We start from the raw sequence: 57671 nt of genomic DNA, 5'->3' as shown, positions 1-57671 counted from the left end.
GTCGCGGGATGACGGCGTTTGCCCCTCCCCCACGGCGCCCGACGACGGTGCTGGTGGTCACCCCGCCCCCCTGCGCGGACGAGCGGCTGGTCACAAAAACGCGCCGTGCGCGGTCTTCCATGGGAGCTGCATGGGAGCCGGCAGTCGAGCATCGGCCCTTGGTCCGATGCCGAGTCCCGCCGTGATGCCACAATGGGCCGCGTCTTTATTGCCTATGTTGATCACTGCCGCCCTGCGCGGTGGCGGAATGGAAGGCGGCGCGTCCTCGTGGCGGACACGATCCTTATTCATCTGGGCGAGAACGCCGTTCTCGTCCTGTTCCTCCTCATCGGTCTGGGCATGCTGCTGGGCCATATCAAGGTGATGGGGGTGAGTCTGGGCGCGGCCGCCGTCCTCTTCACGGGGATCGGCCTGGCGGCCTGGGCGGCTTCCCGGGGTGTTCCTATTGAGGTGCCTCATGAGATGGGCATCCTGGGCCTGGCGGTCTTCACCTTCGCGATCGGCATCCAGTCGGGCCCCAACTTCTTCCACGTGCTGCGAACGGCGGCCGGGCCGCTGGCGATCATGCTGGTGGTTCTGTGCGCCGCCGCTGCTGCCGCAGTGGGTGTGGGGCGCGCTCTGGGAATGGACACGGCCCTGATCGCAGGGACTTTCGCCGGCGCGATCACCAACACTCCCGCCCTGGCGGCCGCCGGCAACGCGGCGACTCTGGCCGGCCACCCTGAGGGTGTCGCGGTGGCCACGGTGGGATACGCGGTGGCCTATCTCTACGGCGTGATCGGCATGCTCTTCTTCTGCCTGCTGGCTCTGCGCTACCGCCGCAGCGACAAGGACACGCCCTCTCCCCTGATCAATCGCACGATCCGCGTGGAGCGCGAGGACGGCCCCGTCATCGCCGACATCCTGGAGACGACCTCCGGCGAGCTGAAGTTCTCCCGCCTCAGGCGCGGGGAGACCGGGCCGATCATGCGGCCGGTCGACGAGGACCGCTTGTTCAAGGACGACCTGGTCACGGTGGTGGGGACTCAGGATGCGGTCAACCAGGTCATCACTGCGGTGGGTCATGGCTCATCCCACTCCCTCCTGGAGGACCGCCGCTACCTGGACTTCCGCAGGATCACGGTCTCCGATCCCAAGCTGGCCGGTCGCACCATCGCGGACTTGGACATCGATCATCGCTTCGAGGCCACGATCTCGCGCGTGCGCCGCGGGGACGTGGACATGGTGGGCACCCCCGACCTGGTGCTCCAGGAGGGCGACCGTGTCCGCGTCGTGGGCCCCACGGGGAGGATGAAGGAGATCTCGAAGTACTTCGGCGATTCCTCCCGTGGCCTGTCATCGATCAACCCGGTGGCACTGGGCCTGGGAATGGCCCTGGGCATTGTCATCGGTGAGGCCCAGATCCCTTTGCCCTCCGGGGGCACCTTCGCCATCGGGGCGGCCGCTGGGACGCTGCTGGTGGGGCTGGTCTTCGGCAAGATCGGGCGCGTGGGCAGTTTTGTCACAGCGATGCCCTTCACGGCCACGGCCGTGCTGGCCGAGCTCGGGCTGCTGGTCTTCCTGGCACGCGCTGGCGTGACGGCAGGCGGCCAGATCGCGGAGGCCTTCACCGGCGGCGACTGGTGGAAGATCCTGGTGACCGGATTCGTCATCACGACCATCGTGGGCATGGGCCTTTACGTCACCATGCGGTGGATCGTCGGCATGGGCGGCACGCGGCTGTCCGGTCTGCTGGGCGGGACCCAGACGCAGCCGGCCGTGCTGGCCTTCGCCAATGAGCGCACCGGCGCGGACCCTCGGGTCGCCCTGGGCTACGCCATGGTGTATCCGGTGGCCATGATCGTCAAGATCTTCCTGGCCCAGATCCTGGGCGGTCTGTAGCCTCGGCCCGCTTCTTGCGCGCCTGAACGGGATGGGCCGGCATGGGCCGGTACGGGCACAGCGCCTGGCGGTGGCCAGGCGGCCACGGTCGGGCGCTGTGCTCGTCATGGCAGACAGTTCCCTGCCGTCCTCTCCTGCGGCTCGGGCAGGGTGACGCCCGCGGAGGTGGAGATGTCGTGGCGCCAGTTGTGGTCGGTGAGAATTCGGGCGAGCGCCAATCCCACTCCGATTGCGGTGATGACGAAGAAGACCTCGATGAGATTCCCGGCGGCGGCGTCGACTGCCACTGTGGGGTCGGCGCCGTGCTCGTTGAGGGCGGCGATGGCCCGGTAGAAGGGGACGCCGGGGATCATGATGACGACGGCGGGCACGGACAGCGCGACCCGCGACTGCGAGGTGCGCCGCACGAAGGCCTGGGCCATGAGCCCGACGACGAGCGCAGCCAGACCGACGGCGAGCTGCCAGGGCACGTTGAGCTGGTCGATGAGCGCAAGGCGGCCCGTATTGGCCACGGTGCCGATCACCGCCGAGTACAGGCAGGCACGGGGCGGTGCGTTGAAGAGGATGGCAAAGCCGTAGGCCGCCACGAAGGAGCACAGGCATCGCAGGGCATAGAGGAGTGGGCCTGTCAGGATGACGGTATTCGCCGCCTCGACCTGCCAGTGGAAGATGTGGGTGACGGTCCAGACGGCCACGCCCGTTGAGGTCATGACCATGAGAACGTAGGCCGATCGGGACAGGGCTGAGGAGAGGTCCTGTCGCACGAGGTCCAGCATGGCGGTGACCAGGGGGAAGCCGGGAACGAGGAAGAGGATGGCCGAGATGATCCCGCCTTGATGATTGCCTTCGACCGCACCGATGAGGCGCAGGGTGGCCACGGATCCCATGTACACGGATGAGGAGGCGACTCCGCAGGCGAGCCAGGTGAAGAAGTGCTGGTACTGGTGGACGAGCATCCAACGGCGGATGAACTGCCCCAAAGAGGCGGCGATGAGTACGGCCAGGCACTCGGGCCATCCGCCGCCATTGAGAAAGCAGAATCCAGCGCAGGCGACACCGGAGGCCAGAGCATTGACGGGCGCCGAGTACAGGCCGTGCATGGTCTCGACATCGTCGAGCTCGGCGTTGAGCTCCTCGACCCGCTGGTGGGCACGCAACTCGTGGACAATGCGTCGCAGTCGCTCGAGTCTGGCGACATTCACCCCTCCTCTGCGCACCTCGGTGGTCTCCGTGCGAAATCGGTTGCCCACGTAGGAGGAGGTCACGATCTCCGTCATGGTCACTGTGGCCTCGTGACGATCGATGCCAACCGCTGAGGCGGCACGAGCCATGGAGGACTTCACTCGGTATGAACCGGCGCCGGCGGCCAGCATGAGCCGCCCGAGGCGCAGGACGACTCCGGACTGCAGCATGAGGCGATCATCGAGAACAGGATCGCCAGCGTGAGGATCTGAGGGCGGGGTCTGTGAACTCACGGAGCCATGCTCCTCCTCCGCCGAAGAGCAGACAAGTCCGAAGGCCTCGCCGCACCGAGAGCCGCAAACAAAATGGCCGGGAGGGGGCCCACTGTTGTTGGTGGGTCCCCTCCCGGGTGTGGTGTGTGCTCGGTGGTGTCCTACTCTCCCGCACCCTGGCGGGTGCAGTACCATTGGCGCTGGCGGGCTTAGCTTCCGGGTTCGGGATGGGTCCGGGCGTGTCCCCTGCTGCTGTGACCACCGAGACGGTGGTGGGGCTCCCCCTCCTCGTGTGTCCCCGTGTGTGTGGGGTGGGGGGTTGGTGCGGTGTTGCGGGTATTCGGTTGTGGTTCCCACCGTGTGTGGTCCACTGTGTGTGGTTCACTGTGTGGTGGGGTTGTGGTGGTTTTGTGTGTGGGTTGGTCGTGGACTGTATAGTGGGTGCGTTGGTGTGTGTGCTCGTTGTGGTTCCCCGGTGTGTTCCCGTGTGCTCGGGGTTTCCCGAGCGTGTTGGGGTTTTGGGGGGTTGTTTTGTGTTGGCCTATTAGTACCGGTCAGCTCGGAGGCCATTGCTGGTCTTCCACTTCCGGCCTATCTACCCAGTGGTCTGCTGGGGGCCTTCCACCCACGGGGGGTGTGGAGACCTTGTCTTGGAGGTGGTTTCCCGCTTAGATGCTTTCAGCGGTTACCCGTTCCGAACGTGGCTAACCAGCCGTGCCCCGGGCGGGACAACTGGCATACCAGAGGTTCGTCCGTCCCGGTCCTCTCGTACTAGGGACAGGTCTCCTCAAGTCTCCTGCGCGCGCAGAGGATAGGGACCGAACTGTCTCACGACGTTCTAAACCCAGCTCGCGTACCGCTTTAATGGGCGAACAGCCCAACCCTTGGGACCTGCTCCAGCCCCAGGATGCGACGAGCCGACATCGAGGTGCCAAACCATGCCGTCGATATGGACTCTTGGGCAGGATCAGCCTGTTATCCCCGGGGTACCTTTTATCCGTTGAGCGACGACCCATCCACACGGGATCGCCGGATCACTAGTTCCTGCTTTCGCACCTGCTCGACCTGTCGGTCTCGCAGTCAAGCTCCCTTGTGCACTTGCACTCGACACCTGGTTGCCGACCAGGCTGAGGGAACCTTTGAGCGCCTCCGTTACTCTTTAGGAGGCAACCGCCCCAGTTAAACTACCCACCAGGCACTGTCCCTGACCCGGATCACGGGCCGAGGTTCAGGCGCGCACCATGACCAGAGTGGTATCTCAACAGTGACTCCACCACCACTGGCGTGGCGGCCTCAGCGTCTCCCACCTATCCTGCACAAGCCATGCCACACGCCAATACCAAGCTGTAGTAAAGGTCCCGGGGTCTTTCCGTCCTTCTGCGCGAAACGAGCATCTTTACTCGTAGTGCAATTTCGCCGAGCTCATGGTTGAGACAGCGGGGAAGTCGTTACGCCATTCGTGCAGGTCGGAACTTACCCGACAAGGAATTTCGCTACCTTAGGATGGTTATAGTTACCACCGCCGTTTACTGGGGCTTGAATTCACCCCTTCACCACCAGGGGTGGTTGAGGGCTCCTCTTAACCTTCCAGCACCGGGCAGGCGTCAGTCCGTATACATCGCCTTGCGGCTTCGCACGGACCTGTGTTTTTAGTAAACAGTCGCTTCCCCCTGGCCTCTGCGACCCTCCCCCCTAGCCCGCATGGGGCTTCAAGGGTTGGGCCCCCCTTCTCCCGAGGTTACGGGGGCATTTTGCCGAGTTCCTTAACCATGATTCACTCGTGCGCCTAGGCATACTCTGCCCGACCACCTGTGTCGGTTTCGGGTACGGGCGGCTGGCACCATCGCGTCGAGGCTTTTCTCGGCACCACAGGATCACCCTACTATCCCCCACCAGTGGTGGGGTCACCATCACGCCTCACCCCCGTCATCCAAGACAGGCCCCCGGATTTGCCTGGGGACCGGGCTGCGCGCTTGAACGGGCCAAGCCATCAGGCCCGCGGAGGCTACCACTGTGCGTCACCCCTGTTAACACGCTTGCCTACCTGCGCGGAGGGTCCCCAGACCCAGCCCCCACCACACCCAGCCACCACCGAAGCGGCAGCCAGGTGCTTGCGTGGGGGCCTGGGCGTGGGTCAGCACCCGCGCGTCAGCATGGTCGGTGCTTCACCGGTACGGGAATATCAACCCGTCATCCATCGACTACGCCTGTCGGCCTCGCCTTAGGCCCCGACTCACCCAGGGCGGACTAGCCTGGCCCTGGAACCCTTGGTCATTCGGCGCTAGGGCTTCTCACCCTAGTATCGCTACTCATGCCTGCATTCTCACTCCCGCGCCATCCACCCCTGGGTCACCCCGAGGCTTCACCCGGCGCGGGACGCTCCCCTACCACCCACCACCCCTGCCAAAAGAAGCCGGGACAAGCCCAGCCCTGGAGGGATCATACGTGGTGGGTCCGCGGCTTCGGCGGTGTGCTTGAGCCCCGCTACATTGTCGGCGCACGACCACTTGACCAGTGAGCTATTACGCACTCTTTCAAGGATGGCTGCTTCTAAGCCAACCTCCTGGTTGTCTGCGCGACCGCACATCCTTTCCCACTTAGCACACGCTTAGGGGCCTTAGCCGGCGATCTGGGCTGTTTCCCTCTCGACCACGGAGCTTATCCCCCGCGGTCTCACTGCCACGCTAGCGCCCGACGGCATTCGGAGTTTGGTTGACGTCAGTAACCCTGTGGGGCCCATCAGCCACCCAGTAGCTCTACCTCCGCCGGGCAACACGCGACGCTGCACCTAAATGCATTTCGGGGAGAACCAGCTATCACGGAGTTTGATTGGCCTTTCACCCCTACCCACAGCTCATCCCCCCAGTTTTCAACCTAGGTGGGTTCGGCCCTCCACACGCTCTTACACGTGCTTCAGCCTGGCCATGGGTAGATCACCCCGCTTCGGGTCCAGGACGCGCCACTGAATCGCCCCATTCGGACTCGCTTTCGCTACGACTACCCCACACGGGTTAACCTCGCGACACGCCACTGACTCGCAGGCTCATTCTTCAAAAGGCACGCCACCACCCCACACCCACAACAAAGCAGGCAAGGGCTCTGACGGCTTGCAAGCGCCCGGTTTCAGGTACTATTTCACTCCCCTCCCGGGGTACTTTTCACCATTCCCTCACGGTACTATCCACTATCGGTCATCAGGAGGTATTCAGGCAGCCAAGTGGTCTTGGCAGATTCACACAGGATTCCACGAGCCCCATGCTACTTGGGAACCCCACCCACACCAGGAACACCACCGGTTACGCCTACGGGGGTCTCACCCTCTACGCCACGCCATCCCAGACGCCTCGGCTACCAGCACACCCAGTGCCGCCCCCCGGCAGAGAGACGAACAGCAAAGCCCCTACAACACCGCGCACGCAACCCCTGCCGAGTATCACACGCACACGGTTTCACCATCATCCGCTTTCGCTCGCCACTACTCACGGAATATCTTCTCCTACGGGTACTGAGATGTTTCACTTCCCCGCGTCACCCCCCGCGCCCTAGACAATTCAGACACGGGTGACACGACATGACTCGTGCCGGGTCCCCCCATTCGGAAACCCTCGGATCACAGCCCGCCAGCCGGCTCCCCGAGGCTTATCGCAGGCCACCACGTCCTTCATCGGCCCCTGATGCCAAGGCATCCACCGAACGCTCAAAAAAACAAAACAACAACACCACCCCCACACAACAAAAAGCCATGCAGAAGCAATGCGACACAACAAACAAAACACATTCACAGCACTACACGCACCACCCCCACGCACCCCAGGACAACCCCCAGGGACACGCAACAGGCGGCACGAGATGCTCGCACCCACTATACAGTTCACAACCAACCCACCCACACCCCACCCAGACAACCCCAAGCACAGGGCCGCCCAGCAGGGCCGGGCCACCAGGGCGCACCGCCCCAGAACCCGACAGCATGCCACCCCCAACCCGGCCACCCCCACCCCCACAACAATGGGGGTACAGGCAACCACAGGCCGGAGCACCACCGGCCAGGACAGGACGACCAGCGCACCAGCGCCAGCCCCCACCCAAGCACAGGTGGTGGTTCCTCATACCATTACTCAATCCCCCACCACCTGCCGGGGTGGCGGGAGTCTCCCAATCGGCGCCAGCGCCCCTGGACCCGTGTCCATGCGCGTCCCGGACCGGGCCCCAGGCAGGGGGCCCAACTGGTTTGTCCGGGCCGCGGGGTCTGCCGCGCCGCTATTCGGGCTCCTAGAAAGGAGGTGATCCAGCCGCACCTTCCGGTACGGCTACCTTGTTACGACTTCGTCCCAATCACCAGCCCCACCTTCGACCGCTCCCCGTAGGGCCACGGGCTTCGGGTGTTGCCGACTTTCATGACGTGACGGGCGGTGTGTACAAGGCCCGAGAACGTATTCACCGCAGCGTTGCTGATCTGCGATTACTAGCGACTCCAACTTCACGGTGTCGAGTTGCAGACACCGATCCGAACTGAGACCGGCTTTAAGGGATTCGCTCCGCCTCACGGCATCGCAGCCCTCTGTACCGGCCATTGTAGCATGCGTGAAGCCCAAGACATAAGGGGCATGATGATTTGACGTCATCCCCACCTTCCTCCGAGTTGACCCCGGCAGTCTCCCGCGAGTCCCCACCACCACGTGCTGGCAACACAGGACAAGGGTTGCGCTCGTTGCGGGACTTAACCCAACATCTCACGACACGAGCTGACGACAACCATGCACCACCTGTGACAGCGCCCCACAAGGAGGAGACCACATCTCTGCGGCCAGCGCTGACATGTCAAGCCTTGGTAAGGTTCTTCGCGTTGCATCGAATTAATCCGCATGCTCCGCCGCTTGTGCGGGCCCCCGTCAATTCCTTTGAGTTTTAGCCTTGCGGCCGTACTCCCCAGGCGGGGCACTTAATGCGTTAGCTGCGGCGCGGAAGACCCGGAAAAGGCCCCCCACACCTAGTGCCCAACGTTTACGGCGTGGACTACCAGGGTATCTAATCCTGTTCGCTCCCCACGCTTTCGCTCCTCAGCGTCAGTAACGGCCCAGAGACCCGCCTTCGCCACCGGTGTTCCTCCTGATATCTGCGCATTCCACCGCTACACCAGGAATTCCAGTCTCCCCTACCGCACTCAAGCCGGCCCGTACCCACCGCAAGCCCCCAGTTGAGCCAGAGGATTTCACGACAGACGCGACCAGCCGCCTACGAGCTCTTTACGCCCAATAATTCCGGACAACGCTCGCGCCCTACGTATTACCGCGGCTGCTGGCACGTAGTTAGCCGGCGCTTCTTATCCAGCTACCGTCAACCACCCCACACAGGAGGCGGCCTGCTTCACTGGCGAAAGAGGTTCACAACCCGAAGGCCTCCATCCCTCACGCGGCGTCGCTGCATCAGGCTTGCGCCCATTGTGCAATATTCCCCACTGCTGCCTCCCGTAGGAGTCTGGGCCGTGTCTCAGTCCCAGTGTGGCCGTCCACCCTCTCAGGCCGGCTACCCGTCACCGCCTTGGTAGGCCATCACCCCACCAACAAGCTGATAGGCCGCGAGCCCATCCCCCACCAGTAAAACCCTTTCCCAGCCCCACCATGCAGCAGGACCAGAGCATCCCGTATTAGCCCCACTTTCATGAGGTTATCCAAGGAGTGAGGGGCAGGTTACTCACGTGTTACTCACCCGTTCGCCACTAACCAACCCCAACAAAAAGCCAGGGCCAGCCCGTTCGACTTGCATGTGTTAAGCACGCCGCCAGCGTTCGTCCTGAGCCAGGATCAAACTCTCCAAAAAAACCTCTTCAGAGAAAAAACTCTCCCGGCCCAACCCACCCACACACCACCAACACAGCAGCACGCGGGCAGGCCAAACCAAAACAAAACAACCAGAGCACCCCCTCAAACCACACAACCACAAACAGCCGCACAGCCCAAGAAAATGCCCCAGCCAAAAATGGCATAAAAAACATGACACACTATCGAGATCTCAAACAACACACCCACCAGACACAAACCACACAAAAATGCAGCCCGCACCCAAAGGCGACCGGACGATTATAATCAGGCGATCATCTTCTCGTCAAGACCAGAATTCTAGTGAATCAGATCTCCGCGAATAGTCGATGCGCTCCGTCTCGCCGGACTGCCTGTCGGGTCGATCGCGAGATCAGACCCGCCGAAGCAGCAGACCGTAGCCTACACCGGGCGACCGCAACGCCGTCAAGCCGGACTGACATGCTGCGCATCACAGTTTAGTTACACATCCCACCATAATTGATTGCAAAACTACTTGGTCGAGCCCCATGAACCCTCTAGGGTCGCCTTCATGACGGTTCAACCCTCAACGTTGTGCCGTCTTGATCGCTGCCTCACTGCGCAGCGCAGTCACCTTCACCAAGGAGTGCTTGTGTCAGCTTCCCGCAAGAGCGCCGTTCGCGGCGACCAGATCGTCACCCGCCCCGGCGCCCGGCGCGCTCTGGCCATCGGCCGCATCGTCACCGGCTTCTACTTCCTGTGGGCCTTCCTCGACAAACTGCTCGGCCTCGGCTTCGCCACGCCCCCGGAGGGCGCCTGGATCAAGGGGGCATCCCCCACTCAGGGCTACATCGAGCACGCGGTCCAGGGGCCCTTCGCCGGGTTCATCAAGGCCTTCGCCAACCCGCTCGGCGACGTTCTGTTCATGGCGGGGCTGGCAGGCATCGGCACTGCCCTGCTCCTGGGCATCGGCCTGAGGGTCACCTCGCTTGCCGGCCCCGCGCTCATGTTCTTCATGTGGCTCTCCGCCTTCCCGCCTGCCGCCAAGGGCGTGGCCACCAACCCGATCATCGACTCCCACTGGCTCTACGCCCTGCTCATCATCGCCGTCTGCGTGACCCGCGCCGGCGACACCTGGGGCCTGGGCAAGTGGTGGGCCTCCAAGGTCGGCGACTCCTGGCTGCGCTGAGTCGGTCAGACCCCGCGCCCACCGAGGTAGACATTTCCCGCCGAGATCGACGCAGACGACGTCGATCTCGGCGGGAAATGTCTACCTCGGTGCGGCCCATCTCAGCGCGCGGGAGGCCCGCTCAGGGGATGGCCAGCCCCTGCCTGTCCGCCAGCTTGCGCACCGCGCCCGCCACGGCCTTGGCCACGCGAGTGTCGAAGGCCCCCGGGATGATGTAGACCGGGCTGAGATCCTTCTCGTCGATGACCGAGGCGATGCCGGTGGCCGCTGCGCGCAGGAGCTCGGTGGTGATCTCCGTGATGCCCGTGTCCAGCAGGCCTCGGAAGAGCCCGGGGAAGGCCAGCACGTTGTTGATCTGGTTGGGGAAGTCCGAGCGGCCCGTGGCCACCACCGTCGCATAGTCGGCCGCACCGATCGGGTCGACCTCCGGGGTCGGGTTGGCCATGGCGAAGACGATGGCGCCCTCGTTCATGACCTCCAGGTCCCCCGGCTCGAGCAGATTGCCGGAGGACACGCCGATGAAGACGTCGGCCCCGGCCAGGCCTTCCTTGAGGGTGCCGGTGACCTGGCGCGGGTTGGTGTTCTCCGCCAGCCACTTGCGGTGCTCGTTCATGCCCTCGGTGTCCTTGGCGGACAGCGCGCCGTCACGGCCGTAGCCGACGATATCCGTGGCGCCGTGAGCCATGAGGAGCTTGGCGATGGCGCTGCCCGCCGCGCCGACGCCCGACAGGACGATGCGCACATCCTCGATGCGCTTGTCCACGATGCGCAGCGCGTTGATGAGGGCCGCCAGGGTGACGATGGCCGTGCCGTGCTGGTCGTCATGGAAGACGGGGATGTCCAGCTCCTCGCGCAGGCGCGCCTCGATGTCGAAGCACTTGGGCGCGGCGATGTCCTCCAGGTTGATGCCCCCGTAGGCGGGTGCGATGGCCTTGCAGATCGCGATGATCTCCTCGGGGTCCTTGGTGTCCAGGGCCACCGGCCAGGCATCGACATTGCCGAACTGCTTGAAGAGCACGGCCTTGCCCTCCATGACCGGCATGGCAGCCGCCGGGCCGATGTCCCCCATGCCCAGCACCGCCGTCCCGTCGGTGACAACCGCCACCGTGTTCTTCTTGATGGTCAGCATGCGGGCGCGCTCGGGGTGGTCGTAGATGGCCTTGCACACCCGGGCCACGCCGGGGGTGTAGACGCGGGCCAGGTCGCGCCGGTTGTGGATCGGGTAGGTGCCGACCACCTCGATCTTGCCGCCGACATGCGCCAGGAAGGTCGAGTCCCCGACGTTGCGGACCACAACGCCCTCGATCTCCTCGAGCCGGGCGACCAGCTCGCCACGGTGCTTGGAGTCGCGCGTATCGGCGGTCAGGTCGACGGTGAGCGTGTCACCGCCCGCCTCGGCGACGTCAACGCCAGTGACCACTGCGCCGGTGGCTGTGGCGGTATTGACCAGGCGCGCCACCGCCTTCTGGGAGGCCGGCACCTCCAGGTGCAGGGCGACGGTGTAACTGGGGCTGGGCTGGACCATGGGTGCTCCTCAGGAGTTGCGGGACCGATCGCGCCGACATGCGCTCATCGGGCCAATTCAGCATCGCGAGCCTACTCCTCCGCACCCGGAACACCGACAGACTGATGGTCCCACAACGATCGCATCGTGAGACGAGTGGCTGAGATCCATCTCCCAGCCCTCGGCTCGCACCACACGCGGCACGCCACTGCCCCCGGCTCACCGATCCCATCACCAGGAGTCTCGCCGGCCCCGACAGCAGCACTGAGATCAGCACGGACAACCGCACTGATCGACGGCGCAGCGCCGCCGCGCAGGCGGTGAGGCCGGCCTCCCCTCAGGGCGGCCGGCCTCACGGTCACCGGGCATGCATTGGGCAAGCACCGGGCAAGCACCGGACAAGCCAGTGCTCAGGCCTGCACGCGCTCCATGACCAGCTCGCGCACGCGCTTGGCGTCGGCCTGCCCCTTGGTGGCCTTCATCACCGCGCCGACGATCGCCCCGGCGGCCTGGACCTTGCCGGAGCGGATCTTGTCAGCCACATCCGGGTTGGCGGCCAGCGCCTCATCGACCGCGGCGAGCAGTGCGCCGTCGTCGGAGACGACCTCCAGGCCACGGGCGGTGGCCACCGCCTCGGGATCACCCTCGCCGGCCAGAACCCCCTCCAGGACCTGGCGGGCCAGCTTGTCGGTCAGTCGCCCTGAATCCACCAGCCCCTGGAGCTCGGCGATCTGCGCGGGGGTGACCGCCATGTCCTCCAGGGCCAGCTCCTGCTCCTTGGCGGTGCGGGAGAGCTCACCCATCCACCACTTGCGAGCGGCCTGTCCCGTGGTCCCCGCCTGGGCCGTGGCCTCGATGAGCTCCAGGGCGCCGGCGTTGACGACGTCGCGCATCTCGGTGTCGCTCAGCCCCCACTCGGCCTTGAGGCGGCGGCGCTTGGCGGCGGGCATCTCCGGCAGGCCGGCGCGGATCTCCTCAACCCACTGGCGCGAGGGCGCCACGGGGACCAGGTCGGGCTCGGGGAAGTAGCGGTAGTCGTCGGCATCGGACTTGACCCGGCCGGCGCGCGTGGTGCCGTCGGCCTGACCGTGGCGGGTCTCCTGAAGAACCTCTCCCCCGCTGGCCAGGATGGCCGCCTGGCGGGAGATCTCGTAGCGGACCACCTGCTCGATCCCGCGGAAGGTGTTGACGTTCTTGGTCTCCGTGCGCGTGCCCAGCGGGGCGTCGGGGGACTCCCGCAGGGAGACGTTGACGTCGGCGCGCACGTTGCCGCGCTCCATGCGGGCCTGGGAGACCCCCAGCGCCCTGAAGATGTCCCGCAGGGTGCGCACATAGGCGGCGGCCACCTGCGGGGCCCGGGCACCGGCGCCCTCGATGGGACGGGTGACGATCTCCACCAGGGGGACGCCAGCGCGGTTGTAGTCCACCAGGGAGTACTGGGCTCCCTCGATCCGGCCCTCGGCCCCACCGATGTGAGTGTTCTTGCCCGCGTCCTCCTCCATATGGGCCCGCTCGATGGGGATCGTGAAGGCGGTGCCGTCCTCCAGCTCGATCTCCAGGACGCCGTCATAGGCGATGGGCTCATCGGACTGGGAGGTCTGGAAGTTCTTGGACAGGTCCGGGTAGAAGTAGTTCTTGCGCGCGAAGCGGCAGGACTCGGCGATCGAGCAGCCCAGCGCGAGCCCGATGCGGATGGCGTACTCCACGCCGGAGGCGTTGACCTGGGGCAGGGCGCCGGGCAGGCCCACCGAGGTGGGGGTGACCATGGTGTTGGGCTGGGCGCCGAAGACATTGGGGGCGGCGTCGAACATCTTGGTGGCCGTGCCCAGCTCGACATGCACCTCCAGTCCCAGGACCGGGTCGTAGCGGCGCACCGCCTCCTCGAAGTCCATCAGGGTCTCGCTCATCGCTTCTCCTCCAGCTCGGGAGCCCGGGACAGCAGCGGCGCCCCCCACTCCTCCTCCAGGGCGGCCTCCAGGACGGCGCCCACACGGTACAGACGGTCATCGGCCCGCTGGGGGGCCAGGATCTGGAAGCCGACCGGCAGGCCGTCGTCGCTCAGCCCCGAGGGCAGGCTCATGCCGGGCACGCCCGCCAGGTTGGCCGGGATGGTGGTGACATCCAGCTTGTACATGGCCAGCGGGTCGTCCTTCTCCCCGAATCGGTAGGCCGTCACCGGGGCCGTGGGCGAGACCAGGACGTCGAAGCCCTGCCAGGCCGCGGCGAAGTCGCGCTGGATGAGCGTGCGCACCTTGAGGGCCGAGCCGTAGTAGGCGTCGTAGTAGCCGGCGGACAGCACATGGGTGCCCAGGATGATCCGGCGCTTGACCTCATCGCCGAAGCCCGCCCCGCGCGTGGCGGCCATGACCGTCTCCGCCGTGACCGGGCCGGAGGCGGGCTCCACGCGCAGGCCGTAGCGCACGCCGTCGTAGCGGGCCAGGTTCGAGGAGGCCTCGGCCGGCATGATGAGGTAGTAGGCGTCCAGCGCGTACTCCAGGTGGGGCAGGGACACCGTCTCGACGCTGGCCCCAGCGGAGCTGAGCAGCTCCAGGGCGGCGTGGAAGGAGGAGACGACGCCGTCGTGGTAGCCCGGTCCGCCGTCGAGCTCGGCGATGACACCCACGCGCAGGCCGGTGAGGTCTCTGCCTGCCTGGGCCTGGCGCACCACCTGGGCCATGCCGCGCGGCGCGTCGGCCAGGGAGGTGGAGTCCAGCGGGTCGTAGGAGGCGATGACGTCGTGCAGCAGGGCGGTGTCCAGGACGGTGCGGGCCATGGGCCCGGGCGTGTCCAGGGAGGAGGCCATGGCGATGACGCCGTAGCGCGACACGGTGCCGTAGGTGGGCTTGACCCCCACGGTTCCCGTCACGGCCGCGGGCTGGCGGATGGAGCCGCCGGTGTCCGTGCCCAGGGCCAGGGGGGCCTGATAGGAGCCGACGGCGGCCGCCGAGCCCCCTGAGGAGCCCCCGGGGATGCGCTCAAGATCCCAGGGGTTGGCAGTGCGCTTGAAGGCCGAGTGCTCCGTGGAGCCGCCCATGGCGAACTCATCGAGATTGGTCTTGCCCAGGATCGGGGTGCGCGCGGCGCGCAGGTTGGCCACCGCGGTGGCGTCGTAGGGGGGGATCCAGCCCTCAAGCATCCTGGAGGCGGCCGTCGTGGCCTGCCCGCGGGTGACGAAGAGGTCCTTGACGGCCACCGGCACCCCGGCCAGCTCGGCGACCTCCTCGCCGCTGCGCCTGGCGGCGTCGGCGGCATCGGCATCGGCCAGGGCGCGCTCGGCGTCGACGTCGAGGAAGGCGCCCACGGCTGCGTCGACGGCGGCGATGCGGTCCAGGTGGGCGCTGGTCAGCTCGCGCGAGGAGACCTCGCCCGACGCCAGTGCCGCGGCCTGCTCGGCGGCGGTGGAGGTGATGGACAGGCTCATGAGGCGCTCTCCTCCCCCAGGATCTGGGGCACGAGGAACATCGAGTCCTCGGCCGCCGGGGCTCCGGCGAGCAGCTCCTCGACATCCAGCACGGGACCGGGCTCATCAGGCCGCAGCACATTGGTCAGGGGGACGGGATGCGAGGTGGCGGGCAGGTCCGGCGTGACCACGCTGGTGACCCGGGCGAAGGAGGAGGCGACGGCGTCCAGCTCGCCGGCCAGGCGCTCCACCTCCTGGGGGCTCAGGGCCACGCGCGCCAGTGCGGCGACACGGGCCACCTCGTCGGATGAAATGGCTGACATGGGCGCGAGTCTAGATGATGGACTCCCCCGGCCGGGCGGCCCCGCAGGCACTGAGGGCCACGGGGCCAGAATCCGCCAGGCGGGCGCACGGCTGGCATGGGTCGGCATGGGTTGGCATGGGTTGGCATGGTGGGCACTGCCCATTCATCCTCCAGGCGGAGGCGGTGCACGATGGAGTCGTGATCACTTTGTGACCGTCTCGGGCCGAAGCGGGCCGAAGCGCCGGAGCGCACCGGGCCCGGCTCGCGCGACCCGAGACCAGACCTGCCCCGAATGGAGACGGACCTATTCGACATGACCGCCATCCCCACGCATCTCACAGTCGGACACCGGCGCCATGTCCTTGACACCGCCCCTTTTCACGACTGTGATGGGCACGGAGATTCTCGCCTTGGTGCCAGCAGGGCAGAGCATGGTGCGGTCGGGTCCAGGACTGACCATGATCCGCGCTCCGCTGATCGCTGCCCGGACTGAGAGGACAAGGATTCATGAGCAACGACGAGTTCGCCCCGGGCGACCCGATGACCGAGGCCATCGACGCCCCGCAGGAGACCGCTGTGCTCTCCTCGCCCTACGGCATGTCGATCGCATCCGTGCCGCGCCCAGCCTCATCGGCCAGCGCGCAGGAGGCGGGGGTCGCTGCGCCGCCCCCCGCTCGCCGCGGCTCAGGACTCTCCATGTCGGCCGCCACCCCGGTGGAGGCGGTGGAGGCAGTGGAGACAGCGGACCCCGGCGCCGTCCCCATGGCGCCGCAGGATGCGCCGACTCCAAGCCCGCAGCCCGCTGACGCCGTGGACACTGACGCCGTGGATGAGGCCCCGGTCGCCTCGGCGGTGGACGCGCCCGAGCCGGCCCCCCTCGATGAGCCGACCGCGAGCGCCGTCGCGCCCGCCCAGGGCACTGAGGGCGCCGAGCCCCTGGAGGCCGCCCCGCCCGCAGCGCCCTCACCGACCGCCGGCCCTCAGGATGAGGCCACCGACAGCGCTGGGCCCCACAGCACTGGGATGGCCGACCAGGATGAGACCCCGACCCCCGCGGAGGGGATGCCGGCCCAGGGCCCGATGCGGACCTCCATCCTCAGGTCCGAGCCCCTGGCCCCGATGGCTCGGGCGACCGCCGCTGACGCGCCGCTGGAGCCCGAGCCCGTTGAGCCTGAGGAGCCGGCACTGGCGGCCTCGCACAAGAGCGCCGGGAGCGCTGACGCCAAGAGCACCGACTGGAGCCGGGAGCCCGTCTACGACGCCGGACCGCGCCGTCGTCGCTGGCCCCTGTGGGTGGCGGCCGCGTCCTTCCTGCTCCTGGGGGGCGTGGGCGCTGCGGGATACGCCTATGCCTCCCACTACGACGACCTGGCCGTCCCCGGAACCACTGTCGCGGGGACCGACGTGGCCGGCAAGAGCCGCGAGGAGATCGTCAAGATCGTCCAGGACAAGGCCGGTGAGGCGACCGTCTCCATCTCCGGGGATGTCACCGCCACCGCCACGCTGGCCGAGGCGGGGGCCACCGTGGATGCCGAGGCGACTGCGGATGCAGTGATGGCCCATGGCGACGGGATCGTGGATCGCTTCCGCGCCCTGGTCAGCGATAAGAGCATCCCGGTGGTGGTCACCACCGATGAGCAGGCCGCCGCTGACTACGCCACCGGTCTCATCCCGGCCGACCGCGCCAAGGCGGTCAATGCCTCCGTGGTCCTGGGCGAGGACGGCTCCACCTTCTCGATCACGCCCTCCTCGGCGGGGACCTCCCTGGACTCGGCCTCCTTGAGCCAGGCCGCCACGAAGGCCGCCCAGTCCCTGAGCCCCACCAGTGTCGAGCTGACCTTCTCCACCTCGGATCCCGCTGTCTCCGACGCTCAGGCGCAGACCGTGGCCGACAAGGCCAACACCTGGGTGTCCCAGGATGTGGTGATCACGGTCGGCGATGATGAGTCCTACACGGCGGACACCCAGGAGAAGGCCTCCTGGATCACGATCTCCGAGTCCCCCGACTCCGCCCCCACGATCGCGGTGGACTCGGGCAAGGTGGGCGAGTGGGTCACGCTGATGGCGCAGGACGCCCACAAGGACCCGGTCAACGGGGTGCGCAATGTCAACCCCAAGGGCCAGGTGGTGGAGACCTCGGTGGAGGCGGAGAACGGGCGCACCATCGACAATGCCGACGCGGTGACCGCCTCCATCGTTGAGTCCCTGGGCGCGGGCAAGGCCTACTCCGGGAGCTTCGAGACCACCACCGTGGAGGCCACCTGGAAGGATCGCACCATCGCCGAGGGCGCGGAGAAGCTGCCCTACCAGGCCGCGCCCGATGAGAAGTGGATCGACGTCAATCTCACCAACTACACGGTGACCGCCTACCAGGGGGCCACCGTGGTGCGCGGCCCCATGTCGATGGTCGACGGCGCCGCCGAGACCCCCACGGTCGAGGGCACCTACAAGGTCTACCTGCAGTACCCCTCCCAGACCATGGAGGGGGACAACGTGGACGGGACCCGCTACAAGGTCGAGGATGTGCCCTGGGTGACCTACTTCCACGAGGGCTACGCCTTCCACGGCGCCCCCTGGCGCTCCAGCTTCGGCTACTCGGCCTCGCACGGCTGCGTCAACATGACGGTGGCCGACGCCCAGTGGATCTACAGCTGGGTCAGCACGGGCACCACGGTGGTCAGCCACCGCTGAGCCGGCCCGTCGGATCGCCCACGACGAACATCAGCAGGCCCGCCCGATCATTCGGGCGGGCCTGCTGCTGACTGTGACCGGGCCCTGCCGCGGGCCCGGGCCCCTCTCGGCGCCTCAGGTCACTGGCCGGCCGCCTGCTCCACGGCGTCGGGTCCGCCGGCCAGGAGCGCGACGAAGCCCTCCTCGTCCAGGATGGTCAGGCCCAGCTCGCGGGCCTTGGCCTCCTTGGAGCCGGCCTTGTCCCCCACGACGACGTAGCTGGTGCGCTTCGAGACGCTGCCGGCCGCCTTGCCGCCCCGCTCGATGATCGCCTCCTTGGCCCCATCGCGGGTGAAGCCCTCCAGGGAGCCGGTGACCACGATGGTCAGGCCCTCCAGGACACGGCCCGCCGGCTGCCCCGTCTCCTGGGCGCCGGCCTCCCCGGCCAAGGTGTGCGCCCCGCCCGCATGGCCCTCATCGGCGGTGCGCACCCCGGCGGCGGCCCAGCGCTCGAGGATCTCCCGATGCCAGTCGACCTCCAGCCAGGAGCGCCAGGAGGCGGCGATGGTGGGCCCCACCCCCTCGACCTGGGCGAGCAGCTCCTCATCGGCCTGGCGCAGTGCCTCGATGGAGCCGAAGCGCGCGGCCAGGGCGCGTGCGGCCGTGGGGCCCACGTGGCGGATCGACAGGGCCACCAGCACCCGCCACAGGGGCTGGGAGCGAGCCGCGCGGAGCTGGGCCAGCATGGCGGTGGCGTTCTTGGCCGGCGCGGTGGGGCGCTTGATCTCGCCCTTGGCGGTGCGGATCTCCTTGGACCAGAAGTAGCGGCTGCGCCGCCAGTCCCCGGTGGGGGCGCCTCGCCGCATGATCGGGCGCCACACGTGCACCTCGCGCAGGTCCTCGGCCACCAGGTCGAAGATGCCCACCTCGCCGGTGAGGACCGGCTCCTGGAGCCCGATCCCCGCCTGGTCGAGCATGGCCTCGACCGCTGCCATGCGCTCGGCCGGGGCCAGGGCCTCCAGCGCCTGGGGCTCCAGGGCGAGGGGGCCGGTCTCGGTCTCCAGGGTGCCGCCGGCGGCCAGGGCGGCCAGGGCCTCGGGGCGGGAGGCGTCGGGGCGGGTCAGGGCTGCGGCCGCCTCATCGCCCAGGCCCTCGATGTCGAAGGCCCCCCGGGAGCCCAGGTGCGCTACCCGCTCGGCGAGCTGGGCGGGGCAGGATCGGGTGTTGGGGCAGCGCAGGTCCACATCGCCGTCCTTGGCCGGGGCCAGGTCGGCTCCGCAGGAGGGGCAGGCCCGGGGCATGACGAAGTCGCGCTCGGAGCCGTCGCGCTCGTCGATGATCGGCCCCAGGATCTCGGGGATGACGTCCCCCGCCTTGCGCACGATGACCATGTCCCCGATGCGCACGCCCTTGCGGGTCACCTCGGTGGCGTTGTGGAGGGTGGCCCGGGCCACGGTGGAGCCGGCCACGAGCACGGGCTCCATGATCCCGAAAGGCGTGACCCTGCCCGTGCGCCCCACCTGGACGTCGATGTCCAGCAGGCGGGTGTGCACCTCCTCTGGCGGGTACTTGTAGGCCGCCGCCCAGCGCGGGACCCGGGAGGTGGCGCCCAGGGCGCGCTGGGCGGCCCGGTCGTCGAGCTTGAAGACGATGCCGTCGATCTCGTGAAGGAGGTCATGGCGGTGCTCGGCGTAGCGGGCGATGTAGGCCTGCCTCTGGGCGCTGCCGCGCACGACGGCGTTGTACGGGGAGACGGGCAGCCCCCAGGCCTCCAGCAGCTCGTACCACTCGTGCTGCAGGGCCGGGGGCTGCCAGCCGGGGGCCGGGCGGATGGCCCCCACCCCGTGGGCGATCATGGCCAGGGGGCGCGAGGCGGTGATGGCCGGGTCCTTCTGGCGCAGGGAGCCGGCCGCGGCGTTGCGGGGGTTGGCGAAGACCTGGAGCAGCGGGGAGCCGGCGGCCTGCCGCGCGAGGTTCTCGGTGCGGCGGGCCTCGTTGAACTCGTGGAAGGCGGCGGTGGGGAAGTAGACCTCGCCGCGCACCTCGAGCAGCTCGGGATGATCCTGTCCTGCCAGGATCAGGGGGACCGAGGCGATGGTGCGCACATTGCCGGTGACGTCCTCGCCGGTGGTGCCGTCCCCGCGCGTGGCCGCACGGGTGAGCGCGCCGTGCTCGTAGGTCAGGGCGATGGCCAGTCCGTCGATCTTGACCTCGGCGGTCATGGCCGCCTCGTCGTCGGGGACCCCGGTCTCCACGGCCATGCGGGTGGCCCAGTCCTGGACCTCCTCGATGGAGAAGACGTCCTGGAGGGAGTACATGCGCTCGTGGTGGGGGGCCGGGGCGAAGTCCGTGGTGGCGCGACCTCCCACCGAGCGGGTGGGCGAGTCCTGGCGGGCCAGGGCGGGGTGGGCGGCCTCCAGCTCCTCCAGCTCCCTGTAGAGGCGGTCGTAGTGGGCATCGGATACGGGGCTCTGGGACTCCACGGCGTTGTAGTAGGCGTCGCGGGCCTGCTCGATCATCCGCACGAGCTCTGACCAGCGGGAGCGCGCCGCGGCGGGGATCGCCGTCAGCGGCGCCTGGGGGGTTGAGGAGGCTGTCATGGTGCCTATCCTGCCTCCTTCGCCCCGTCCGCCGGCGCGGGGCGCGTCCTGGTGGCGCCTGCCCCCGTCCCCGTGGATGGCGGGATGCCGGGGTGAGCCGTGGCAGGAGCCTGTGGAGAAGGCGTCAGATCCCCCCGCGTGTCCACAGGGCGGGGGATGTGTCATGACACCGCCCTCGCTCATGCCCACCCTGGTGCCCATGAGCACAGCAGTGATCGACGCGGCCTCGGCGAGCACCGCCACGGCCATGACGACCATGGCAGCCCCTGCCGACCAGGAGGGCGGGCTCGGGCCGGCCCCGAGAGCGGACATCCCCGGCGCGGCGGGCGGGCAGGATCCCGCCATGAGCTGCGCCACCGCCGCGGTGGAGGCGCTGGCCTCGACCTGGCACCTGGCGATCCTGGAGGGCCCCGACGCCGGGCTCGTCCTGCCGCTGCCCACCAGCGGCTCGCTGGGGCGCGGCGCCGTGCTGCGCGACCCTCAGGTCTCCCGCTGCCACCTGCGCGTGCGCCAGCGGGCGGGGCGCGTCCTGGTCCGGGACGCCGGCTCGGCCAACGGCACCCGCCGGCGGGCGGCCGGCCTGTGGTGGCGCCTTCGCGGTGAGGCCCGTCTTGGCGAGGGGGCGCGCCTGCGCCTGGGGGCAACGGTGGTCGAGCTCCGCCGTCGTCCCCGAGAGCTGAGCGTGCCCGCCCCTCCCCCGCCCCGATCCGCCGCCTGGATGCTCGCGGGATCCATGATCTGCATGCTCCTCATGGTCGGCCTGGGAGCCGTGGTCATGCGAGGCGGCGGGCGCAGCACCATGGGACTGCTCATGCTCGCCCCCATGGCCGTGATGACCGCCATGAGAGTCGTGCCCCTGCTCGCCTCCCGTCGGGGCGCGGGCCTGGCCTCCACGCGCCCTCCCCGCCGCCTGCGCCATCCGGGGTGGCGCGGCGGAGAGCCCGATCCGCCCACCATGCTGCTCGCCCTGGCCGCTCGGTCACGGGGGCCGCATGCGCTCGGCTCCGCCCCGGGCGGCGCATTCGGGGAGGCTCCGCCATGGGACGGCGCCCCGCTGCTGGCTCGTGCAGGGGGCGGGGATCCGGGCTCCGTGAGCCCTGAGGACGGGCAGTCCCGCTCCTCGTGGCGCCGCGGTGGCTCCGGCCGCGCTCAGGCCCAGGAGGATCTGCGAGCGTGGACCGACCGTCCCGAGCGCCGTCGGGTCCTGGCCCTGGCCGACGGCGACTGCCTGGCCCTGACCGGCCCGGGCTCCCACGACACCATGGCCTGGTGGTGCGCCCAGGTCCTGGCCCGCGGCGACGCCACGGCGAGGCTCAACGGGTCGGCCGTGGAGCTGGCATGGGGGGCGGGAGCGCGCGAGCGCCGCGCCGCCATCATGTCCTGCCCCACCGATCGGATCCCGGCCAGGGCCGTGACCGCCAGGAGCGCTCCGGCCGGGGCTCCTGCCTGCTCCCCGGCCTGGTGGGACGCGGTCTGCCTCCTGGGCGGTCTGACGCCCGACTCGGCAGGGCCGGGCGGCGGCGGGCCCCCGCCTCAGCGGGTGCTGCTGGCGGAGGTCATCGGCGAGACCGACCCCGAGGAGCTGAGGCGGTCCTGGGCCCGCAGGGCCCAGGGTGGGGCGGGGGGAGGGCTCGTGGCCGTGCTGGGCGTGGGGGCGCGCGGCCCGGTGCGCGCCGACCTGGTGGCCCACGGCCCGCACGCCCTGCTGGCGGGGACCACGGGATCGGGCAAGTCCGAGCTGCTCATCTCCTGGCTCCTCCAGCTGGCGCTGGAGGCCGGTCCCGCTCAGCTGAGCCTGGTGCTGGTGGACTACAAGGGAGGCGCGGCCTTCGGGCCGCTGGTGGGGCTGCCCCACACCGCCGGCGTGCTGACCGACCTCGACCCTGCGGGGACCCTGCGGGCGCTGTCGAGCCTGGAGGCCGAGGTGCGTCGCCGCGAGCGCCTCCTGGCCCTCCACGGCGTCAAGGACGCCTCCTGCCTGCCGCCCGAGGCCATGCCCCGCCTGGTGGTGGCGGTCGATGAGTTCGCGACCATGGCCGCCGAGCACAAGGAGGTCCTGGACGCCCTGGTGCGCGTGGCCGCGCAGGGCCGCAGCCTGGGCATTCATCTCATCCTGGCCACCCAGCGGCCCCAGGGGGCGGTCTCAGCGGCGATCCGGGCCAATACGGCCCTGCGGGTGTGCCTGCGGGTCCTGGATGCCGCGGACTCGCGCGATGTCCTGGGCCACGACGGCGCCGCCCGGCTGTCGCGCCATCCCGGCCGGGTCATGATCTGCGGGGCGCAGGCCGAGGGCGCCGCCCAGGTGCTCCAGGCCCCCTGGTGCGGGTCGCAGGCCGAGGTCGAGGAGATGGTCGGGCTGATCGCCAGGGCCGCCCAGTCCGGGGCCGCGCCGTGGCGGCCCTGGGCCCCCGCCCTGCCCGAGCGCATCGATGCCGACGGCGCGCGCAGGCTCGTGGCCGGGCTGCCTGGGCATGGCGCGGCCGGTCAGGGGCGGCAGGCCGCGCAGCCCGCCGACCAGGGCGGTCAGAGTGACCAGAGCGGCCAGGATCGGGGCGTGCTGCTGGGGCTGACCGATCTGCCCGAGTCCCAGAGCCTGGGCCTGTGGCACTGGAGGCTCGGGCAGGGGCTGCTGGTGCTGGGCTCGCCGGGATCGGGGCGCAGCAGCGCCGTGCGCGCCGCGGCGCTGGGCGCCCTGGACCAGGGCGTGGGCGTGCACCTGTGCTCCTCGCGGCCGGTGGGGATCGATGCGGGGGCGCCGGGGGTGGGCAGCGTCGTCGGCCCCGAGGATCCTCGGCGCCTGGCCAGGGTCTGGTCCCTGGCGGCCAGTGGGGAGCTGGCCGGGGACCTGGTGTGCCTCGACGACGCCGATGGGCTCCTGGCCGCCGTCGATGAGGCCCTGGGCGCCGGTGAGGGGCACGCCCTGCTCGAGGCGATGATCCGCGCCGCGTCTGCCACGCGGACCCACATGGTCATCAGCGCTCCCCTGGCGGCGGCAGCAGCGCGCTGGGCCACCGGCCTGGGACTGCGCCTGGTGCTGGGGGCCTCCTCGGGGACGCAGGCCTGCCTGGCCGGGCTTCCCCGCGGGATGGTCACCGGCTCCTCGCCGGGGCGGGGCGTCATCCTGGAGGGGGCGACGGCGACCTCCTGCCAGGTGGTGATGCCCGCTGCGGCCGGGCCGGCCCGGCAAACAGCCGGGGGCCGGGGCCCCGCCCGCCCGGCGCTGCGCGTCGAGCCCCTGCCGCGCCTGGTGCGCGCCTCGGAGCTCGAGCAGGACGCCTGGGCCGTGGGGGGTGATGAGGCACGGCCCATGCGCCTGGCCCCAGGGACGAGCGTCCTGGTGGTGGGGCCTGCCGGCTCCGGGCGCTCCACCGCCCTGGCCGCACTGCGCAGGAGCCTGGTGGCGGCAGGAGGCCAGGCCCTGGTGGTTGATGATCTGGATCGCGCCGATGCGGCCGCATGCGCCCAGGTGGAGGCCGAGCTCCTCGCGGGCGGCTGCGTGCTGGCCGCGGCCATGACGGAGCGAGCGGCGGCCACCTATCGAGGAGCGCTGGCGGTTGTGCGCGAGCGCGGGGCGGTGCTCGTGCTGTGGCCGGCGATGGGACCGGCGGCCCAGGTGGCGGGGATGGGGCTGCGCGCCTTCAGCGATCCCAGGGCCGCGACTCTGCCCGGTCGCGGGGTGCTGGTGCACCGCGGAGTCTGCACGCCTGTGCAGGTGGCGGCGGGAGACGTGACCATGTGAGCGATTCCCGAACAGGTCCTGTGAGGATCACGACAGGGTGTCGGCGCAGGTCTCACTGTCGGACTCTTGCCTGGTGACGTGCGGCATGTGAAGGTTGGACCCAGATATCGGCGCTGCCTCCGCCCACGCGGGGCCCGCGGCCGTTGGCAGGAATGAAGGGAGCCCTCATGGATTGGCGCAGTCAGGCAGCATGCCTCACCGTGGACCCCGAGCTCTTCTTCCCCGTGGGCAACACCGGCCCGGCCATCGCCCAGATCGCCCAGGCCAAGGAGGTGTGCGCCCGCTGCGAGGTGGTGGACACCTGCCTGAAGTGGGCGCTGGAGAACGGCCAGGACGCCGGCGTGTGGGGCGGCATGAGCGAGGACGAGCGCCGCTCCCTCAAGCGCCGGGCCGCCCGGGCGCGCCGCTCCTCCTGAGCGCCGGCGCTCGCCCGCCCCGCGGGCATCGCAGCGGGCCTCATCGGCCTCCACTCAGTGGGCCGGTCCCAGGTGGGCGTGGATGACGACGTCGGTGCCCCCGCTCTGCGAGGCCGGCTGCCAGTCGATCGATCCCCGCAGCTCCCCGCGCACCAGGGTGGTCACGATCCGTGTGCCCAGGCCGGTCATGAGCGTGCCCGGCGCCAGTCCGGCGCCGTTGTCCATGACATGGACCTCCAGATCGTCCCCGTCACGATGGGCCCGCACCACCACGCGTCCGTCGCGCCCATCCAGCCCGTGCTCAACGGCATTGGTGACCAGCTCGGCCAGGACCGTGGCCAGGGCCTGGGCGGTGTCGGCCCGCACGATCCCGAAGGTTCCCTCCAGGGCGGTGCTCACCTCCCCGCTCGGAGTGGCCACCACGGCCGCCATGCGCAGGATGGAGGAGAAGACCTCATCGAAGTCCACCCGCTCGTCAACATTGCGGCTCAGGGCCTCATGGACGGTGGCGATCGTGGTCACGCGCCGCTCGGCCTCGGCCAGGGCGTGACGGGTCTCCTCATTGGAGGCGCGGCGCGCCTGCATGCGCAGCAGGGCCGAGACCGTCTGCAGGTTGTTCTTCACCCGGTGGTGGACCTCGCGGATGGTGGCGTCCTTGTTGAGCAGGACCTGCTCGCGGCGCCGCACCTCGGAGACATCGCGCACCAGCAGCACCGCGCCGGCCCTCCTGCCCTCCAGCTGCAGCGGGATGGAGCGCACGGCCAGGAACACCCCGCTGATCTCCACCTCGGTCAGCCAGGCCTGGCGCCCCATGAGGACCACGGCCAGGGTCTCATCCACTGGGGTGCGCGCCGGGATGATGGAGGTCACGGCCTCGGCGAGCTGGCATCCCTCCAGCTCCCCGACCAGTCCCAGCCGGTAGAAGCAGGAGCGCGCATTGGGGCTGGCGAAGATGACGGTGCCGTCCTCGTCCAGGCGCAGGACGCCGTCGGCCACGCGGGGCGTGCCGTGGCGGATCGTGGTGCCCGCGCCCGGGATGGGGAAGCTCCCCTCGGCCATCATGCGGCACAGCAGATCGGCCAGATCCGACATCTGGCGCTCCACGACGATGCGGCCCCCGCGCATGACCCCCACCGCGGACTCACGGGTGACCACGGCGATGGCGCGGCCCTGGCGGACCACGGGCACGTACTCCTCGTGAACGGCGATGCTGCCCGTCCAGTAGGGCTCAACGGCATCGCGGATCTGCGCTCGAGCCAGGGCCTGGGAGGCCATGGCCTCGCGGGCCGCGGGCATGCGCCTGCCCACCACCTCCTCGACATGGACGGTGTGACCGCCTGAGGGGCGGGTGTGCCCGGCCGCCACGAAGCGCCCGGAGCTGTTGAGCACCCACAGGACCAGGTCCGAGGTGGACAGGTCGGCGATCACCTGCCAATCGGCCACCAGCTGGTGGAGCCAATCCAGATCCACATCGGGCAGATCCGCGTCGTCTCGCAGGGCACTGAGCAGGGAAGTGGACACAGGAGAAGGCTATAGTCCCGGCCGCCGCCAGGCTCGTCAGACGCCTGATGTGTCCGCGCAGTGCGCGCCAGGCGTCCATCCGGAGCACCGCCCGCCTCCCGGGAAAACCGCGCGCTCGCGGGCGAATCAGGGGGCCGTTCGGCTCGTGGCGGCCCGCCGGGCGTGGCAGGATCAGCCCATGAGGAAGACACTCACCATCACCTACCCCGCCGATCCCACTCGCACCAGCGCCATGCTGGCCGATCCCGAGTACCACAAGACCCGCGTCTCCCGCGTCGGCCTGGAGGACGCCACCATCGAGGTCGCCCCGCGCGGCCAGGGCTTCGTGGCCTCCCTGTCCGGCAGCGTCGACCCCTCGAGCCTGCCGGCCGTGGCCGCCAAGATCGTGCGCTCCGGCGTGTCCTTCACCGTGACCGAGTCCTGGGGCGAGCCCGCCGCCGACGGCTCGCGCACCGGCGCCTACGACATCGATGTCAAGGGCGCTCCCGTGCGCGCCAGCGCCACCACCTCCATGGCCCCCCAGGGCGAGACCACGGTGGTGACCGTGGACCTGGATGTCAGCGTCACCGTCCCCCTGGTGGGCAAGACCATCGAGGAGAAGGCCGCGGGGCGCATCGGCGCCGCCGTGGCCGATGAGGAGGCGCGGGCCGCCGCCTGGCTCGCCTCCCACTGACGCCACGGACACCACTGACGTCACTGCCACCGCTTCCCTTGCCCGACGCCTGCCCCGCGTGGTCGGATCCCCCGATCCCCGCGGGGCGGGCGACTTTCTTCCCGGTTCCGCCCGGGGCGCAGCCGGGGCGCCGATATGGCTCGGCACGGCCCGGCCATGGCACGATCACCGCATGAGCGCGAATCCTGCCAACCACACTGACCACGCTGACCCCACCAGCCCCCGCCAGGCCGCACCCGGTGCGGTGTGGGCCGAGCGCACGGGCACCCGCCAGTACATCGGCCGCAACTCCAAGGGCGCCGAGGTGCGCGTGGGCATGGGCCCTGGTGAGTTCTCCCCGGGCGAGCTGATGAAGATCGCCCTGGCCACCTGCAACACGCTGTCCGCCGATCACCGCCTGGCCAAGGCCCTGGGCGAGGGCTTCACCGCCACCGTGGGGTGCTCCTCGGTCAAGAACGAGGCCGAGGAGCGCTACGAGTCCTTCCAGGTCGAGATCGTCACCGACCTGTCCGGCCTGGAGGACTCCGCGCGGCAGACCCTGACCCGGCGCGTCGAGGCCGCCATCGAGCGCGGCTGCACCGTGGGGCACACCATCGAGCAGGGCGCGACCATCACCATGGAGCTCGTCGACCCCGACGAGGACTGAGAGCCCGGCGCCCCGCACCCGTAGCGATCACAGCCCCAGGAGGATCCATGCCCTCTGCCTCAGGCAAGGCCACCGCCGTCGAGCAGGCGCTCGACAAGGCCATCGCCATTCCGGCAGCCCGCATCTCCGAGCGCGTGGCCCGCATGCGCCGCGATCGCCCCGGCGCCGACACCGCCGAGCTGGTGGAGATGGCGGCTGCCCGCTTCCGCCGCGAGGCGGGACTGTCCTCAGGGGCCGTGGGGGCCTCTGCGGCCCTGCCCTCGGTGGGCACCGGCGCCGCCGCGGTCCTGACGGTGGGCCAGACCGCGGTCTTCATCGCCTCGGCCGTCACCTACGTGCTGACCGTTGCCGAGCTCCAGGGCCTGCGGGTGGTGGATGCCGAGCGCCGTCGGGCCCTGGTGCTCTCGGCCCTGCTGGGGCGCGAGGGCTCCGAGGCGGTCCAGGGCCAGCTGGGCCTGAGCTCCCTGTTCTGGGCCGCCCAGATGCTCGCTCAACTGCCCATGCCCACGGTGCGCTCGGTCAACGCCCAGCTGGCCAAGCGAGTGGCCAAGCGCGCCGCCACCCGCGGCGGGGCCCTGGCCCTGGGGCGCCTCATCCCCTTCGGGGTGGGGGCGGCCATCGGCTGGACCGGGGGCCGGGCCCTGGCCAACCAGGTCATCGAGGGCACCCGGGCGGCCCTGGGGCCTGCCATCGTGCTGCCCGCTCACGCCGAGGTGATCGAGGCATGAGCGGCTACCCGGCCCTGGAGGAGATGGGGCTGAGCGCTCCCCGGGGCGCCGATGTGGCCTATGAGAACCTCCTGGCCGAGGTCCTGGCCCACGGGGCGCCCAAGACCGATCGCACCGGGACCGGGACCCGGTCCCTGTTCGCCCGCCAGCTGCGCTACGACCTGGCAGCCGGCTTCCCGCGCGTGACCACCAAGTTCGTGGCCATGAAGGCGGTCAAGGGAGAGCTCCTGTGGTTCTTGCAGGGCGCCACGAATGTGCGCTGGCTCCAGGAGCGGGGCATCACCATCTGGGATGAGTGGGCCGATGCCGACGGCGAGCTCGGCCCGGTCTACGGCGCGCAGTGGCGCTCCTGGCCCACGCGCTCGGGCGCAGCGGTGGACCAGATCGCGAGCCTCATCGAGACGCTGCGCACCGACCCGGACTCGCGGCGCATGCTGGTCTCGGCCTGGAACGTCTCCGAGCTGGGGGCCATGGCCCTGGCTCCCTGCCACGCCTTCTTCCAGTGCCATGTCTCCGGCGGCCGCCTGAGCCTTCAGGTCTACCAGCGCAGCGCGGACATGTTCCTGGGGGTGCCCTTCAACATCGCCTCCTACGCGCTGCTGACCCATATGCTGGCCCAGCAGGCGGGCCTGGAGGTCGGCGAGCTGATCTGGACCGGCGGGGACTGCCACATCTACGACAACCACGTCTCCCAGGTCCGCGAGCAGCTGGCCCGGGTCCCCCGGGCCCACCCCTTCCCCGTGCTCCGCCTGGAGCCGGCCGAGTCCATCGACGCCTACACCATGGAGTCCATCGACGCCTCCCAGGGCTACGAGCATCATCCGGCGATCAAGGCGCCGGTGGCGGTCTAGGCATGGGCGCGCCTGGTGGGCCGGGCCCGGGGCCGGGCGGCCTGGGGATGATCTGGGCCCAGGACATCACCGGGGTCCTGGGCGCCGAGGGCGACATGCTGTGGCGGGTGCCGGCGGACTTCCAGCACTTCAAGGCCTCGACCATGGGCTGCGGCCTGGTCATGGGGCGCACCACCTGGCAGTCCCTGGGCGGGGCCCTGCCCGGTCGGCGCAATGTGGTGATGACCAGGGACCCCTCCTGGAGCGCGCCGGGGGCCCTGCGCGCCTCCAGCCTGCGCGGGGCCCTGGCCACGGCGGCCGCCGGGCTGAGCGCGGAGCTGGGCCCGGACCCCCGCCAGGGTCAGGCGCGCCTCCTGCCGCGCCTGTGGGTGATCGGCGGGGGCAGCGTCTACGACCAGGCGATGGCCGCGGGGCTGCCCGATGTCCTCGTGGTCTCGGTGCTGGATCTGGACGCCACGGCGGTCGCCCGCGAGCGCGGCCTGCCCGACTCCTCCCTGGTGCGGGCCCCGGGGATCTCCTCCCAGGAGTGGGTCATCGATCCGGCCGGCTCGGACCCCCCGGGGCTGTGGCGGCCGGTCTCCGGCGATGCGCGCTGGCGCGTGGAGACCTGGCGCCACCTGTAGGCACTCCCCTGCTCGCGCCGAGGTAGACATTGTCCGCCGAGATCGACACATTCGCCGTCTACCTCGGCGGGGAATGTCTACCTCGGCGCGGGGGCGACGGAGTCGCGCTCGACGAGCCTGGGCACGAGCACCTGGTCGGTGGCCAGATAGCGCTGCTGGGCGCGCCCGATCGCCCGCTCCAGGGCCAGGCGCGCCATGAGGCGGGTGTCCTGATCGATGGTGGTCAGCGGCACCGGGCAGGTGCGGGCCCTGCGGGAGTCATCGAAGCCGATGACCGAGATGTCATCGGGCACGCCGATGCCACGGACGGCCAGCTCCTGGACCATTCCCGCGGCACAGCGATCATTGAAGGCGGTGATGGCCGTGGGCCGCTCGGTCAGGCCCAGCACGTCATGGACAGCGCGGGCCCCGTCCTCCTCCTCCAGCCCCCCGGCCACCACCGCGGCGCGCGAGCCGAGCCCGTGGGCCGTCATGGCCGCGCGATAGCCGCTGCGCCGCTCGGCGGCCGAGGGGGCCCGACCACCGTCGACGTGCACGATGCGACGATGCCCGGCGGAGACGAGACGATCGACCGCCAGGCGCTGGCCCCCGGCGTCGTCGATCCGCACGGTGTCCACCCCGGGCACGCTCATCGGCCGGGCGACGACGACCACCGGCACCTCCTGAGCCAGTGCCCTGAGCCGGCGAGTCCCCATGGCGGGGGCGAGCATGATGATGGCCTCGCAACGGTCTGTCAGGAGCGTCTCGACCGCCTGCTGGTCGTCGACCGGGCCGACGACGGCGGACAGGACCATCTCGTAGCCACTGGCCCCGATCGCCTCGTACAGGCCGGCCACGAGCTCGGCGTGAAAGGGCTGGAGCACCCCGAAGGTCACGCCGATGAGACCCGAGGCGCTGCGGCGCAGGGCGCGGGCGCGCTGGTCGGGCCGGTAGCCGATCTCCTCCGCCACCGCGCGCACCCGCCTGCGCGTCTGCTCCGAGGCCCCGGGAGCGCCGCGCATGACGATCGAGGCCAGGGACACCGAGCAGTTGGCGCGCTCGGCCACCTCCACCAGGGTCACCCGCCCGGTCCTGCGTGATGATGGCATCGGCGGCCTCCTCTCAGGAACCATGTGTAGAAACTAGAACGTTCTTGCCCTGATTCTAGAGATACTCCACTGATATCACAGTAATCGGCGAGTCTCGTTGCAGACTTCCTCGACTGCTCTGTCCAGAGTCTTCTAGAACGTTCTAGCCTGGCATGGCCACACCACGGTGCCGCAACGGCCCGATCGGGCCCGCAGGCGCCAACCAGCGCTAGCACGACAAGGACGTCACCATGCCTCCCATCGCATCCAGCCTCCTCCATCAGCATCTCGCCCCGTCACCGCAGGTCCCTTCCAGCAGGAGGGCCGCGCGATGACCCCGATCTCCACCGACCCCGGCAGCGCCTTCACCTTGGCCGCCTGCGCCGAGATGATCCTCACCGACCTGCCCTTCGCCGAGCGCGCCCAGCGCATCGCCGCACGCGGGCTCAAGGTCGAGATGTGGGACTGGACCACCAAGGACCTCCCCGCCCTGGCGGCACTGCGCGCCGACGGCGTCGAGATCGTCTCCATGACCGGCTACACCCAGGGGGACCTGACCACCGACGACGGCGCGGCCCGCTTCCTGGCAACCGCCGAGGAGTCCCTGCGCGCCGCCGAGATCATCAACTGCCCCCGGCTCAATGTGCACGGCACGGGCCTGGGCGAGGGCGGGATCCCCGTGGTCGCCAACGCCCACCCCAGCCCCGGCGACTGGCTGAGGGCCGCCGACACGCTGCGGAGCCTGGCCGAGCTCGGACAGCGCGCCGGACGGGTCTTCACCCTGGAGAACCTCAACCTGGCGGTGGACCACCCCGGCTGCCCCTTCGCCCGGGCCGAGGAGACCCGTGCGCTCGTGGCCGCCGTCGCCTCCCCCCATTTGCGCATGAACCTGGACCTGTACCACGCCCAGATCGGCGAGGGGAACCTCATCGAGCTGTGCCGTGACTCCCAGGAGTGGATCGGTGAGATCCAGGTGGCCGACGTCCCCGGGCGCTGCGAGCCCGGCACCGGGGAGATCAACTACCCGGCCATCGCCCGGGCACTGGCCGCGATGGGCTACCGCGGCACCGTGGCCATGGAGGCCTTCGCCTCCCAGACTGGTGAGCAGGCCCTCGACGAGTTCATCAGGGCCTTCACCGTGGAGGGAGGGCAGGACTCATGACGCAGCGCCCCAGTACGCGCATCACCGACCCGCGGGTGGATCGCCGCCTGTTCACGATCCGCTCCATCGCGACCCTGGGCGGTCTTCTCTTCGGCTACGACACCGGCGTCATCTCCGGCGCCCTGCCCTTCTTGAAGAACCCTGCCTCCCAGGGCGGGCTGGGGCTCAGCGCCTGGGACGAGTCCATCGTCACCAGCTCGCTGACCGTGGGCGCCGCCATCGGGGCCCTCGTCGGCGGCCGGCTCTCCGACCGGTTCGGGCGCAAGCGCAACATCATGACCGTCGCGGTCATCTTCCTCATCGGAGCGCTGGGATGCGCCCTGGCGCCCAGTACCGCGACCCTGACGGTCTTCCGCTTCATCCTGGGACTGGCGGTCGGCGGCGCCTCGGCCACGGTGCCGGTCTACCTCTCGGAGATCTCCCCGGTGGAGATCCGCGGCACCATGGTCTCGCGCAACGAGCTCATGATCGTCACCGGCCAGCTGGCGGCCTACACCTGCAATGCCGTCATCGCGACCCTGTGGCCCGGTGCGCATGCCTGGCGCTGGATGCTGGTGATCGCCACGCTTCCGGCCATCGGCCTGTGGGTCGGCATCCATCTGCTGCCCGAGTCCCCGCGGTGGCTCGCCTCCAAGGGGCGCGCCGCCGAGATGTGGGAGGTGCTCAACGAGGTGCGCATGCCCGACTCGGTCCAGGCCGAGGGCCAGGACATCATCGCCCGGGTCGAGGAGGAGGCCCGGATGGGCAAGGGCTCCTGGACGGATCTGAGGGTGCCGTGGATCCGGCGCATCACCATGATCGGCATCGGCCTGGCACTGCTCTCCCAGCTCACGGGCGTCAACGGCATCATGTACTACGCGCCCACCATCCTCATCTCCACCGGGATGGGCACCCAGGCCTCGATCGTGGCGACCATCGCCAACGGCGTGGTCTCGGTGGTCTCGGTGTACATCGGCATCGCCTACTTCCTCAAGCGCCTGCCGCGCCGGCGCATGATCCTGACCGGGCAGTCCGGGTGCGTGGCCTCCCTGACCGCTCTGGGACTGGTCTTCCTGCTGCCCGAGACGCCTGTGCGCAGCTACCTGGTGCTGCTGTTCATGCTGAGCTTCCTGTTCTTCATGCAGTGCTTCATCGGGGTGACCTTCTGGCTCATGCTCTCCGAGATCTTCCCGATGCGGGTGCGTGGCCTGGCCAACGGGGTGGCGGTGTTCTGCAACTGGGTGGGCAATGTCATCGTGGCCTTCGCCTTCCCCAACCTCATCGAGGCCGTCCAGGGCAGCGTGTTCTTCATCTTCGCGGTGATCAACCTGGGGACCCTGGCCTTCTACGCGCGCTTCCTGCCCGAGACGAAGGGGTACTCCCTGGAGTCCCTGGAGCGCCACTTCGAGGAGCACTACTCCTGACCGCCCGCCACACTGCCCACCAAGGACCGGCGCTCCCGCGCCGGGACCGACGCCGAGGTAGACATTGTCCGCCGAGATCGACGGTGAATGCGTCTACCTCGGCGGAAAACGTCTACCTCGGCGCGCTGGGGGTAACGCGCAGGGAGCCGGCGGGCGTCACAGGCCCTGGTCGGCCAGCCACTGGGCGGCGATGGCTCCCGCCTCGAGCTGCTCGCTGGTGGAGCGGGCGTTGAGCGCGCGCAGCTCCTCCAGGCTCAGCCGCGCCGAGACCCGGTTGATGGCCGTGGCCGCCACTGCCGGCAGCGAGGCCGACACCAGCGGCGTGACCTGCTGGGGCAGGATGAGCCCCCGCGGGTCTTCCAGGACCACCAGCCCCTTGTCCTCGATGACAGGGTCGGAGGTGTAGATATCGGCGACATCCACGGTGCCGTCAACAAGAGCCTTGACCGTCAGCGGCCCCCCGGAGTCCTCCACAGGGGTCACCGAGGCCTTGACCCCGTACACGGACTCCAGGCCCTGGGGCCCGTAGGGGCGGGTGGCGAACTCGGAGTTGGCCGCGATGCTCACCGTGCGCCCCAGCGAGGCCAGGTCCGCGATGGAGGTCAGGGAGTGGGCCCGGGCGGTGGCGGCGGTGACGGTCAGGGAGTCCTGGTCGGTGGCGGAGGCGGGCGTCAGGGCCGTCAGGGCCTCGGGCAGGGCGCTGAGAAGCGCGCTGTAGACCGTCTCGGCGTTCCTGGCGGTGGCCGAGGCGTCGTAGTACTGCAGCAGGTTGCCCCCGTACTCGGGGATCACCTGGATGGCGCCGGACTCCAGCTCGGGCAGGTAGACCTCCCTCTGGCCGATCTGGAACTGGCGCTCCACCACCAGGCCCGCGGACTCCATGGCCCGGGCGTAGAGCTCGGCGATGATCTCATTGGAGTAGTACTGCTGGGAGCCGACGACGATGGTCCCGCCCGGCGCCCCGCCGGCCCTGTCCTGGGCGAAGGGGTCGCGGTTGGAGCAGGCGGCCAGGCCCCCGGCCGCCAGCACGGTGCTGGCCAGCAGGAGGCGGCGGCTCAGGGCCGGGCGGCGCGGGCCGGAGGAGGCCAGAGCGGCGTTCATGAGATGTCCTTCCGGTGATTCCGGGAGCCCGCCGGGGCGGTGAGGCGCTGGAGCAGGGCGAAGACGCATTCGCTGACCAGGGCCAGGGCGATGACCAGGATCGCTGAGGCGAGCATCATCGTGTAGTTCTGGGTCTTGAGCCCCAGGAACATGAGGCGCCCCAGTCCCCCGGCCCCCGTGTAGGCGGCCAGGGTGGCGGTGGCGATCACCTGCAGACTGGCCGAGCGCAGCCCGCCCAGCAGGAGGGGGGCGCCCAAGGGGATCTCGACCCGGGTCAGGATCTGCGCCTCACTCATGCCGCTGGCGCGGGCGCCGTCCACCGCGGTGGCCTCCGCGGCCCGGATCCCGTTGATGGCCCCCGCCAGGGCACTGGGCAGGGCCAGGATGACGAAGGCCAGCAGGGGCGCGGCCAGCCCGATGCCCAGAACCAGCCCCGCCAGGGTGATGAGTCCCAGGGTGGGAAGCGCCCGGGCCGATCCGGTCAGGGCCTGGACCCAGATCCGGCCATGGCCCGTATGACCGGCCCACCACCCCGCGGGCACACCGATGAGGGCCGCCAGCCCCACACCGGCCAGTGAGTAGCCGGCGTGCTGGGCCAAGAGGAGGCCAATGCCCATGCTCCCCTGCCAGTGGGCCGGATCGACGATGTAGGCCAGGGCGCCCAGGAGGAAGATCATGACTGCCCCTCCCGCACTGCGCCAAGACCGGCGCGCGTCTCGGACCGCTGCTCGGCGGCGCTGAGCCCACCGGGCTCGCTGTGCCCACCGGGCCCGGGCCCTGCGGATCCATTGTCCTGGCCCGGATCGGCGGGCTCAGCGGCGCGCCCGCGCGTCCAGGGCAGCACGAGCCTGCCCGCCAGGAGGATGGCGCCGTCCAGCAGGAGCGCCAGGGCCACGGTGAGCACCAGGCCCGTGACGATCTCGGCGAGCAGCCCCCTCTGGAAGCCGTCGGTGAACAGCCGCCCCAGGCTGCGCACACCCAGCACCGCCCCCACCGTGGTCAGGGAGACTGTGGAGACCGCCACCACCCGCAGGCCGGTGAGGATGGCCGGGCCCGCCAGTGGCAGCTCCACGGTCCAGAAGCGGCGCGCTCGCCCCATGCCCATGGCGGTGGCCGCATCCAGGACCCGGTGCTCGACGGCGTCGAGGGCATCGACGGTGGCCGGCACGAGCAGGGCCAGGCCGTAGAGGGTCAGGGCCACCACCACGTTGGTCACGTCACGGATGCCGGTGGCCAGGATGATCGGCAGGATGACGAACAGCGCCAGGGAGGGCACGGCGTAGAGCAGGGAGAAGCCCGAGACCAGCACGATGCGCAGCGGCCTGGCGCTGCGGGCCAGGCCGGCGATGGGGATGGCCAGGATCAGGCAGGCGGCCAGCGCGGGCAGCACCTGGCCCAGGTGGGCCAGGAGGTAGCCGAGGATGACCGGCAGGTTCTCCAGGACCCAGGTCACGAGCGCTCCCCCGCCAGGGACTCGGTCTCCTCGCCGGCCGCCTGCGCGGCTCCAGCACTGGGGGCGGCCGGCGCCGGCTGCCGACCCAGCCGCCCCACCACCCTGCCCGCGCCGTCGAGGACCACCGTGCTGCCGGCGCGCTCCTGGAGGCGCAGGTGGCGATCGGCGTCGTCGAGCCCCAGGAAGCGGGCCACGAAGTCGTCGGCGGGGTCGGCCAGGAGCTCGGCGCCCGATCCGCGCTGGGCGATATGGGCGCCCTCGCGCAGCAGGATGATCTCGTCGCCCAGGGCCAGGGCCTCCTCGACGTCGTGGGTGACGAACAGGATCGTCTTGCCCAGCTCGGCCTGGATGCGGGACATCTCCCGCTGCAGCTCGCGGCGCACCAGGGGGTCGACCGCCCCGAAGGGCTCGTCCATGAGGAGCACGCCCGGGTCGGCGGCCAGGGCGCGGGCCACTCCAACGCGCTGGGCCTGGCCCCCGGAGAGCTCATGGGGGTAGCGCCGGGCGAGCTCGGGCGCCAGCCCCAGGAGGTCCATCAGCTCGCCGGCGCGCTCGCGGGCCGCGCCCCGGTCCTGCCCCAGCAGGCGCGGGACGAGGGTGATGTTGTCGATGACCCGGTGGTGGGGAAGAAGTCCGGCGTTCTGCATGACATAGCCGATGGAGCGGCGCAGGCTCACGGCGTCGGAGGTGGCGATGTCCGTGCCGTCGATGAGCACCTGTCCGTCCGTTGGCTCGACCATCCGGTTGACCATGCGCAGCAGCGTGGTCTTGCCGCAGCCGGAGGAGCCCAGGAGAACCGTGGTGGTCCCGGCCTCGATCTGCGCGCTGAAGGAGTCCACGGCCGGCGCGCTCTCTCCGGGGGATCCGGGATAGCGCTTGGTCACGGAGTGGAACTCGATGGTGCTGCTCATTAGGGGTATCGCCCTCCTGCCACTGCGGTCATGGGTTAGATCGACGGGATGGGACTGGGGCGACTGTTAACCCGACCGTATCAGGGATCGCCGACTAATGCGCGTCAGAATCTACCGCGTGGCGCCCGGGCACGGGCCGTGCGCTGCCCGTATGCCCTGCCTCGGCCTGTCGGTCCCCGCTCAGGTCAGGCGCCGGTAGCCCTCCATGAGGGCGCCGTTGTCCATGATGAAGGGCGGGGCGACCTCGCCGGTGGTGTCGACGTCATAGCGCGTCATGAGCACCTCGTTGATCTCCTCGCGCGAGGAGAAGGTGGTCAACTGGTAGGGCTCGGGGAAGGCCAGCTTCTCGATGAGGTGCAGCTCGCCGCCCTGCCCCACGAGCAGGACCCCGGCATGCCCGATGAGCAGCAGGTCGGTCTCCACCCGCGAGTGCAGGACCACCGAGAGCAGGCGCACCCGCGGGTCCTCCACGAAGGACAGGCCCCGCTCCTTCCACACCGTGGTCATGCGCTCGATGTGGGGGCCGACCTGCGTGTCGGCAACACTGCGCACGCAGGTGTAGAGGGCATCGAAGCGGGCCCGGTCTCCCTGGTCGGGCAGAGCCGTGGGGTCGACCTCCAGAGTGAGGCGGTCCAGGTCGAGCAGGTCGGGGGCGTCGGGCTCGACGCTCCCGGTGACGGTCACGAGGTGACCGGCCAGGCCCACGGTGGTCAGTCGGCAGTTCCATCCGGGGAAATCGGGATTGGTGGCATCCCATCGCGCCTGGAGGGCGTAGGCGTCATAGGCGGGAGGATCACTGGCCAGGGAGTGGAATCCGGAGGCGAGCTGGGAGGTGTCCACCGAGTCGTGGTAGCGCTGGATATGGGAGTCCAGCAGATCGGATCGCTCCGGTGGGATGCCGCAGGCATCGAGGATGTGCCGCAACTGGGCCCGGGAGCCCTCATCGACCAGGTTCGTGTAGAGCCCCGGTGCGGGCACCTGTGCCACGTAGGGACTGCGGGACGGGGTGGCTGAGGCCGTGGCACCGGGCATGGGCGCCTGGGGCGAGCAGCCGGCCAGGGCCAGAGGCGCGCACACCAGCCCTGCGGTGAGAAAGGCTCGACGATGCACAGGCGCCTCCATCGTGTCCGGGACTGCGAAGCGGCCGGGCGCAGTGCCGCGCTGCGTGAGAACACGGTCGTGCCACTGCGCCGCATGCCCCGGGATGGCTCCGGGGCACCGCGTGGGGAAGGGAACGCCACAAGTGTAATTCACTGACCGCCGGCCCCGGGATGCCCCCGCGATGCGGGCGTCCCCGCGTCGGCCTGTCACCGATGGGCGATGGCCGCGCCGATGCCGGGCGCGGGGCTCACCGCGCTCTCCCCGCCGGCCACGGTGCGGGGCCGGGTGAGCGGGTCACGGCGATGGGACCAGGAAACCCGGCGTCGTCGTCTCAGACCAGGAGGCCGACGGCGGTGGCCACCACGGCCAGCAGCGGCAGGCCTCCCTGCTTGAGCGCGGCGGCGCGGTGGGGGCGCGAGGAGAGCAGGAGGACGAGGGCCGCGGCGAGCATGGAGCCGGCCCCGGCCAGGACCAGCGCCGCGCCGATGCCGGTGCGCCCCACCGCCACCAGGGCGATGCCCACAAGGACCTCGATGGCCAGGAACAGGTTGTAGAAGCCCTGGTTGAAGGCGTAGAAGGCGTGAGGGCGCGCCTCCTGCGCCGTTCCGCCGAAGGTCTTGCGGGCCAGCGGCCCCTCCCAGGCGATCGACTCCATGTAGAAGATGAGCACGTGGAGCGCCGCTGCCAAAGCGGCTGCGATGAGCCCGACGACGAGCATGGAGATCCTTCCGACGCGTGACGATACCCGCCCGATTCTGCACCTGACCCGCGCCGAGACCGATCAGGCGGGCATTGCGGTTGCAGCACAGTGCGACTCGCTGACGCGCCCGAGCCCGCCCGGCCTCGCCCGCGATCGCCCTGCGTCGCCCTGACCCGAGGCGGCTCAGCGGTAGGCGGCGACGACCTCGACGCGGTTGCCCTCAGGGTCCAGCAGGGCGATCTCGTAGTAGCCGTCCCCGGTCTGGCGGGGGCCGTCGACAACCTCCACCCCGGCCTCGCCCAGGCGCTGCGCCATGGCGTCCACGGCGGCGCGGTCGGGCACGGCGAAGGACACATGCGCCCAGCCCAGGCGGTCCCCCTGGCCCTGGCCGGCGACGTCGGGCCGAGTCATGAGCTCCAGGCGCGCGCCGTCGCCGAAGCTGAGGATGTAGGTGCGCAGGCCCGTGCGCGGATTGTGGTAGAGCTCGTTGGGGACTCCGCCGAACCAGGAGGCGTAGAAGTCCTTGGCGGCCTCGAGGTCGGCCACCCAGAGCGCGGCATGATCGATGGTGGTCATAGCCGCCACCTTAGATGGAGACTGCGGCCCCGGGGAAGGCCGGGATGCCGGACGCCCCTCCCCGCCTCTGCCCTCGTGACCGGGCCTGCTCCCCGGGGTGTGGAGGCGATCCCCCTGTGCTAACCTCCACACTCACATCTGGATCCAGTGTTAAGCAGCCCACACACTCGGGCCTGCGCGCCCGTGCTCAGCAGGGCGCCTGGACCACGAAGCGCGGCCGCCACCAAGGGCCGCCCCCACTATCGTCAAGGAGGACGCCATGAACCAGGACATCTCTCTGCCCGGCGCCGGGCCCGCCGTCCCGCGCCCCAGCCCCCAGGACGCCGTCGAGCCCGCACCCGAGGCCATTCAGAACGCCTGGGTGCAGGACTGGCGCGCCCAGGAGGAGCGGGCCCTGGCCGACCCCCAGGCCTACTGGGCCTCACGAGCCCAGGAGCTGGAGTGGTCGCAGACCTGGGACACCGTCCTGGATGACAGCCGGGCCCCCTTCTTCCGCTGGTTCACGGGCGCCAGGACCAACATCGTGACCAATGCGGTGGACCGCCACCTGCTCACGGCCCGCAAGAACAAGCTGGCCCTGATCTGGGTGGGCGAGGACACCGAGCAGGTGCGCACCTACTCCTACTTCTCCCTGGCCCGCGAGGTGGACACGATGGCCAACATCCTGCGCGCCATGGGCGTGGAGAAGGGGGACGTGGTGACCATCTACCTGCCCCGGATCCCCGAGGTCTTCTTCGCCATGCTGGCCTGCGCCAAGATCGGCGCCATCCACTCGGTGGTCTTCGCCGGCTACTCCAGCGACGCGCTGGCCGCGCGCATCGATGACTCGCAGTCCCGGGTGGTCATCACCGCCGACGGCTCCTGGGTCAACGGCAAGGTCTTCCCGCTCAAGGACCTGGTGGATGAGGCCGTGCGCTTCTCCCCCACCGTGCGCAGCGTCATCGTCGTGCGCAACACCGGCACCACGGTGGAGATGGACCCCACCCGCCACCACTGGTACCACGAGATGTGCCAGCTGCCGATCGCCAAGGGGCGCTGCGCCACTGAGCAGGTCGACGCCGAGGACCCCCTGTTCATCCTCTACACCTCCGGCTCGACGGGCGCGCCCAAGGCCATCATGCACACGCACGGCGGCTACATGGTGGGCACCTATGCCACGCTGCGCGACTCCTTCGACATCCACGATGAGGACCGCTGGTGGTGCACCGCCGACCCCGGCTGGATCACCGGCCACTCCTACCTGGTCTACGGCCCGCTGCTCAACGGGGCCACGGTCTTCATGTACGAGGGCTCGCCCACCTACCCCTACCCCGACCGGTGGTGGGAGATGGTTGAGCGCTACGGGATCACGAGCTTCTACACGGCCCCCACGGCGATCCGCACCCTCATGCGATTCGGGGAGGCCTGGGTGCGCCGCCACGACCTGTCCAGCCTGCGACTGCTGGGAAGCGTGGGCGAGCCCCTCAACCCCGAGGCCTGGCGGTGGTTCCACCACGTGGTGGGCCAGGACCGCTGTCCCATCATCGACACCTGGTGGCAGACCGAGACCGGCATGTTCCAGATCACCACGGTGCCGACCATGCCCGGCAAGCCCGGGGCGGCGGGCCGGCCCGTGTTCGGCCAGGAGGCCGCCGTGGTCGACGAGAACGGCGTCGAGGTGGAGGACGGCACGGAGGGCTTCCTGGTGCTCAAGCATCCCTGGCCGGCCATGCTGCGCACCATCTACGGGCAGGACGAGCGCTATGTCAACACCTACTGGTCCACCTACCCGGGCCTGTACCTGACCGGGGACTCGGCCAAGCGGGACGCCGACGGGTGGTTCTGGATCATCGGGCGCACCGACGACGTCATCAAGGTCTCCGGCCACCGCCTGGGCACCGCGGAGATCGAGTCGGCCCTGCTGACGCACCCCGACGTCGTCGAGGCCGCCGCGATCGGGCTGCCTCACGCGGTCAAGGGCAATGCCGTCCACTGCGCCGTGGTCCTGGCCCCGGGGGTGGAGCCCGACCGGCACCTGGAGGACGGGCTGCGCCGGCATATCGCGGCCACCCTGTCCCCCATCGCCAAGCCGGACTCCTTCGAGTTCCCCGAGGCCCTGCCCAAGACCCGCTCGGGCAAGATCGTGCGCCGGGTGCTGCGCGCACGGGCCCTGGGCCAGGACGAGGGGGACCTGAGCACGCTCGACGACGCCTGACCCCATCAGTGCCTGGGTCAGGCGGGCCGCCTCAGGCCGCGACCTTCCTGACCCAGGCGATCAGGCTCTCCGCGGGATTGCCCCCCAGCTCGGCCATGGCGTGGCCCTGGCCCCACACCGGGGCGAAGTCAAGGCTGGAGACCCCGGCCTGGGCCAGGGCCAGGGCCAGGTTCGCCTCCATGGTCAGGGGGGCCTCGCGCTGCATGATGCCCGAGCGGATGCGCCATGCCGGGGCGATCGTGGATGTGCCGCGCCCCGGGGAGGAGGTCAGCAGGAAGTGCAGGGGGTCGTACATGGCCACCCGCTCGGTCATGCTCGTGCCCTGGGCGTCGGTCGTGACGATGTCCTTCTCGTATCCGCTGGCGCCGGCCTCGGCGCTCCACCCCTCCAGGGAGCGGTAGTCGGCCTGGCCCAGGGCCATGATCCGCCGGCTCATGGCCGAGAAGTGCCGTGGGGTGTCGCCTGAGCCCATGAGGAGGTTCTCGGGCTGGCCGCGGTCGGTCCCGTCGAAGGCCCCCACATCCTTGAGGGCCGGCTTCTGGGAGGCGATGAAGCCCGCCAGGCCGTTGACGGAGGCGGTGCCGGCCGCGGCGTCGTAGGTCACCCACTGGCCCTGGGCGTTCAATGAGGCGATGTAGTCCTCGATGGTGGGGTAGGTGATCTCCTCCGGGGTGCCCGGGGACGAGGTGTAGGGGAAGGCGGTGGCCTGGAGGAAGTCGTTGAGGCAGGACTCGATGAGGCGCACGAGGTAGTCGTAGTAGGAGCCGGCCAGGTCGATGCCCTCCTGGGAGGGCTCCAGGGTCAGGGGCAGGCCGGTGGAGTCGACCAGGCGCAGGGAGTTGAGGTGCGCGGCGTAGGCCCGTGCCAGGTCCTGGGAGTAGCGCCTGGTCCAGGTTCCCTCCGCACGGCTGCCCTCAGCGGTGAACTGGCCCATGTTCCACTCGTAGGCCCCGTTGGCCGAGTCCAGCGAGACGATGGGGCACCAGCACATGACCCCGGCCACCGCATCGGACAGGGCATGACCCGTGGTGTCCGTGGTGGCCGCTCCCAGGGCCGCCAGGTAGGGGGCGTAGAGCCGGCAGTCCCCCGAGGCGCCCAGGACGGCGCCGAGCCCGCCACCGGCGCCCTGGCCGAAGACGAAGATCTTCTGGGCATCCCCGGGCAGGAGGGCGGCGTTGTAGCGCAGGTAGCGCACCGCGGCCTTCAGGTCCGCCGCCGCCCAGGGGGCGTTGCCGGTGTAGGCCTCGGCGTGGGTGTCAATGCCGCGCGTGCCCACGTGGACGTAGATGAGGCCCGCCTCGACATAGGCCCGGACGGCGTCATAGGAGAACTCCGTCATCGGGGCCTGGGAGGCGTGGTCGGGGGTGTCGATGGGCAGGATGGTCGGGGCGTTCTCGGCGGTGAAGCCCCCCAGGGCTCCCGGGGAGTTGACCGAGGCGGTGTAGGTGCCGTCGCCGTTGTCGGTGGCGCTCATATAGGCGCCGGGCACGAAGATCGCCAGGGTCTGCAGCTCCGGGGCCTGGGGGGTGGCCGCATAGCGCAGGCCGAGCTGGTAGTAGACATTGGTGGCCGAGTCGTAGGACCAGGCGGCCTGGTTGACCGCCAGCTCGGGAGCCGTGGTGGGCGCCGCCTGGGCCGCCGAGCTGCCGGAGGAGGCTCCCAGCGGTCCCCGCCAGGAGCAGGCGCCGAGCCCTGCGCCCGCGGCCAGGGCTGAGGCAGCGCTCAGGGCGCTGCGGCGCGTGATGTGCATGGCGGGTCCGTTCTGTCGATGCTGGCCGTCCTGTCTTACTACACCCGGGGCCGCATGCACCACTGCGACGGCCGCATGAGGCGATGCCGGTGCCGCCGGCCCCGGGCGGGGCGGCGGCACCGGCATCATCGGGCGCGGGCCCGCGCTGTGGCGGGCCCGCCGGCGTCACTGGGCGGCGCTGGGGTGGGTCATGTCCATGGGCACGACCCAGGCGTCGAACTCCTCGGCGGTGACGAAGCCGAGCTCCAGCGCGGACTCGCGCAGGGACAGGCCCTTGTGGTGCGCGTTCTTGGCGATCTTGGAGGCCTTGTCATAGCCGATGTGGCGGTTGAGCGCGGTGACCTGCATGAGGTTGGTCTCCAGGTTGGCGGCGATGCGCTCGGCATTGGGCTCGATGCCGTAGGCGCAGTTGGTGTCGAAGGACACGCAGGCATCCCCGAGCAGTTGGATGGACTCCAGGACGCACCAGGCCATGACGGGCTTGAAGACGTTGAGCTGGAAGTTGCCCTGGCTCCCGGCGAAGCCGACCGTGGCGTCGTTGCCGAAGACCTTGGTGGCCACCATGGTCATGGCCTCGCACTGGGTGGGGTTGACCTTGCCGGGCATGATCGAGGAGCCGGGCTCGTTCTCCGGGATGATGAGCTCACCGATCCCGTTGCGGGGCCCCGAGGCGTACCAGCGCACGTCATTGGCGATCTTCATCAGGGCGTCGGCCAGGACTCGAAGCGCGCCGGAGACCAGGACCAGGGCGTCGTGGGCGCCCAGGGCGGCGAAGAGGTTGTCCGCCTGGGTGAACTCGATGCCGATCTCCTGGCTGATCTTCTTGGCGGTCAGCGCCCCGAAGTCGGGGTGGGCGTTGAGTCCGGTGCCCACAGCGGTCCCGCCGATGGCCAGCTCGCGGGCGCGGGAGTCGGCGTAGCGGATGCCGTCGATGGCGAAGTCGATCTGGGCCACCCAGCCGGAGAAGACCTGGCCCAGGGTGATGGGAGTGGCGTCCTGGAGGTGGGTGCGGCCCACCATGACGACGTCCTTGTACTCCTGGGCCTTCTTGTCCAGGGTCTCGCGCAGCTGGTTGATGCGCGGGTACATGGCCGCCAGCTCGTCGACCACGGCGATGTGCATGGCCGTGGGGAAGGTGTCATTGGAGGACTGGCCCCGGTTGACGTGGTCGTTGGGGTGGACGGGGGCCTTGGAGCCCATCTGCCCGCCGGCCAGCTCGATGGCGCGGTTGGAGATGACCTCGTTGGAGTTCATGTTGGACTGGGTGCCCGAGCCGGTCTGGAAGACCACGAGCGGGAAGTGGGAGTCGAGAGCGCCGGAGATGACCTCATCGCCGGCGGCGGCGATGAGGTCGGCGATGTCCTGGGGCAGCTCGCCGAGCTCGGCGTTGGCCAGGGCCGCGGACTTCTTGAGCACGCCCAGGGCCTTGATCATGGGCCGGCCCCACACGAAGGTCTCGCGGCCGATGTCGAAGTTGGTCAGGGAGCGCTGGGTCTGCGCCCCCCAGTAGCGGTCGGAGGCGACCTCGACGGCGCCCATGGAGTCGGTCTCGGTGCGTGTCCTCGTGCTGGTCTCAGATGCCATGGCGCCAGGCTACCGCGGCGGGCCCGCAGGCCCCCGAGGACCGGCGTCCTAACATGGGGATGTCACGCGGCGGCGCCGTCGCAGGGCGGCTGTGTAGTCCGTTGCGGTGGTGTCGGCCGGCCGCGACCGCCTCGCGAGTCATGGCGTCCAAGGCGCCGCTGCGCTCCTGGGCGGACTGGCGCTGGTACTCGACGACGTCGACCAGCCGGGCCCGACGGTGCCTGCCCGCTCGAACACGAGCATTTGCGTCGAGGACGAGCGTTTGCGTCAATTGGCCGTGTGCGGACCTCAGTCGGATGACGCATACCCTCGTCCGGTACGCAGAAGCACGTCCGACTCCGCCCGCCGCTCCTCTGCCCCACTGCCCGACGGCGCCCGCCGCTCAGTGACTGCCAGCGCCCTTTAATGCCCCGCGGGGCCGATCTCCTCCAGGACCGCCTCGATGGAGCGGACCAGGGTGGGGCGAGCACCGGCCGCCAGGCGCAGGACCTCCTGCGGATCGGTCGGCTCCGAGGCCAAGGACAGGTCGGACACGACGCTCAGGCCGGACACCGCCACACCGAGCTGATGCAGGGCGATGGCCTCCAGGACGGTGGACATGCCCACGCAGTCAGCGCCCAGGCCGGCGAGCAGGCGCGCCTCCGCCATCGTCTGGTACTCGGGGCCGCGCAGGGCCGCGTACACGCCCTCACGCTGGGCCGCGCCCCTCGTAGAGATGGGTGCGGCGCTTAACCGTCTGCGATTGGCTGCTGCTGGGGCTGGCCTCGGGGCGGCCTTCCTCGCGGTGGAGGAGACCGCGAGGCGCGTGTCCGTTCTCATGGTCGAGAACAGATCCTTGACCTCGCTCATGAAGATGGCGATGTGCCTGGAGGACGATCCGACCTCGCGCCTGGCGTGCATGGATATGCCGGCTTTCGGGATCTGGCCGACGTCGACCGAGTTCGATCTTGCTGCCGTGACCTATGCGGGCCACGCGGTGATCACCGCCCTGGTGGCGGCTTGCCTGGGACTGGCCTGCCATGCGTGGTGGAGGGCCGGGACATGGTGGCGCGATGGCGGCGGCGGAGCCCGGGCGGCCGCCGTCGTGCTGCGGATGACCTGCTGGATGCTGCCGGCCTGGGCGCTGTGGGTGGGGGTGGCCGACCACATGACCTACCTCGATGATGTCGGCCAGCCGGGCCCGACGGTGCGGCGCACGCGTGGGCAGGGGCGGGTCCCACCATCCCGTCCCTGCCCACGCGAGTCCCACCCCGGGCGCCGCTCCGCTTACCTTCGGCGCGGCGCCACGATGACGGCGGGCCCCAGGCGCCCAGGTGCAGAGCGCAGCCGGCCCTCGCCCACCGAGAGCCCGACGGCGTCGAGGGAGTCAAGCGCGCGAGCCCGCCGCCAGTCGAAGGCCTCCGGCAAGTCGTCCAGGGCCGCATCCACCGCTTCCAGACCCAGCAGGACGGCGTGGTCCTCGTGGGAGATCAGGCGGGCGCCCTCGATGGAGCAGGCTCGGTCCCGCAGCTCCTGGGTGGCACCGACGAGCTCGGCCTTGGCCACGCTCATCCACTGCCCCAGCCCCTCCAGGCTGTCTCGCTGAGGCTCGGGGATGGTGCCATCGGCGCGGGGGCCCACGTTGAGCAGCAGGCGACCGCCACGCGCGACCACATCGGCCAGGTGAGCCGCGAGCCCGGCACCGCTGAGGTACTGCTCCCCGGTCTCCTGGCGGTTGTACCCGAAGGACAGCCCGATGCCGCGGCAGTTCTCCCATCGCTCGGCGCCCTCAGACTCCTGCATCGCCTGGTACTCGCTGGTCTCGTAATCGCAGTGGAACCCGCCGAAGCGGTCATTGACCGCTCCCTGGGGACACAGGCTGTAGTAGTTGCGCAGCAGCATTCCCAGGCTGTTCTCCTCGAAACTCTTGGCGCAATCAGGCCAGTCGATATCGTTCCAGAACACCTCCGGGTGATAGCGCTCAAACAGGTCCATGCAATGGACGTAGATGTACCGGGCGTACTCCGGATCGACCGTGCGGGCGAATCGATCCAGATCCTCCTGGCAGAGCACGGGAGGGAAGGGCCGGTAGTGCCAGTCCAGGCCCCCGGAGTAGTAGACGCCGAAGTGCAGGCCCCGACGGCGCACCGCCCGGGCGATATCGCCGACCAGGTCGCGGCGGGGCCCCCGCTCGACGGTGTTGCGCCCGAAGGTCCCCGGAGCATCCCACAGCGCGATGCCGTCATGGTGCTTGGTGGTGGGGATGACCAGATCAGCGCCCGCCCGGCTGAAAAGGCCCGCCCAGTCGTCAGGGTCGAAGTGCTCGGCGCGCCACATGTCCAGGAAGGCGTCGTAGGGCAGCGTCCCATAGGTGGCCCGGTGGTGGGCCTGGGCCGGGCTGCCCTGGATGCGGATCGTGTTGAAGTACCACTCGGCATAGGCGTTGTGGGTGAACCACTGCGTCTCGTCCGGCTCGGTGCCCAGCTCTCCATGAGGCTCGGCCCAGGCCGGCACCGAGTAGGCGCCCCAGTGGATGAAGATCCCCAGCACGGCCCGGTCGAGCCAGGCGGGAGCATGTGTCTCCAGGGCCTGGTCATGAGGCGATGTGCTCGTTCCAGCCATGTCATCGACCTCCGAATGCGCCCAGGGTCACGCCCTTCTCCAACTGGCGCTGGAGGAAGGCGACGATGAGGAAGGAGGGGATGACCGAGATGGACACCGCCGCCATCATCGGCCCCCAGTCCGTCCCCCGCTCGCCGGAGAACATCTGCAGGCCCAGCGAGATGGTGGCCAGGTCGGCGTCGTTGATGACGATCAGCGGCCACAGGAAGCTCGACCAGTAGTCGATGAAGGAGAACACGCCCACCACCAGGATCGGCGCCCGCAGCAGCGGGATGAGAATGCTCCACAGGATCCGCAGATCCCCTGCGCCGTCGATGCGCGCCGCCTCCTCGAACTCCAAGGGCAGGCTCAAGATGAACTGCCGCAGGAGGAAGGCCCCGAATGCCCCGAAGGCGAAGGGCAGGATGAGGGCGGCGTAGCTGTTGACCAGGCCCATGGACTGGAAGCCGATGTACAGGGGGATGACCAGGACCTCCTGGGGCAGGACCAGGGTCCCCAAGAAGAGCAGGAAGAGATGGTCCCGGAAGCGGAAGCGCAGCCGGGCGAAGGCGTAGGCGCTCAGCAGGGAGACCAGCATGGTCAGCAGTGCGCCCAGGGAGGCCACGACGATGGAGTTGAGGATGATCCTCCCCAGGGGGATCTGCTCAACCGCCTCGGAGTAGTTGTCCCATGCCAGGCGCGAGCCCGTCAGCGAGGCCCCCGAGGAGAACACCTCCGAGGTGGGCTTGAGCGAGGTGACGACCATCCACACGAAGGGGAAGAGGAAGGCTGCGGCGATGAGCGCCAGCAGCGCATGGGAGACAAGGGATCCCGCTCCCCGGCCGTTTCTAGGAGTCATAGTTCACCCACTTCCTCTGCTGACTGAACTGCAGAGCCGTCAGCAGCATGACGATGACGAAGAGCACCCAGGCCAGCGCGGAGGCGTAGCCGAGCTTGTCGAAGGCGAATCCATTGCGGTACAGCGACAGCACAATGGTGTTGGTGGACTCCCCCGGCCCTCCCTTGGTCAGGAAGAAGGGCTGGGCGAAGACCTTGAAGGCACCGATGACCGTCATCACCGTGCAGAAGAAGAAGGTCGGGGACAGGATGGGGAAGACGATGAGGAAGAACTTGCGCCAGCCGACGGCGCCGTCGATCTCCCCGGCCTCCAGGACCGAGGGGCTGATCCCGTTGAGCCCCGCGGTCAGGACCACGATGTTGTAGCCCAGCCCCTGCCACAGGCTCATGATCACCAGTGAGATCATGGCCAGGGTCGGGTCGTTGAGCCAGGGCAGTCCCTCCACCCCGAGCTTGCCCAGGAAGGCGTTGACCACGCCGTCGTCGTTGAGCAGCAGGCGCCAGATGAGCGCATTACCGGCCATGGGCGTGACCACGGGGATGAAGAAGACCACCCGCAGCACCCGCGACCACCCCTCGCGCAGATGCTGGAGCCAGTAGGCCAGTCCCGTGGAGATGACGAGGTTGGCGGCGGTGTAGAGCAGGGCGAAGACCACCGTGTTGCGCAGCACCGTGTAGAAGGCGGGATCCCTTCCCGAGAACATGCGCAGGTAGTTCTCCAGCCCCACCGCCGTGGGCTCGCCGGCCAGCGACCAGGAATAGAAGGAGATGACCAGCGAGGCGGCCAGCGGCAGGGCGATGAACAGGGCGAACCCGCTCATGCCCGGCGCCAGGTAGCACAGGGTGCGCAGACCCTCATGCCTGCGACGGGGCGCTGGAGCCCCGGTTGCCGCGCTCATCAGCCCGCCGCTTCCTGCAGGTCCTTGAGGATGTCGGCGGCGGTGCGGCTGCCGCGGAAGCCCTCGGGGCAGTACTGGCTGAAGGAGGTGGTGATCTGGTTCCAGTTCTCGGGGGTGATCAGAGGCGTTCCGTTCTCCAGCAGGAAGGTGATGGCCTCCACGCTCTCAGCGTGCTTGCCCTCGGCCCATCCATCGATCTGGGACTCCACCGAGGGGACCGTGCCGCGGGTGCGGGCCACCTCGCCCACCACGGTGGGGTCGACGAGCTTGAGGATGTTGGCGAAGGCGGCGTCCTTGTCCGGGCAGTTCTTGGCGACACCGAAGCCCGACCCCTGGATGAGCCCCACCGCCTTGCCCGAGTCGCTGGGCACGACGCACACGCCCAGGTCCTCGCCGAGCTGCTCGGCGAAGGTGGAGTACATCCAGGGCCCGTCGATGATGGAGGCCGCCTCGCCGGAGGTGAAGGCGCCCTGGGCGACCTCGTCGCCGTCGGAGGCCGAGGGGGCCTTGGCCACGCTGTGCTTGGCCGCCAGATCGAAGGCCTTCTGCACCGAGGACACGAAGACCTTGCTGGTCAGGGCCGGCTTGCCCGCATCGTCGAGCACCGTGGCGCCGTCGGCGTAGGCGAAGGTGCCCGGAGCGTTGTCGAGGAACCCGGGCTTGATGGCGATCCCGTACTTGCCGCCCGTGGTCAGCGTCTTCATGTCGGACAGGAACTGCTCGTAGGTGTAGGAGGTGGGGGGAAGGCTCAGGCCCGCCTCGGTGAACAGGCGCCGGTTGTAGAACATGACGTCGGGCTCGGCGTCGTAGGGCAGGGCGTAGATCTTCCCGTCCACGGTCATGCCCTCGATCATCGCCGGGTTGTAGATGGAGACATCGACCCCGTGCTTGGCGATGAGGTCGTCCAGGGGCTCCATGACCGAGACCAGCTCCTTGGTGCGCGCCGCCTGGGTGGTGAGGATCCCCGGGGCGTCCTTCTCGGTCATCCGGGTCTTGGCCTTGGCGTAGTAGTCGTTGTAGGACGGGCCGGAGAACTCCAGCGTGAAGTCCGGGTGGCTCTTCTTGACCGCGTCGACGAAGGCCTGCCACTGGGCGCGGTCCGACTCGCTGGAGACCCAGGCGAACATCTGGTTGGGAGCCTTGGCGTTGGAGCTCGTGGAGCCCGATGAGCAGGCGCTCAGCGAGGCTCCGGCGCCCAGAACTGCCAGGGCGGAGGCCGAGATCATGAGGGAGCGACGGGAAATGAAGGCGTCCATAATGAGCTTCTCTCTTCCTTGAGTGAGGCGCGTTGAACTTCATCCGCACTTCGCCATCCGGTGATGGCACGACCACAGTGTGCGGAGGCATTGTTGGCGCTCACATGGTAGTCAATGATGATTCGTGGAGCAACGGAGGAAATACACGCTCCGCGCGAGGCCCTGCGACCCCTGCCTTTTCAGGGCGTCGGGGCTCATGACCGGTTCACAGGACTCCCTTCTTGAGGATGAGGTTGCCGTACAGCGCCGTCTCCCCGGTCAGGACGACGGCGTAGAGGCTGGGGGTGTGCTCGTAGAAGGCCATGCGCTCGATCCGGCGCACGGCCACTGGGCCGGCCGCGGACTCGGCCTCGTTCCAGATCCGCTCGTAGACGTCCCAGACCTCGGGTCGCGGATCGTCGCCCACGGTCTCCATGAGGGCGACCTGGTAGTCGCTGTAGCGGTCCAGCGGCATGAGGGTGAGGATCGACCGCAGCAGGTCGGGGATCATGAGCCCGTCGGCGCGCACCGTGCGCGGATGGAGGCTGTGGCCGGGGAAGTTGGCGTCGGCCAGGAGGATCTCATCGCCGTGGCCCATCTCCATAAGGATCCGGACCAGCTCGGGGCTGAGATTGGCGGGGATATGTCGCAGCATGGGTCTCCTTGTCGGGGGGATCGGTCAGTATGCGCTCACCGCGGGGGCGCGGCGGGATGATGATCGTGCCTAGCGGATCCGGGCCCGCGCCAGCCGCTCTCGCATATCGGTGAAGGCGGAGGGGTCCTCGGGCTCCAGCACGGCGCGCTGGCAGGACTGGCGCACGATGGCGTCGCGGTCCTGGGGCCGGGCGGCCCCGGTGGCCTCGAACTGCGCCAGCAGGTTGCCCATGGCGCTGGCCTCGACCGCACCGATGACGACGGGCCGCTGGCAGGCGGTGGCCGTCATCTGGGCGAGCAGGCGGTTGCGCGCTCCCCCACCGACAAGATGGATAGGAGCGCCGGGGGCCAGGGCGGATCCGACCAGCCCGGCCAGCCGCTCGGCGTGCTCGGCGTGGGCACAGGCCAGGGACTCCAGGATGAGGCGGACCATCTGGGCGCGGCCACTCGGCTCGATCCCGTAGTGCTCCTGGCACCATTCGCCAAGCGCGGCGGGCATGTCCCCCGGCGCCATGAAGGCGGGATCATCGGGGTCGACGACGACGCCCAGGGACCTGGCCCGCCCGGCGGCCTCGACCAGCCCGGCGACGTCATCCTCCCCCCAGGCCCTCTGGCACTCCTGGAGGAGCCACAGTCCGGTGAGGTTGCGCAGGAGGCGCACCCCGCCATCGGTGCGGACCTCGTTGCTCAGCCCGGCCTCCAGGACTCCGGGCTCCACGATCGGCTCGGGCACGGTGGCCCCGATGAGGCTCCACGAGCCGCAGGAGATGAACAGGGCGGTCTGGTGGGGGGCCAGCCCCAGGCTGTGCACCGCGCAGGCCGTGTCGTGCCCGCCGGGGCGCACGATGGCGGTGCCCGTGCCCGCGATGCTCCCGCTAACGACGGCGTCGTCGACCAGGGGCGCCAGCCAGGACTCGGGCAGGTCGATGGCCTGGGCCATGACCGGGGACCACTGCCTCGCCCCGGGGGCGGCCAGGCCGGTGGTGCTGGCGATGGCCCGGCCCACGCCCACCGGGGCGCCCAGCTCGTGGGCCAGCAGATCGGGCAGGGGCAGGAGCGCCCCGACGCGCTGGGCCAGCCCGGGCTCCTCCTGGAGATCGGCGAAGACCTGGTAGGAGGTGTTGATCTCCATGGGGAGCACTCCCGTGGCCTGCCAGGCGCCGGCCCGATCGATGCGCCCCTCCAGGGCGGCACTGTGGCGCGCCATGCGGGCGTCGCGGTAGGCGCGCGGCGGGCGCAGCAGCGCGCCGTCGTGGTCCAGCAGGCCGTAGTCGACCCCCCAGGTGTCGATGCCGATGCTGGCGGGATGGGTCCCCAGGGCCTGGCGGGCGGCATCCAGACCATCGGCCACGGCCGAGTTCAGGGCCTCGATGTCCCAGCACAGGGAGCCCTGGCGCATCTGGGCCCGATGGGTCAGGCGATGGACCTCCTGGGTGACCAGCACGCCGTCGCGCAGGGAGCCCAGGATGGCCCGCGCGGAGCTGGAGCCCAGGTCCAGGGCCAGGGCGCTGGCGGCCTCGGTGCGCTCCATCCCCGTCGCCTACCGGTAGAGCGGGCCGAAGGCCGCGCAGGCTCGGAAGTCCGCGCTCTCCAGGTCCGCGGTGCCGAAGGGGATCCAGGCCTTGGGGCGCATGATCCGCTCCGGCGGGATGTTGTGCATATAGACCGGGATGCGCAGCATGGAGGCCAGCGTGAGGAGGTCGTCCCCGAAGTGGCCGTACCCGGTGGCCGTGTGGTTGGCCCCCCAGTGGGCCATCCACTCGTAGACCGAGGCGTGGGCGCCCTGGCCGGTCAGGCGGGGGACGAAGAAGGTGGTGGGCCACAGCGGGTCGGTACGGCACTCGATGATCTCGCGGGCCTCATCGGGCAGCTCGATGGTCCAGCCCTCGGAGATCTGGAGCACTGGCCCCAGGCCCGCCACGATGTTGAGGCGAGAGGCGGTCACCGGCATGCCGCCGGCGGTGACGAAGTGCGTGGAGAAGCCCCCGCCGGGGAAGTACTCGGCGTTGGCGGGGTGGAAGGTGGTGGCCTCCAGGTCCGCGGCGATCTCCTCGGGGGTGATCTGCCACCAGGGCTTGATCACCGGCCGGCCCTGCTCGTCGCGCTCCTGGCCGGTGGCGTTGAGGGTGGTGGCCCCGGAGTTGCGCAGATCGATGAAGCCCTGGGCGGCCACGCCGTCGAGCTCGTGCCCGGTGACCCGCTTGACGGCCTGCGGGCTCCAGTAGGTGCGCACATCGCTGAAGAGCTGGGGGCGGTGGGTGAGCACGGAGTTGAAGAGCATGGCCAGGGCGTTGCAGGCGTCGGCCTCGGTGGCGAAGACGGACTCCTTGCGCGGGCCGTTCCAGTCGAAGCTCGTGTTGAGCAGGGTCTCCATGATGTCGGCGTTGGGGCGGCAGTCGGTCCACTGGCGCTGCCCCTGGAAGCCTGCGGCGATGGCGTCGTGGCCGCCGGCCTCCTCGATGTGGCCGAGCTCGGCCAGGCGGGGGTTGCCCTCCATGAGGTCGCGGGCCACGAGCAGCATCTTGACGGAGTAGTCGAACTGGCGGTCGTACTCCTCCTGGGTGCGGGTGTTGGCCTCAGTGTTGTGGTTCTCGCCGATGCGCAGGCTCTGGCGGGCCCAGGCGATGGCGGTCTCGTACTCGACGGGGTCGTAGATGCCCTGCTCGATGCGCCGGTCGATCTCGATCATGTCGATGTACTCGGTGCGCATGCCCAGGTAGTCGGCCAGGACCTGCTCGGGCGGCCGGCATCCGGCGATGCCCATGGAGACCGTGCCGATGGACAGGTAGCTGCGGCCCTTCATGAGGGCCACCCCCAGGGCGCAGCGCGCGTAGCGCAGGATCTGCTCGACGACGTCGTCGGTCAGTCCTGAGTCGTCGGCGTCCTGGACGTCGTGCCCGTAGATGCCGAAGCAGGGGATGCCCATCATGTTGTAGGCGGCGGCCGCAGCCGCCAGGGTCACCGCGCCGGGGCGCTCGGTGCCGTTGAAGCCCCAGATGGCGTGCGGGATGGAGGGGTCGAGGTCGAGGACCTCGGTGATGTAGTTCCAGGAGGCGGTCACCGTCAGCTCGGCGCCGATGTTCTCGGTGCGGAACTGCTCCTTGACGGCCACGGCCTCGCTGACGCCGCCGATGCTGGTCTGGGCGATGACGCACCGCACCGGGGAGCCGTCGGGGTAGGTCAGGCGCGAGGAGATCAGCTCGGCCACGTCCTCGGCCAACTGCCTGGTCTTGCCCTCCAGGGACTCGCGGACTCCGTGGCGCCGCCCGTCGATGAGCGGGCGGATGCCGATGGCGGGCAGGGATGAGGAGGAGAGCTGTGGTGACACGGCGATGGCCTTTCTTGCTGGGCGACGGTGACCAGCCCTCACGAATGTGAGCGCACACATGGATGATGGCATGAGTTCATATAGACGTCAAGGCACGTTCCATGCACTCTACGCGTTGACATGAGAGCGCTACCATGCCACAGTGTCGACACCGCTCACGCGCATCGGCGCGCGCTGGCACCCCACCCATGAGAGGACACGCCATGCTCCTTGACCAGGCCCGCACGCAGATCACCGCCGCCTGTCAGCGCCTGACCGATGACGGCCTGGTGGTGGGCACCGCGGGCAACCTGTCCATCCGCCAGGGCGACCTGGTGGCCATCACCCCCAGCGGCCTGCCCTACTCCGACCTGCGCCCCGATCTGGTGGCCGTTGTCGACTACGCCTCGGGCAAGCAGATCGAGGGCCCCCTCAAGCCCGCCAGCGAGCTGGACCTGCACCTGACGGCTCTGCGCAGCACCGGCCTGGAGGCGGTGGTCCACACCCACTCCCCCGCGGCCACGGCCGTGGCCAGCCTGGCCGATCTCACGGCCCTGCCGGCCGTTCACTACTACATCTCGATGTTCGGCGGCCCCGATGTCCGTGTGGCCGACTACGCCACCTACGGCACGCCCGAGCTGGCCCGCAATGTTGAGCGCGCCCTGGAGGGCCGCACGGCCGCCCTCATGAGCAATCACGGATCGGTGGTGGCCGGGCCGGACCTCGAGGCCGCCTACACCCTGGCCCAGGAGCTGGAGTGGGTCTGCGAGCTCTACCTGCGGGTGCGCAGCGCCGGGCCGCCCAAGATCCTCCCGGATGAGGAGATCGCCGCGGTCATCGCCAAGATCGCCGACTACGGGCAGCGGGCGCCCAGCGCCTGATCTCAGCGGGGATCGACCGGCCTGCTCGATTCGCGGATCACCAGCTTGGCGTCCAGCAGCACGTCCTGGGGCTCCCGCCCGCTGGCCACGGCGACCACCTGGGCCATGACCGCACGGCCCAGGGCATGGAAGTCCTGAACGACCGTGGTCAGGGCCGGCACGAGCATGCGGCTGGCGGGCACGTCGTCGAAGCCCACCAGCCCCACGTCATCGGGGACGCGATAGCCGGCATCGTGCAGGGCGCGCATGACCCCCAGGGCCAGGTCGTCATTGGCGGCGAAGACGCCGTCAGGGGAGGCGCCCAGGGCCTCGGCGCCGGCGCGGGCGCCGTCCTCGGCGGACCAGCCGCCGGCATCGACCACCACTGCCTGGACTCCCTGCTCGGCGCAGGTGCGCACGAAGGCGTCTCGGCGGGCAACCGCGTCGGCATTGGACAGATCCCCGGCCACATGGACCAGGCGGCGCCTGCCGGTGCGCACCAGGTGCTCGGTGGCGGCAGTGGCGCCGGCGGCCTGGTCGATGGCCACGGTCGCGGCGCCGGCGATCCCGCCCTGCCCCGCCATGAGGATGCGGGGGCTCTGGGTCGGCCTGGAGTCGAGCTCCTCGAGGGCGGTGATGCGCCGGGCCAGGATGATCGAGGCCTCCACCCGGTAGCCGGCGAGCTCGTCGAGAGCCGAGTGCACGGCTCCCGGGGAGTCATCCGGGGCGGAGGTCACCACCAGCTGGTACCCCTCCTGGCGAGCGGATTCGGCAATGGCGGCGAAGGTGGAGGCCGTGCCGTGGCTCAGGCGGGACATGAGCAGGACGCCGATGGTGCCGCTGCGCCCCGCCGCCAAGGAGCGCGCCGCGAGATTGGGCTGGTACCCCAGGCGCTCGATCGCGGCATTGACCCGCGCCCGGGTCTCGGGGCGAACGGAGGGATGGTCGTGCAGCACGCGTGAGACCGTCTGCTGGGAGACTCCTGCCGCACGAGCGACGTCGCTCATCACCACCGCGCGCATGCGCACCCTGCTTCCTGACGAATCCCGCCGCAGGGGCCTGGGCCGGGGGAATCCCGCACGGCGCCAGCCCCTTGTTCCTCGCACAATGATAATCACCGCTTACGCCCGCGCGCCTCAGGCGCGGGCGACACGCAGTGGCGAGTGCTGGGCCCTGGGCGCCTCCCAGCGCCGCTCAGTGACTGCCAGCGCCCTTTAATGCCCCGCGGGGCCGATCTCCTCCAGGACCGCCTCGATGGAGCGGACCAGGGTGGGGCGAGCACCGGCCGCCAGGCGCAGGACCTCCTGCGGATCGGTCGGCTCCACGGCGAAGGACAGGTCGGACACGACGCTCAGGCCGGACACCGCCACACCGAGCTGGTGCAGGGCGATGGCCTCCAGGACGGTGGACATGCCCACGCAGTCAGCGCCCAGGCCGGCGAGCAGGCGCGCCTCCGCCATCGTCTGGTACTCGGGGCCGCGCAGGGCCGCGTACACGCCCTCACGCTGGGCCGCGCCCCGCAGGACCCGGGCCAGCCCCGCGTCCCACACGGTGCGCACATCAATGAAGACCGTGCCGTCGAAGGGCGAGGCACCGGTGAGATTGAGGTGGTCGGTGATGACCATGACCTCGCCGATCCCCCACTCGCGCAGGCAGCCACCCGCGTTGATGAGCACCGCGGCCCGCACACCCGCCGCCGCGGCGGCCCGCGCCAGGGCCACCACCGGGGCCGGGCCGCGCCCCTCGTAGAGATGGGTGCGGCCGTGGGCCACGAGGACGCGCCGGCCTCCCGAGGCGGTGGGCCTGCGGTAGGAGGACAGGAGATCGAGGTGCCCCGGCGCCACGGGGGCGCTCACGCCCGGCAGGTCCGACAGCGGCAAGCGGGCCTCCGACTCGCCCCAGTCCGCGAGCGCCTCCTCGGCTCCCGATCCCAGGACGACGAGCAGGTCGTGGCGGTCGACCCCGGTGCGGCGGGCGATCTGATGGGCGGCCTCGAGGGCCGGGCCGGGACCCGCATGCCCGCTCGACGCCGCCAGGGCCTCTAAGCGCTCGGCGCCAAGGCCGCCGGGCCACGGCCCGCTCATGCGCCGGCCTCCTGCGCCGCCTCCTGGGCGGCCACTCGCCGTCGGCCTAGGAGCAGGTGGCCCAACAGGCCGGTGAGCAGGGAGACCAGCACGCCGAGATTGGCGTAGGCCCAGTCCCCCTCGCGCCCGCCCAGGGGGCCCAGCAGGTAGCCCTGCCAGGACAGCCAGGAGGCCGCGGAGTTGACCACCAGGCCCCATCCGAGCACCGAGCCC

The 57671-nt window shown here is 69.9% G+C and carries 42 protein-coding genes and 3 rRNA genes (1 of these 45 cut by a window edge); 14 read left to right on the top strand and 31 right to left on the bottom strand.

The window, feature by feature from the left end:
• Nucleotides 1-267 precede the first annotated feature (267 nt).
• A complete protein-coding gene (locus tag EL266_RS06470; RefSeq protein WP_026428132.1) occupies nucleotides 268-1881 on the top strand; it encodes an aspartate:alanine exchanger family transporter in 1614 nt (537 codons plus the stop codon).
• A 104-nt stretch (nucleotides 1882-1985) separates the two neighbouring features.
• Here EL266_RS06470 and EL266_RS06465 read toward each other — a convergent pair whose 3' ends face one another.
• From EL266_RS06465 to EL266_RS06450, 4 genes are all read right to left on the bottom strand, one after another.
• Nucleotides 1986-3293 (bottom strand): threonine/serine exporter family protein, encoded by a 1308-nt coding sequence (locus EL266_RS06465; protein WP_026428133.1) that lies wholly within the window; start codon nucleotides 3291-3293, stop codon nucleotides 1986-1988.
• Between the two features lie 190 nt (nucleotides 3294-3483).
• Nucleotides 3484-3601: ribosomal RNA gene (rrf, locus tag EL266_RS06460) — 5S ribosomal RNA — on the bottom strand.
• A gap of 259 nt (nucleotides 3602-3860) precedes the next feature.
• A 23S ribosomal RNA gene (locus EL266_RS06455) occupies nucleotides 3861-7048 on the bottom strand.
• A gap of 563 nt (nucleotides 7049-7611) precedes the next feature.
• Nucleotides 7612-9155: ribosomal RNA gene (locus EL266_RS06450) — 16S ribosomal RNA — on the bottom strand.
• The 16S, 23S and 5S rRNA genes sit together here, the layout of an rRNA operon.
• A gap of 612 nt (nucleotides 9156-9767) precedes the next feature.
• Between EL266_RS06450 and EL266_RS06445 the strand changes: the two genes are divergently transcribed.
• Complete coding sequence (locus tag EL266_RS06445; protein ID WP_026426939.1) at nucleotides 9768-10304, top strand: hypothetical protein; 537 nt, start codon at nucleotides 9768-9770, stop codon at nucleotides 10302-10304.
• Between the two features lie 121 nt (nucleotides 10305-10425).
• On the opposite strand, the gene EL266_RS06440 is transcribed toward EL266_RS06445, so the two are convergent.
• The 4 genes from EL266_RS06440 to gatC form a co-directional block, all read right to left on the bottom strand.
• On the bottom strand, nucleotides 10426-11829 hold the full coding sequence (locus EL266_RS06440) for an NAD-dependent malic enzyme (RefSeq protein WP_026426938.1): 1404 nt from the start codon (nucleotides 11827-11829) through the stop codon (nucleotides 10426-10428).
• Nucleotides 11830-12218: 389 nt separating this feature from the next.
• Complete coding sequence (gene gatB / locus EL266_RS06435) at nucleotides 12219-13715, bottom strand: Asp-tRNA(Asn)/Glu-tRNA(Gln) amidotransferase subunit GatB (RefSeq protein WP_026426937.1); 1497 nt, start codon at nucleotides 13713-13715, stop codon at nucleotides 12219-12221.
• Nucleotides 13712-15229, bottom strand: coding sequence for an Asp-tRNA(Asn)/Glu-tRNA(Gln) amidotransferase subunit GatA (gatA, locus tag EL266_RS06430; protein ID WP_026426936.1), 1518 nt, complete (start codon nucleotides 15227-15229; stop codon nucleotides 13712-13714). Before gatA ends, gatB begins: the two co-directional genes overlap by 4 nt.
• Nucleotides 15226-15531 (bottom strand): Asp-tRNA(Asn)/Glu-tRNA(Gln) amidotransferase subunit GatC, encoded by a 306-nt coding sequence (gatC, locus tag EL266_RS06425; protein WP_026426935.1) that lies wholly within the window; start codon nucleotides 15529-15531, stop codon nucleotides 15226-15228. Before gatC ends, gatA begins: the two co-directional genes overlap by 4 nt.
• A 488-nt stretch (nucleotides 15532-16019) precedes the next feature.
• Between gatC and EL266_RS06420 the strand changes: the two genes are divergently transcribed.
• On the top strand, nucleotides 16020-18203 hold the full coding sequence (locus tag EL266_RS06420) for a L,D-transpeptidase family protein (protein ID WP_232012129.1): 2184 nt from the start codon (nucleotides 16020-16022) through the stop codon (nucleotides 18201-18203).
• Between the two features lie 119 nt (nucleotides 18204-18322).
• Here the strand turns inward: EL266_RS06420 and ligA are convergent, their stop codons facing one another.
• Nucleotides 18323-20782 carry an NAD-dependent DNA ligase LigA gene (ligA, locus tag EL266_RS06415; RefSeq protein ID WP_034514861.1) on the bottom strand — a complete coding sequence of 820 codons (2460 nt, stop codon included), beginning with the start codon at nucleotides 20780-20782 and terminating at the stop codon, nucleotides 18323-18325.
• 163 nt (nucleotides 20783-20945) lie between these two features.
• Between ligA and EL266_RS06410 the strand changes: the two genes are divergently transcribed.
• Both EL266_RS06410 and EL266_RS06405 read left to right on the top strand, forming a co-directional pair.
• Nucleotides 20946-24521: an FtsK/SpoIIIE domain-containing protein gene (locus EL266_RS06410; protein ID WP_126412233.1), complete on the top strand. Its 3576-nt coding sequence runs from the start codon at nucleotides 20946-20948 to the stop codon at nucleotides 24519-24521.
• 167 nt (nucleotides 24522-24688) lie between these two features.
• Nucleotides 24689-24937, top strand: a complete 249-nt coding sequence (locus EL266_RS06405; RefSeq protein ID WP_026426934.1) for a WhiB family transcriptional regulator — start codon at nucleotides 24689-24691, stop codon at nucleotides 24935-24937.
• A 54-nt stretch (nucleotides 24938-24991) separates the two neighbouring features.
• On the opposite strand, the gene EL266_RS06400 is transcribed toward EL266_RS06405, so the two are convergent.
• Complete coding sequence (locus EL266_RS06400) at nucleotides 24992-26458, bottom strand: sensor histidine kinase (RefSeq protein ID WP_034514860.1); 1467 nt, start codon at nucleotides 26456-26458, stop codon at nucleotides 24992-24994.
• Between the two features lie 178 nt (nucleotides 26459-26636).
• Between EL266_RS06400 and EL266_RS06395 the strand changes: the two genes are divergently transcribed.
• From EL266_RS06395 to EL266_RS06375, 5 genes are all read left to right on the top strand, one after another.
• Entirely contained in the window at nucleotides 26637-27131 is a 495-nt protein-coding gene (locus EL266_RS06395; RefSeq protein WP_026426932.1) for a DUF2505 domain-containing protein, read from the top strand.
• Nucleotides 27132-27303: 172 nt separating this feature from the next.
• Nucleotides 27304-27777: an OsmC family protein gene (locus EL266_RS06390; RefSeq protein WP_026426931.1), complete on the top strand. Its 474-nt coding sequence runs from the start codon at nucleotides 27304-27306 to the stop codon at nucleotides 27775-27777.
• A 47-nt stretch (nucleotides 27778-27824) separates the two neighbouring features.
• Complete coding sequence (locus tag EL266_RS06385) at nucleotides 27825-28505, top strand: hypothetical protein (RefSeq protein WP_026426930.1); 681 nt, start codon at nucleotides 27825-27827, stop codon at nucleotides 28503-28505.
• On the top strand, nucleotides 28502-29356 hold the full coding sequence (locus EL266_RS06380; protein WP_026426929.1) for a thymidylate synthase: 855 nt from the start codon (nucleotides 28502-28504) through the stop codon (nucleotides 29354-29356). The genes EL266_RS06385 and EL266_RS06380 overlap by 4 nt, the downstream gene beginning before the upstream one ends.
• Nucleotides 29357-29358: 2 nt before the next feature.
• Nucleotides 29359-29979: a dihydrofolate reductase gene (locus EL266_RS06375; protein WP_051281134.1), complete on the top strand. Its 621-nt coding sequence runs from the start codon at nucleotides 29359-29361 to the stop codon at nucleotides 29977-29979.
• A gap of 77 nt (nucleotides 29980-30056) precedes the next feature.
• Here EL266_RS06375 and EL266_RS06370 read toward each other — a convergent pair whose 3' ends face one another.
• Nucleotides 30057-31067: a LacI family DNA-binding transcriptional regulator gene (locus EL266_RS06370; protein ID WP_026426927.1), complete on the bottom strand. Its 1011-nt coding sequence runs from the start codon at nucleotides 31065-31067 to the stop codon at nucleotides 30057-30059.
• Between the two features lie 310 nt (nucleotides 31068-31377).
• Between EL266_RS06370 and EL266_RS06365 the strand changes: the two genes are divergently transcribed.
• Nucleotides 31378-32208 (top strand): TIM barrel protein, encoded by an 831-nt coding sequence (locus tag EL266_RS06365; protein WP_051281132.1) that lies wholly within the window; start codon nucleotides 31378-31380, stop codon nucleotides 32206-32208.
• The gene (locus EL266_RS06360; RefSeq protein WP_034514859.1) at nucleotides 32205-33611 is read left to right on the top strand and encodes a sugar porter family MFS transporter; all 1407 of its coding nucleotides are present in this window, start codon (nucleotides 32205-32207) and stop codon (nucleotides 33609-33611) included. Before EL266_RS06365 ends, EL266_RS06360 begins: the two co-directional genes overlap by 4 nt.
• 156 nt (nucleotides 33612-33767) lie before the next feature.
• Here the strand turns inward: EL266_RS06360 and EL266_RS06355 are convergent, their stop codons facing one another.
• The 7 genes from EL266_RS06355 to EL266_RS06325 all read right to left on the bottom strand — a co-directional run bounded on the left by EL266_RS06355 (nucleotide 33768) and on the right by EL266_RS06325 (nucleotide 39453).
• Nucleotides 33768-34712 (bottom strand): ABC transporter substrate-binding protein, encoded by a 945-nt coding sequence (locus tag EL266_RS06355; RefSeq protein ID WP_051281130.1) that lies wholly within the window; start codon nucleotides 34710-34712, stop codon nucleotides 33768-33770.
• On the bottom strand, nucleotides 34709-35389 hold the full coding sequence (locus EL266_RS06350) for an ABC transporter permease (protein ID WP_026426924.1): 681 nt from the start codon (nucleotides 35387-35389) through the stop codon (nucleotides 34709-34711). Before EL266_RS06350 ends, EL266_RS06355 begins: the two co-directional genes overlap by 4 nt.
• Nucleotides 35386-36165 carry an ABC transporter permease gene (locus tag EL266_RS06345; protein ID WP_084500693.1) on the bottom strand — a complete coding sequence of 260 codons (780 nt, stop codon included), beginning with the start codon at nucleotides 36163-36165 and terminating at the stop codon, nucleotides 35386-35388. Before EL266_RS06345 ends, EL266_RS06350 begins: the two co-directional genes overlap by 4 nt.
• Nucleotides 36162-37076 (bottom strand): ABC transporter ATP-binding protein, encoded by a 915-nt coding sequence (locus EL266_RS06340; protein ID WP_026426923.1) that lies wholly within the window; start codon nucleotides 37074-37076, stop codon nucleotides 36162-36164. The genes EL266_RS06345 and EL266_RS06340 overlap by 4 nt, the downstream gene beginning before the upstream one ends.
• Before the next feature lie 180 nt (nucleotides 37077-37256).
• Nucleotides 37257-38186, bottom strand: coding sequence for a DUF4300 family protein (locus tag EL266_RS06335; protein WP_051281128.1), 930 nt, complete (start codon nucleotides 38184-38186; stop codon nucleotides 37257-37259).
• A 322-nt stretch (nucleotides 38187-38508) separates the two neighbouring features.
• On the bottom strand, nucleotides 38509-38895 hold the full coding sequence (locus EL266_RS06330; RefSeq protein WP_026426922.1) for a DUF1304 domain-containing protein: 387 nt from the start codon (nucleotides 38893-38895) through the stop codon (nucleotides 38509-38511).
• A 165-nt stretch (nucleotides 38896-39060) separates the two neighbouring features.
• The gene (locus EL266_RS06325) at nucleotides 39061-39453 is read right to left on the bottom strand and encodes a VOC family protein (protein ID WP_026426921.1); all 393 of its coding nucleotides are present in this window, start codon (nucleotides 39451-39453) and stop codon (nucleotides 39061-39063) included.
• A 259-nt stretch (nucleotides 39454-39712) separates the two neighbouring features.
• Here EL266_RS06325 and acs point away from each other — a divergent pair, with 259 nt between their 5' ends.
• On the top strand, nucleotides 39713-41647 hold the full coding sequence (gene acs, locus EL266_RS06320) for an acetate--CoA ligase (protein WP_084500689.1): 1935 nt from the start codon (nucleotides 39713-39715) through the stop codon (nucleotides 41645-41647).
• Between the two features lie 31 nt (nucleotides 41648-41678).
• Here acs and EL266_RS06315 read toward each other — a convergent pair whose 3' ends face one another.
• From EL266_RS06315 to EL266_RS06270, 10 genes are all read right to left on the bottom strand, one after another.
• Nucleotides 41679-43397, bottom strand: a complete 1719-nt coding sequence (locus EL266_RS06315; RefSeq protein ID WP_026426919.1) for a hypothetical protein — start codon at nucleotides 43395-43397, stop codon at nucleotides 41679-41681.
• 165 nt (nucleotides 43398-43562) lie between these two features.
• Nucleotides 43563-44981, bottom strand: coding sequence for a class II fumarate hydratase (gene fumC, locus EL266_RS06310; RefSeq protein ID WP_026426918.1), 1419 nt, complete (start codon nucleotides 44979-44981; stop codon nucleotides 43563-43565).
• A gap of 402 nt (nucleotides 44982-45383) precedes the next feature.
• Nucleotides 45384-45800 (bottom strand): phosphorylase family protein, encoded by a 417-nt coding sequence (locus EL266_RS06305; RefSeq protein WP_232012149.1) that lies wholly within the window; start codon nucleotides 45798-45800, stop codon nucleotides 45384-45386.
• A 447-nt stretch (nucleotides 45801-46247) separates the two neighbouring features.
• A complete protein-coding gene (locus tag EL266_RS06300; protein ID WP_026426916.1) occupies nucleotides 46248-47582 on the bottom strand; it encodes an alpha-L-fucosidase in 1335 nt (444 codons plus the stop codon).
• Nucleotide 47583: 1 nt separating this feature from the next.
• Nucleotides 47584-48420, bottom strand: coding sequence for a carbohydrate ABC transporter permease (locus EL266_RS06295; RefSeq protein ID WP_026426915.1), 837 nt, complete (start codon nucleotides 48418-48420; stop codon nucleotides 47584-47586).
• Entirely contained in the window at nucleotides 48410-49240 is an 831-nt protein-coding gene (locus tag EL266_RS06290) for a carbohydrate ABC transporter permease (RefSeq protein WP_026426914.1), read from the bottom strand. The genes EL266_RS06295 and EL266_RS06290 overlap by 11 nt, the downstream gene beginning before the upstream one ends.
• Nucleotides 49241-49317: 77 nt before the next feature.
• Nucleotides 49318-50574: an ABC transporter substrate-binding protein gene (locus EL266_RS06285; RefSeq protein ID WP_051281127.1), complete on the bottom strand. Its 1257-nt coding sequence runs from the start codon at nucleotides 50572-50574 to the stop codon at nucleotides 49318-49320.
• Nucleotides 50575-50779: 205 nt separating this feature from the next.
• Nucleotides 50780-51208, bottom strand: a complete 429-nt coding sequence (locus EL266_RS06280; protein ID WP_026426912.1) for an RbsD/FucU family protein — start codon at nucleotides 51206-51208, stop codon at nucleotides 50780-50782.
• A 69-nt stretch (nucleotides 51209-51277) separates the two neighbouring features.
• Nucleotides 51278-52738 carry a rhamnulokinase gene (locus EL266_RS06275; protein WP_026426911.1) on the bottom strand — a complete coding sequence of 487 codons (1461 nt, stop codon included), beginning with the start codon at nucleotides 52736-52738 and terminating at the stop codon, nucleotides 51278-51280.
• Between the two features lie 9 nt (nucleotides 52739-52747).
• Nucleotides 52748-54535 carry an L-fucose isomerase gene (locus EL266_RS06270; protein ID WP_026426910.1) on the bottom strand — a complete coding sequence of 596 codons (1788 nt, stop codon included), beginning with the start codon at nucleotides 54533-54535 and terminating at the stop codon, nucleotides 52748-52750.
• Between the two features lie 203 nt (nucleotides 54536-54738).
• Between EL266_RS06270 and EL266_RS06265 the strand changes: the two genes are divergently transcribed.
• Nucleotides 54739-55395 (top strand): class II aldolase/adducin family protein, encoded by a 657-nt coding sequence (locus EL266_RS06265; RefSeq protein WP_026426909.1) that lies wholly within the window; start codon nucleotides 54739-54741, stop codon nucleotides 55393-55395.
• Nucleotides 55396-55397: 2 nt separating this feature from the next.
• Here EL266_RS06265 and EL266_RS06260 read toward each other — a convergent pair whose 3' ends face one another.
• The 3 genes from EL266_RS06260 to EL266_RS06250 all read right to left on the bottom strand — a co-directional run.
• Complete coding sequence (locus EL266_RS06260) at nucleotides 55398-56396, bottom strand: LacI family DNA-binding transcriptional regulator (RefSeq protein WP_232012127.1); 999 nt, start codon at nucleotides 56394-56396, stop codon at nucleotides 55398-55400.
• A gap of 192 nt (nucleotides 56397-56588) precedes the next feature.
• Nucleotides 56589-57458 carry a purine-nucleoside phosphorylase gene (locus EL266_RS06255; RefSeq protein ID WP_026426907.1) on the bottom strand — a complete coding sequence of 290 codons (870 nt, stop codon included), beginning with the start codon at nucleotides 57456-57458 and terminating at the stop codon, nucleotides 56589-56591.
• Nucleotides 57455-57671: the final stretch of a purine-cytosine permease family protein gene (locus EL266_RS06250; protein ID WP_026426906.1), read on the bottom strand. 1238 nt of this gene lie beyond the right edge of the window; 217 of the gene's 1455 nt are visible here — the last part of the coding sequence; its start codon lies beyond the right edge, outside the window; its stop codon occupies nucleotides 57455-57457. The genes EL266_RS06255 and EL266_RS06250 overlap by 4 nt, the downstream gene beginning before the upstream one ends.

Source organism: Actinomyces slackii (assembly GCF_900637295.1).
GTDB lineage: Bacteria > Actinomycetota > Actinomycetes > Actinomycetales > Actinomycetaceae > Actinomyces > Actinomyces slackii.
The sequence above is the reverse complement of the archived record's forward strand: the minus strand, read 5'-3'. Positions and strand labels throughout refer to the sequence as shown.

Bases quoted from the DNA above. Each gene is read 5' to 3' on its own strand.
- EL266_RS06465 (WP_026428133.1), bottom strand. From the start codon at position 3,293: ATGCTGCAGTCCGGAGTCGTCCTGCGCCTCGGGCGGCTCATGCTGGCC.
- EL266_RS06440 (WP_026426938.1), bottom strand. From the start codon at position 11,829: ATGGTCCAGCCCAGCCCCAGTTACACCGTCGCCCTGCACCTGGAGGTG.
- gatB (WP_026426937.1), bottom strand. From the start codon at position 13,715: ATGAGCGAGACCCTGATGGACTTCGAGGAGGCGGTGCGCCGCTACGAC.
- gatA (WP_026426936.1), bottom strand. From the start codon at position 15,229: ATGAGCCTGTCCATCACCTCCACCGCCGCCGAGCAGGCCGCGGCACTG.
- gatC (WP_026426935.1), bottom strand. From the start codon at position 15,531: ATGTCAGCCATTTCATCCGACGAGGTGGCCCGTGTCGCCGCACTGGCG.
- EL266_RS06420 (WP_232012129.1), top strand. From the start codon at position 16,020: ATGAGCAACGACGAGTTCGCCCCGGGCGACCCGATGACCGAGGCCATC.
- ligA (WP_034514861.1), bottom strand. From the start codon at position 20,782: ATGACAGCCTCCTCAACCCCCCAGGCGCCGCTGACGGCGATCCCCGCC.
- EL266_RS06410 (WP_126412233.1), top strand. From the start codon at position 20,946: ATGACACCGCCCTCGCTCATGCCCACCCTGGTGCCCATGAGCACAGCA.
- EL266_RS06405 (WP_026426934.1), top strand. From the start codon at position 24,689: ATGGATTGGCGCAGTCAGGCAGCATGCCTCACCGTGGACCCCGAGCTC.
- EL266_RS06395 (WP_026426932.1), top strand. From the start codon at position 26,637: ATGAGGAAGACACTCACCATCACCTACCCCGCCGATCCCACTCGCACC.
- EL266_RS06390 (WP_026426931.1), top strand. From the start codon at position 27,304: ATGAGCGCGAATCCTGCCAACCACACTGACCACGCTGACCCCACCAGC.
- EL266_RS06385 (WP_026426930.1), top strand. From the start codon at position 27,825: ATGCCCTCTGCCTCAGGCAAGGCCACCGCCGTCGAGCAGGCGCTCGAC.
- EL266_RS06380 (WP_026426929.1), top strand. From the start codon at position 28,502: ATGAGCGGCTACCCGGCCCTGGAGGAGATGGGGCTGAGCGCTCCCCGG.
- EL266_RS06375 (WP_051281134.1), top strand. From the start codon at position 29,359: ATGGGCGCGCCTGGTGGGCCGGGCCCGGGGCCGGGCGGCCTGGGGATG.
- EL266_RS06370 (WP_026426927.1), bottom strand. From the start codon at position 31,067: ATGCCATCATCACGCAGGACCGGGCGGGTGACCCTGGTGGAGGTGGCC.
- EL266_RS06365 (WP_051281132.1), top strand. From the start codon at position 31,378: ATGACCCCGATCTCCACCGACCCCGGCAGCGCCTTCACCTTGGCCGCC.
- EL266_RS06360 (WP_034514859.1), top strand. From the start codon at position 32,205: ATGACGCAGCGCCCCAGTACGCGCATCACCGACCCGCGGGTGGATCGC.
- EL266_RS06355 (WP_051281130.1), bottom strand. From the start codon at position 34,712: ATGAACGCCGCTCTGGCCTCCTCCGGCCCGCGCCGCCCGGCCCTGAGC.
- EL266_RS06350 (WP_026426924.1), bottom strand. From the start codon at position 35,389: ATGATCTTCCTCCTGGGCGCCCTGGCCTACATCGTCGATCCGGCCCAC.
- EL266_RS06340 (WP_026426923.1), bottom strand. From the start codon at position 37,076: ATGAGCAGCACCATCGAGTTCCACTCCGTGACCAAGCGCTATCCCGGA.
- EL266_RS06330 (WP_026426922.1), bottom strand. From the start codon at position 38,895: ATGCTCGTCGTCGGGCTCATCGCAGCCGCTTTGGCAGCGGCGCTCCAC.
- EL266_RS06325 (WP_026426921.1), bottom strand. From the start codon at position 39,453: ATGACCACCATCGATCATGCCGCGCTCTGGGTGGCCGACCTCGAGGCC.
- acs (WP_084500689.1), top strand. From the start codon at position 39,713: ATGAACCAGGACATCTCTCTGCCCGGCGCCGGGCCCGCCGTCCCGCGC.
- EL266_RS06315 (WP_026426919.1), bottom strand. From the start codon at position 43,397: ATGCACATCACGCGCCGCAGCGCCCTGAGCGCTGCCTCAGCCCTGGCC.
- fumC (WP_026426918.1), bottom strand. From the start codon at position 44,981: ATGGCATCTGAGACCAGCACGAGGACACGCACCGAGACCGACTCCATG.
- EL266_RS06305 (WP_232012149.1), bottom strand. From the start codon at position 45,800: ATGAGAACGGACACGCGCCTCGCGGTCTCCTCCACCGCGAGGAAGGCC.
- EL266_RS06300 (WP_026426916.1), bottom strand. From the start codon at position 47,582: ATGGCTGGAACGAGCACATCGCCTCATGACCAGGCCCTGGAGACACAT.
- EL266_RS06295 (WP_026426915.1), bottom strand. From the start codon at position 48,420: ATGACTCCTAGAAACGGCCGGGGAGCGGGATCCCTTGTCTCCCATGCG.
- EL266_RS06290 (WP_026426914.1), bottom strand. From the start codon at position 49,240: ATGAGCGGGTTCGCCCTGTTCATCGCCCTGCCGCTGGCCGCCTCGCTG.
- EL266_RS06285 (WP_051281127.1), bottom strand. From the start codon at position 50,574: ATGGACGCCTTCATTTCCCGTCGCTCCCTCATGATCTCGGCCTCCGCC.
- EL266_RS06280 (WP_026426912.1), bottom strand. From the start codon at position 51,208: ATGCTGCGACATATCCCCGCCAATCTCAGCCCCGAGCTGGTCCGGATC.
- EL266_RS06275 (WP_026426911.1), bottom strand. From the start codon at position 52,738: ATGGAGCGCACCGAGGCCGCCAGCGCCCTGGCCCTGGACCTGGGCTCC.
- EL266_RS06265 (WP_026426909.1), top strand. From the start codon at position 54,739: ATGCTCCTTGACCAGGCCCGCACGCAGATCACCGCCGCCTGTCAGCGC.
- EL266_RS06260 (WP_232012127.1), bottom strand. From the start codon at position 56,396: ATGCGCGCGGTGGTGATGAGCGACGTCGCTCGTGCGGCAGGAGTCTCC.
- EL266_RS06255 (WP_026426907.1), bottom strand. From the start codon at position 57,458: ATGAGCGGGCCGTGGCCCGGCGGCCTTGGCGCCGAGCGCTTAGAGGCC.